General features: G+C 65.8%; 51 protein-coding genes, 3 tRNA genes and 2 pseudogenes (1 of these 56 cut by a window edge). 26 read left to right on the forward strand and 30 right to left on the reverse strand.

Going from position 1 to position 56,482, the window contains the following annotated elements; translation table 11 throughout:
* On the reverse strand, positions 1 to 316 hold a 316-nt coding region (locus A9Z05_RS08910; protein ID WP_176730182.1), incomplete at its 3' end, for a squalene/phytoene synthase family protein.
* 247 nt (positions 317 to 563) lie between these two features.
* Between A9Z05_RS08910 and A9Z05_RS08915 the strand changes: the two genes are divergently transcribed.
* Positions 564 to 650, forward strand: a tRNA-Leu gene (locus A9Z05_RS08915).
* A gap of 164 nt (positions 651 to 814) precedes the next feature.
* On the opposite strand, the gene A9Z05_RS36845 is transcribed toward A9Z05_RS08915, so the two are convergent.
* From A9Z05_RS36845 to A9Z05_RS37245, 6 genes are all read right to left on the reverse strand, one after another.
* Complete coding sequence (locus tag A9Z05_RS36845) at positions 815 to 1,096, reverse strand: hypothetical protein (protein ID WP_069617765.1); 282 nt, start codon at positions 1,094 to 1,096, stop codon at positions 815 to 817.
* Positions 1,097 to 1,212: 116 nt separating this feature from the next.
* Positions 1,213 to 1,443 carry a hypothetical protein gene (locus A9Z05_RS08925; RefSeq protein WP_006487995.1) on the reverse strand — a complete coding sequence of 77 codons (231 nt, stop codon included), beginning with the start codon at positions 1,441 to 1,443 and terminating at the stop codon, positions 1,213 to 1,215.
* A 109-nt stretch (positions 1,444 to 1,552) separates the two neighbouring features.
* Positions 1,553 to 2,662 carry a class II histone deacetylase gene (locus A9Z05_RS08930; RefSeq protein ID WP_069617766.1) on the reverse strand — a complete coding sequence of 370 codons (1,110 nt, stop codon included), beginning with the start codon at positions 2,660 to 2,662 and terminating at the stop codon, positions 1,553 to 1,555.
* Between the two features lie 14 nt (positions 2,663 to 2,676).
* Positions 2,677 to 3,870: an MFS transporter gene (locus A9Z05_RS08935; RefSeq protein ID WP_069617767.1), complete on the reverse strand. Its 1,194-nt coding sequence runs from the start codon at positions 3,868 to 3,870 to the stop codon at positions 2,677 to 2,679.
* Between the two features lie 21 nt (positions 3,871 to 3,891).
* A complete protein-coding gene (locus tag A9Z05_RS08940) occupies positions 3,892 to 4,938 on the reverse strand; it encodes a porin (protein ID WP_069617768.1) in 1,047 nt (348 codons plus the stop codon).
* Complete coding sequence (locus tag A9Z05_RS37245) at positions 4,935 to 5,105, reverse strand: hypothetical protein (RefSeq protein WP_256121925.1); 171 nt, start codon at positions 5,103 to 5,105, stop codon at positions 4,935 to 4,937. The genes A9Z05_RS08940 and A9Z05_RS37245 overlap by 4 nt, the downstream gene beginning before the upstream one ends.
* 135 nt (positions 5,106 to 5,240) lie before the next feature.
* On the opposite strand from A9Z05_RS37245, the gene A9Z05_RS08950 reads away from it, so the two are divergent.
* A complete protein-coding gene (locus A9Z05_RS08950) occupies positions 5,241 to 6,392 on the forward strand; it encodes a helix-turn-helix transcriptional regulator (protein ID WP_069617770.1) in 1,152 nt (383 codons plus the stop codon).
* Between the two features lie 106 nt (positions 6,393 to 6,498).
* Complete coding sequence (locus A9Z05_RS08955; protein WP_069617771.1) at positions 6,499 to 7,497, forward strand: 2-dehydropantoate 2-reductase; 999 nt, start codon at positions 6,499 to 6,501, stop codon at positions 7,495 to 7,497.
* Between the two features lie 187 nt (positions 7,498 to 7,684).
* Here A9Z05_RS08955 and A9Z05_RS08960 read toward each other — a convergent pair whose 3' ends face one another.
* Both A9Z05_RS08960 and A9Z05_RS08965 read right to left on the reverse strand, forming a co-directional pair.
* Entirely contained in the window at positions 7,685 to 8,134 is a 450-nt protein-coding gene (locus A9Z05_RS08960; protein WP_069617772.1) for a MarR family winged helix-turn-helix transcriptional regulator, read from the reverse strand.
* Positions 8,135 to 8,196: 62 nt separating this feature from the next.
* A complete protein-coding gene (locus A9Z05_RS08965; protein WP_069617773.1) occupies positions 8,197 to 9,342 on the reverse strand; it encodes a glycerate kinase in 1,146 nt (381 codons plus the stop codon).
* Between the two features lie 392 nt (positions 9,343 to 9,734).
* On the opposite strand from A9Z05_RS08965, the gene tig reads away from it, so the two are divergent.
* From tig to A9Z05_RS09000, 7 genes are all read left to right on the forward strand, one after another.
* The gene (gene tig / locus A9Z05_RS08970) at positions 9,735 to 11,081 is read left to right on the forward strand and encodes a trigger factor (protein ID WP_069617774.1); all 1,347 of its coding nucleotides are present in this window, start codon (positions 9,735 to 9,737) and stop codon (positions 11,079 to 11,081) included.
* 140 nt (positions 11,082 to 11,221) lie between these two features.
* Entirely contained in the window at positions 11,222 to 11,875 is a 654-nt protein-coding gene (clpP, locus tag A9Z05_RS08975; protein ID WP_006496351.1) for an ATP-dependent Clp endopeptidase proteolytic subunit ClpP, read from the forward strand.
* Positions 11,876 to 12,039: 164 nt separating this feature from the next.
* Positions 12,040 to 13,311, forward strand: a complete 1,272-nt coding sequence (gene clpX / locus A9Z05_RS08980; RefSeq protein ID WP_006489345.1) for an ATP-dependent Clp protease ATP-binding subunit ClpX — start codon at positions 12,040 to 12,042, stop codon at positions 13,309 to 13,311.
* A 197-nt stretch (positions 13,312 to 13,508) separates the two neighbouring features.
* Complete coding sequence (gene lon, locus A9Z05_RS08985) at positions 13,509 to 15,932, forward strand: endopeptidase La (protein WP_050013282.1); 2,424 nt, start codon at positions 13,509 to 13,511, stop codon at positions 15,930 to 15,932.
* 206 nt (positions 15,933 to 16,138) lie between these two features.
* A tRNA-Val gene (locus A9Z05_RS08990) sits at positions 16,139 to 16,214 on the forward strand.
* A 23-nt stretch (positions 16,215 to 16,237) separates the two neighbouring features.
* Positions 16,238 to 16,314: transfer RNA gene (locus A9Z05_RS08995), tRNA-Asp, on the forward strand.
* Between the two features lie 392 nt (positions 16,315 to 16,706).
* The gene (locus A9Z05_RS09000) at positions 16,707 to 18,644 is read left to right on the forward strand and encodes a SurA N-terminal domain-containing protein (protein WP_069617775.1); all 1,938 of its coding nucleotides are present in this window, start codon (positions 16,707 to 16,709) and stop codon (positions 18,642 to 18,644) included.
* A gap of 71 nt (positions 18,645 to 18,715) precedes the next feature.
* On the opposite strand, the gene A9Z05_RS09005 is transcribed toward A9Z05_RS09000, so the two are convergent.
* Positions 18,716 to 19,384, reverse strand: coding sequence for an arylesterase (locus A9Z05_RS09005; protein WP_069617776.1), 669 nt, complete (start codon positions 19,382 to 19,384; stop codon positions 18,716 to 18,718).
* On the opposite strand from A9Z05_RS09005, the gene A9Z05_RS09010 reads away from it, so the two are divergent.
* Positions 19,383 to 20,096, forward strand: coding sequence for an ABC transporter ATP-binding protein (locus A9Z05_RS09010; RefSeq protein ID WP_069617777.1), 714 nt, complete (start codon positions 19,383 to 19,385; stop codon positions 20,094 to 20,096). The genes A9Z05_RS09005 and A9Z05_RS09010 overlap by 2 nt on opposite strands.
* 69 nt (positions 20,097 to 20,165) lie before the next feature.
* Here the strand turns inward: A9Z05_RS09010 and pgi are convergent, their stop codons facing one another.
* The 3 genes from pgi to A9Z05_RS09025 form a co-directional block, all read right to left on the reverse strand.
* Positions 20,166 to 21,788: a glucose-6-phosphate isomerase gene (gene pgi / locus A9Z05_RS09015; RefSeq protein ID WP_069617778.1), complete on the reverse strand. Its 1,623-nt coding sequence runs from the start codon at positions 21,786 to 21,788 to the stop codon at positions 20,166 to 20,168.
* Between the two features lie 111 nt (positions 21,789 to 21,899).
* Entirely contained in the window at positions 21,900 to 23,462 is a 1,563-nt protein-coding gene (locus A9Z05_RS09020; RefSeq protein ID WP_069617779.1) for an NAD(P)H-hydrate dehydratase, read from the reverse strand.
* A gap of 52 nt (positions 23,463 to 23,514) precedes the next feature.
* Complete coding sequence (locus A9Z05_RS09025) at positions 23,515 to 24,816, reverse strand: FAD-dependent oxidoreductase (protein ID WP_069617780.1); 1,302 nt, start codon at positions 24,814 to 24,816, stop codon at positions 23,515 to 23,517.
* Between the two features lie 331 nt (positions 24,817 to 25,147).
* On the opposite strand from A9Z05_RS09025, the gene purL reads away from it, so the two are divergent.
* A complete protein-coding gene (purL, locus tag A9Z05_RS09030) occupies positions 25,148 to 29,212 on the forward strand; it encodes a phosphoribosylformylglycinamidine synthase (RefSeq protein ID WP_069617781.1) in 4,065 nt (1,354 codons plus the stop codon).
* A gap of 5 nt (positions 29,213 to 29,217) precedes the next feature.
* Positions 29,218 to 29,766 carry a GNAT family N-acetyltransferase gene (locus tag A9Z05_RS09035; RefSeq protein ID WP_069617782.1) on the forward strand — a complete coding sequence of 183 codons (549 nt, stop codon included), beginning with the start codon at positions 29,218 to 29,220 and terminating at the stop codon, positions 29,764 to 29,766.
* Between the two features lie 171 nt (positions 29,767 to 29,937).
* On the opposite strand, the gene A9Z05_RS09040 is transcribed toward A9Z05_RS09035, so the two are convergent.
* From A9Z05_RS09040 to A9Z05_RS09060, 5 genes are all read right to left on the reverse strand, one after another.
* A complete protein-coding gene (locus A9Z05_RS09040) occupies positions 29,938 to 30,720 on the reverse strand; it encodes a peptidylprolyl isomerase (protein WP_069617783.1) in 783 nt (260 codons plus the stop codon).
* 18 nt (positions 30,721 to 30,738) lie between these two features.
* A complete protein-coding gene (locus A9Z05_RS09045) occupies positions 30,739 to 31,047 on the reverse strand; it encodes a BolA family transcriptional regulator (protein WP_050013273.1) in 309 nt (102 codons plus the stop codon).
* A 1-nt stretch (position 31,048) separates the two neighbouring features.
* Entirely contained in the window at positions 31,049 to 31,579 is a 531-nt protein-coding gene (locus A9Z05_RS09050) for a septation protein A (protein ID WP_069617784.1), read from the reverse strand.
* Between the two features lie 130 nt (positions 31,580 to 31,709).
* The gene (gene msrB, locus A9Z05_RS09055; RefSeq protein WP_006478590.1) at positions 31,710 to 32,141 is read right to left on the reverse strand and encodes a peptide-methionine (R)-S-oxide reductase MsrB; all 432 of its coding nucleotides are present in this window, start codon (positions 32,139 to 32,141) and stop codon (positions 31,710 to 31,712) included.
* Between the two features lie 43 nt (positions 32,142 to 32,184).
* Complete coding sequence (locus A9Z05_RS09060) at positions 32,185 to 33,753, reverse strand: YdiU family protein (RefSeq protein WP_069617785.1); 1,569 nt, start codon at positions 33,751 to 33,753, stop codon at positions 32,185 to 32,187.
* Between the two features lie 177 nt (positions 33,754 to 33,930).
* On the opposite strand from A9Z05_RS09060, the gene A9Z05_RS09065 reads away from it, so the two are divergent.
* The 5 genes from A9Z05_RS09065 to A9Z05_RS09085 all read left to right on the forward strand — a co-directional run bounded on the left by A9Z05_RS09065 (position 33,931) and on the right by A9Z05_RS09085 (position 41,408).
* Positions 33,931 to 35,574, forward strand: a complete 1,644-nt coding sequence (locus A9Z05_RS09065; RefSeq protein ID WP_069617786.1) for a 3-(methylthio)propionyl-CoA ligase — start codon at positions 33,931 to 33,933, stop codon at positions 35,572 to 35,574.
* Positions 35,575 to 35,762: 188 nt separating this feature from the next.
* Entirely contained in the window at positions 35,763 to 37,847 is a 2,085-nt protein-coding gene (locus A9Z05_RS09070; RefSeq protein WP_069617787.1) for a 3-hydroxyacyl-CoA dehydrogenase NAD-binding domain-containing protein, read from the forward strand.
* A gap of 44 nt (positions 37,848 to 37,891) precedes the next feature.
* Complete coding sequence (gene pncA, locus A9Z05_RS09075; RefSeq protein ID WP_069617788.1) at positions 37,892 to 38,524, forward strand: bifunctional nicotinamidase/pyrazinamidase; 633 nt, start codon at positions 37,892 to 37,894, stop codon at positions 38,522 to 38,524.
* A 39-nt stretch (positions 38,525 to 38,563) separates the two neighbouring features.
* Positions 38,564 to 39,742, forward strand: a complete 1,179-nt coding sequence (locus A9Z05_RS09080; RefSeq protein ID WP_069617789.1) for an acetyl-CoA C-acyltransferase — start codon at positions 38,564 to 38,566, stop codon at positions 39,740 to 39,742.
* A gap of 265 nt (positions 39,743 to 40,007) precedes the next feature.
* On the forward strand, positions 40,008 to 41,408 hold the full coding sequence (locus tag A9Z05_RS09085) for a sensor domain-containing diguanylate cyclase (RefSeq protein ID WP_069617790.1): 1,401 nt from the start codon (positions 40,008 to 40,010) through the stop codon (positions 41,406 to 41,408).
* 85 nt (positions 41,409 to 41,493) lie between these two features.
* Here A9Z05_RS09085 and A9Z05_RS09090 read toward each other — a convergent pair whose 3' ends face one another.
* Entirely contained in the window at positions 41,494 to 43,635 is a 2,142-nt protein-coding gene (locus A9Z05_RS09090; RefSeq protein WP_069617791.1) for a hypothetical protein, read from the reverse strand.
* 607 nt (positions 43,636 to 44,242) lie between these two features.
* On the opposite strand from A9Z05_RS09090, the pseudogene A9Z05_RS38370 reads away from it, so the two are divergent.
* Positions 44,243 to 44,512, forward strand: a pseudogene (locus A9Z05_RS38370) (IS3 family transposase); the annotation flags it as partial.
* Between the two features lie 180 nt (positions 44,513 to 44,692).
* Positions 44,693 to 46,171 (forward strand): sensor domain-containing diguanylate cyclase, encoded by a 1,479-nt coding sequence (locus A9Z05_RS09095; RefSeq protein ID WP_069617792.1) that lies wholly within the window; start codon positions 44,693 to 44,695, stop codon positions 46,169 to 46,171.
* Here A9Z05_RS09095 and A9Z05_RS38375 read toward each other — a convergent pair.
* The 8 genes and pseudogenes from A9Z05_RS38375 to A9Z05_RS09125 all read right to left on the reverse strand — a co-directional run.
* A pseudogene (locus A9Z05_RS38375) lies at positions 46,092 to 46,297 on the reverse strand (integrase core domain-containing protein); the annotation flags it as partial. The gene A9Z05_RS09095 and the pseudogene A9Z05_RS38375 sit on opposite strands and share 80 nt — an antisense overlap.
* 28 nt (positions 46,298 to 46,325) lie before the next feature.
* Positions 46,326 to 46,610, reverse strand: a complete 285-nt coding sequence (locus A9Z05_RS09100) for a hypothetical protein (protein WP_069617793.1) — start codon at positions 46,608 to 46,610, stop codon at positions 46,326 to 46,328.
* Positions 46,611 to 46,744: 134 nt separating this feature from the next.
* Positions 46,745 to 46,960 carry a hypothetical protein gene (locus A9Z05_RS37670; RefSeq protein WP_084044169.1) on the reverse strand — a complete coding sequence of 72 codons (216 nt, stop codon included), beginning with the start codon at positions 46,958 to 46,960 and terminating at the stop codon, positions 46,745 to 46,747.
* Between the two features lie 561 nt (positions 46,961 to 47,521).
* The gene (locus tag A9Z05_RS38380; RefSeq protein ID WP_069617794.1) at positions 47,522 to 47,728 is read right to left on the reverse strand and encodes a hypothetical protein; all 207 of its coding nucleotides are present in this window, start codon (positions 47,726 to 47,728) and stop codon (positions 47,522 to 47,524) included.
* Positions 47,729 to 47,782: 54 nt separating this feature from the next.
* Positions 47,783 to 47,905 carry a 30S ribosomal protein S21 gene (rpsU, locus tag A9Z05_RS34365; protein WP_084044170.1) on the reverse strand — a complete coding sequence of 41 codons (123 nt, stop codon included), beginning with the start codon at positions 47,903 to 47,905 and terminating at the stop codon, positions 47,783 to 47,785.
* Positions 47,906 to 47,938: 33 nt separating this feature from the next.
* Complete coding sequence (locus A9Z05_RS09110) at positions 47,939 to 48,223, reverse strand: hypothetical protein (RefSeq protein WP_069617875.1); 285 nt, start codon at positions 48,221 to 48,223, stop codon at positions 47,939 to 47,941.
* Positions 48,224 to 49,044: 821 nt separating this feature from the next.
* The gene (locus tag A9Z05_RS09120; RefSeq protein WP_069617796.1) at positions 49,045 to 49,248 is read right to left on the reverse strand and encodes a cold-shock protein; all 204 of its coding nucleotides are present in this window, start codon (positions 49,246 to 49,248) and stop codon (positions 49,045 to 49,047) included.
* Between the two features lie 637 nt (positions 49,249 to 49,885).
* Complete coding sequence (locus A9Z05_RS09125) at positions 49,886 to 50,203, reverse strand: hypothetical protein (RefSeq protein ID WP_069617876.1); 318 nt, start codon at positions 50,201 to 50,203, stop codon at positions 49,886 to 49,888.
* A gap of 853 nt (positions 50,204 to 51,056) precedes the next feature.
* Here A9Z05_RS09125 and A9Z05_RS37675 point away from each other — a divergent pair.
* The gene (locus tag A9Z05_RS37675) at positions 51,057 to 51,344 is read left to right on the forward strand and encodes a hypothetical protein (protein ID WP_084044171.1); all 288 of its coding nucleotides are present in this window, start codon (positions 51,057 to 51,059) and stop codon (positions 51,342 to 51,344) included.
* Positions 51,345 to 51,990: 646 nt separating this feature from the next.
* Here the strand turns inward: A9Z05_RS37675 and A9Z05_RS38385 are convergent.
* Positions 51,991 to 52,230, reverse strand: a complete 240-nt coding sequence (locus A9Z05_RS38385; protein ID WP_084044172.1) for an Arm DNA-binding domain-containing protein — start codon at positions 52,228 to 52,230, stop codon at positions 51,991 to 51,993.
* Positions 52,231 to 52,569: 339 nt separating this feature from the next.
* On the opposite strand from A9Z05_RS38385, the gene A9Z05_RS09130 reads away from it, so the two are divergent.
* The 5 genes from A9Z05_RS09130 to arsN2 all read left to right on the forward strand — a co-directional run bounded on the left by A9Z05_RS09130 (position 52,570) and on the right by arsN2 (position 55,779).
* Positions 52,570 to 52,905, forward strand: a complete 336-nt coding sequence (locus A9Z05_RS09130; protein WP_069617797.1) for a helix-turn-helix transcriptional regulator — start codon at positions 52,570 to 52,572, stop codon at positions 52,903 to 52,905.
* Between the two features lie 48 nt (positions 52,906 to 52,953).
* The gene (locus A9Z05_RS09135; protein WP_069617798.1) at positions 52,954 to 53,448 is read left to right on the forward strand and encodes an arsenate reductase ArsC; all 495 of its coding nucleotides are present in this window, start codon (positions 52,954 to 52,956) and stop codon (positions 53,446 to 53,448) included.
* Between the two features lie 64 nt (positions 53,449 to 53,512).
* A complete protein-coding gene (gene arsB, locus A9Z05_RS09140) occupies positions 53,513 to 54,586 on the forward strand; it encodes an ACR3 family arsenite efflux transporter (protein WP_069617799.1) in 1,074 nt (357 codons plus the stop codon).
* A gap of 20 nt (positions 54,587 to 54,606) precedes the next feature.
* The gene (arsH, locus tag A9Z05_RS09145; RefSeq protein WP_069617800.1) at positions 54,607 to 55,329 is read left to right on the forward strand and encodes an arsenical resistance protein ArsH; all 723 of its coding nucleotides are present in this window, start codon (positions 54,607 to 54,609) and stop codon (positions 55,327 to 55,329) included.
* Positions 55,330 to 55,350: 21 nt separating this feature from the next.
* Entirely contained in the window at positions 55,351 to 55,779 is a 429-nt protein-coding gene (gene arsN2, locus A9Z05_RS09150; RefSeq protein WP_069617801.1) for an arsenic resistance N-acetyltransferase ArsN2, read from the forward strand.
* A 60-nt stretch (positions 55,780 to 55,839) separates the two neighbouring features.
* Here the strand turns inward: arsN2 and A9Z05_RS34380 are convergent, their stop codons facing one another.
* Together A9Z05_RS34380 and A9Z05_RS09155 are read right to left on the reverse strand one after the other, a co-directional pair.
* The gene (locus A9Z05_RS34380) at positions 55,840 to 56,043 is read right to left on the reverse strand and encodes an AlpA family transcriptional regulator (RefSeq protein WP_207921131.1); all 204 of its coding nucleotides are present in this window, start codon (positions 56,041 to 56,043) and stop codon (positions 55,840 to 55,842) included.
* Between the two features lie 11 nt (positions 56,044 to 56,054).
* Positions 56,055 to 56,482, reverse strand: the 3' portion of a protein-coding gene (locus A9Z05_RS09155; RefSeq protein WP_371090799.1) for a hypothetical protein. It continues 49 nt past the right edge of the window; the window shows 428 of its 477 coding nt (coding positions 50-477); the start codon falls outside the window, past its right edge — the gene reads right to left on this strand; the stop codon is at positions 56,055 to 56,057.

Below are 56,482 nucleotides of genomic sequence, written 5' to 3' on the forward strand. Positions count from 1 at the left end.
TCCCGTAACCGTTGACGAGCGTGCGCAATGCATCGGCCTCGGCGGCGATCGCCGGGTGATGCTGCGCGAGCGCCTTCGTGACCGGGTGCGACGGCTGCCCGTCGACGAGTGCCGCGAGTTCCTTGTGCCACCACGCGAGCTTCGTGTGCCCGACGGTCGGATCGCTGGTTTCCTTGACGGTTTCCTCGAGTTCGCGGCGCAGCGCGAACAGCGCGGTCAGGCGCGGTTGCGTGGCGAGCGGCGCCTGGCGCAGCGCGTAGTAGACGCTGGGGCCGGCGGGGGCGGCCTTTTGCTGACAGTAGTCGTCGAAGTTCACGGGCGAAATCGGGTGGGGCGGGTTCGGGGGACGCGCGGCGGCGCGCTGCCGAAACGTCGAGCGCGGCATTCTAGCACCGCGGCACGACGGGCGCCGACGGGGCGAGACAACGCCGAACGGATCGGGTAGAATCTCGCGCTCGCCTGATCGGGCATGTCGGTTTTCGGGCCGGCGTGAAGTCCCGGGCAAGCTCCGGGCGCGTGGAGCACGCATCTTGCGTCCCCCCGCGATCAGGCGACGGAAATGCGCGTGAGTGGCGAAATTGGTAGACGCACCAGGTTTAGGTCCTGACGCCCGCAAGGGTGTGCCGGTTCGAGTCCGGCCTCACGCACCAGAAGTCGAACGCGCCCCGTCACGGGCCGTTCGCGAAAAAGCGCTGCCGGTCGGCTGACCGCAGCGCTTTTTTGTTGATGGCCCTCAGCCGGGATGATGCCATTCGCGCAGGCACGGTAAATCGGCGACCGGTAACATGGCGTGATGTTTCCACACGCTGGCTGTTCAACGGGGGCCGTCGATGACCAACACCGTACGTACGTCGATCGGCGTTCTCGCGCTGATGCTGGCCATGCCGGCGGTCGCGGCCACGCCTGCCGACAACGTGGCGTGGAGCGCAAGACCCGAGGCGACCGTCAGGAAGCCGCTGGACTGCCCTGTTTCCACTTCGACTTCTGCGGGGTGGCGGATCGTGGGCGGTGAGCCTCCTTCCGCGGAGTCCGTGCTGAAATCGGTTGGTACGGTGCTGGCTGTGTCTGCACTCAGTGTGGTATCGAGGGGCAGCATGCAACAATCCGTGAACGCATGCCGGCCTGCAAATGGCTCGTAGGTGAGCGCTGCGTCGGTCGCCAATCAAGCGCCGCACGTCGCCCGACCGCGACGCTTCGCCGTTTCCGCCGGACCTATTCCCAGAAGCTGCGGATCGCGACGGCCACGATCACCGGCACCGAGAACACCAGCGGAATCGCGAAATACTGCGCTTCCCGGTCGACGACCCAGCTATAGATCACCCACGCCGCACCGATCGCGAACGTGATGAGGCCAACCGTCACGGCGGCGATGTTCAGGGCCAGCTTCGACGGCTGGCGGCGCGTTTTGGCGTTGTCGTTGTTGTCGCGCGGGGACGATTTCATCGGAAGAGTGCGGCCTCGTGCCGGAACAGGGGTAAAGACACAGGAAACCCCATCCGCACCGATCGCGCAAGGGCCGGCGCCAGCCGGCCCCGTCACGTCCGTTCGCGCGTTACAACCCGAAAGACGCGGCCAGTTCGTCGAGCAGGGCGCGCTGGAACGCGACGAACCGCTCGCCCGGCTGCTGCGCGATCGCGAGATCGAGCATCGGATCGGCGACCTCGGTGCGAATGCCGGCCAGTTCCTCGACGATCGCGAGCCCGCAGAACGGTACGTACGCCTCCGAATAGCCGCCTTCGTGAACGATCACGAGCCGCCCGCCGCAATGGCGCTGCGCGGCGTCCTTCACCGCGCGGGTCATGAACCGGTAGCTGTCGGTATGCAGCTGCATGCGCGCGAGCGGATCGACCGCGCTCGCATCGAGGCCGCTCGCGATGACGATCAGCTCGGGGCGAAAACGCGCGAGCGCCGGCAGCACGATCCGCTCGAACGCATAGCGATACGCATCGTCGCCGCTGCCCGCGAGCAGTGGCACGTTCAGGTTCGCGCCGATGCCCGCGCCTTCGCCGCGATCGTCCGCGCCGCTGTAGCCGGGCGGGAAGCAGCGGTCCTGGTGCAGCGAGATCGTCAGCGTATCGGGATCGTCGTAGTAGATCGACTGCGTGCCGTTGCCGTGATGCACGTCCCAGTCGATCACCGCGACGCGCTCGATGCCGTGCTTCGCGCGCGCGGCCTCGATCGCGATCGGGATGTTCGCGAGCATGCAGAAGCCCATCGGGCGGTCGCGCAGGCAGTGATGGCCGGGCGGCCGCGACAGCGCGAACGCATTCGCCGCGCGCTCGCCGACGACCGCCTCGACCGCCGCGATCGCGAGACCGGCCGACAGCGCGGCGATCTCGTAGCTGCCCTTGCCGAACGGCGCGAGATCGCCGAGATCGCCGCCGTTCGCGTCGCTCAGCGCGCGGAACGCGTCGAGGTAATGCGCCGGATGGATGCGCAGCAGGTCGGCGGTCGTCGCGGGCTCGGCGCCGCGCAGGTCGAGCTGTGCGGCCAGGCCCGACGCCTGCACGAGCGACAGGAAGCGGCGCTTCGAATCGGGCGATTCCGCGTAGCCCGCGCTCGACGGCGGCTGGACCCAGCCGCCGACCGGGAAGAACAGCGCGTGCGTGCCGCCGGTATGCCAGAAAGTGCGTTCGTCGGTGAAGAAGGCAGTGCGATTCATGGATGCGTGACCTGTCACGGTTGGGAGGAAACGGAAGAACGGCGATCGATGTGGCGCAGCGCGGTGAACGACACGATCGCGACGGCCGTCGCGGCCGCGAACAGCACGCGCATCGTGCCGCCGGCGTCGAGCATCAGGCCGGCCAGCAGCGGACCGGCGGCGAGGCCCGCGCCGATCACGAAATTGAGCGTTGCGACGAGGCGGCCCGATGCGTCGATCTGCGCGACGGTCGCGAGGATGAACGGCAGCACGAAGGTCCACGCGAACTTGAACGTGAAGATCGCCGCGCTGTAGCCGGCGGTGTCACGCATCGCGGCGAGCGCGACGAGCGACGCCGCGAGCAGCGCGTAGCCGGCCGCCAGCATCGCGCGCCGCGCGAGCCGGCCGCCCGCGCACGACGCGAGCGCCGCGCCGGCGATCCCCATCACGCTCGCGATCGCGAGCACGTTGCCGGTCGACTGCGGATCCAGCCCGGCCTCGGCGGCCGCGCGGCTCGCGAACGTCCACACGCTGCCGATCGCGAGATAGAACGTCAGCACCGCGCCGATGGCGAGCACGACGAAGCGTCGCGGCATGTGCGGCGCGTCGCCGCGCGCGGATGCCGTCCGCGTGCCGAGCGACGACGGAAAGCCGCGCGACAGCGGCGCCGCGAGCAGCGCGAGCGCGGCGAGCGCGACGTACAGCGCGCGCAGCCCGAATGCGGCGAACACGTGCGGCAGCACGAACAGGCCGATCGCGCCCGCGATCAGCTGGCCGACGACCCACAGGCCGTACACGCGGTCGCTGTTTTTGCTCGTCGCCGCGCTCGTCATGCAGAGCACCATCAGCGAGCCGCCACCAAGCGCCGTGACGGCGCGCAGCGCGAGCAGCGCGGCGAAGCCCGGCATCCATAGCGCGGTCAGCAGGTTGCCTGCGCCGAACAGCGCGATGGCGAACGCGGCGACGCGGCGCGCATCGACCCGACCGAGCCACAGGTAGGACGGCACGGTCGCGAGGCTGAACGCGCCGAGTTCGATGAAAAAGTACGTACCGATCTGCGATGCGGACAAGCCGAGCTGCGTCGCCAGCTGACCGGCGACGGCGGGCGCCACGAGGAGCAGCAGCGGCGTGACGGCCGCGAACACGACGAGCGCGACGAGCGTCGAGCGTGCGAATGTCGATGCGCGACCGTCGGGCGAAAGGGCGGCATCCGGGGACAGGGTTTTCATGGCGGGATCTCGTTGGGGGAATCAGAACAGGTGGTACATGCCGACCATCGCGCCGAACTGCGACGCGCCGGCGAGCGGCGTCGGGTCGTATTCGTAGACGGTCTGCGAGCTCTGGCCGCTGTTGCGCGCATAGCCGAGGTTCACGTACGCGACGGTGCGTTTGGACAGCGCGTACGTCGTGCTCGCGATGAACAGCGTTGGATGGCCGATCGCCGGCATGCGCGAATCGGTGTGGTAGATGCCCGCATTCAGGCCGATCCCGTTCGACGTCAGGTAGCGCGCACCGCCCCAGACGATCGTGCGGGCCGCGTCGAGGTCGCCGGTCAGGCGCTCGACGCCCGCATACACGGTGAGCGGCAGCGTCGCGAACGCATAACGCGTGGCGAGCGTGCCGAGTTCGCGACGCCGCGCGGACGCGTCGGCCGCCGCCGATACGTCGCCGTGCGCCTGGTGCAGCACCGCGCTCACCGACAGGCCGTTGCTCGTGTACTGGCCGCCGAGCTCGAGCACGCGTCCGGCGCGCGTATTGCCGGCGACGCCCGACGTCGCGGCGAGCGCCTCGACGTCGAAGCCGGCGAAGGTCGGCGACTGGTATTTGACCGAGTGATCGATGAAATTCGCGCTCATCGGCACGAGTACGCCCTGGCCGCTGTACGACGCATACCAGAGCGGGTCGTAGAACAGCGTCTTGTCGAACAGCACGCTGAACTGGCGGCCGAGCGTGACGGTGCCGACCGGCCCCGCGATGCCCACGTATGCGCCGCGGAAGAACGCGTAGCCGGGCACGGTCGCGGTGCCGTCGTTGAGGTTGAGGCCCTGTTCGAGCTTGAACAGCGCGCGCCAGCCGCCGCCGAGATCCTCGTGGCCCTTGATCCCGACCTGCGAAGGCAGGATGCCGTAGTTCTGCAACCGCAGGGCCGAACGATGCCCGTCGGCGTGCGTCAGGTATTGCACGCCGGCGTCGAGCGCGCCGTACAGCGTGAGGGTGGACTGCGCATGCGCGGCGGCGCCGCATGCGGCCAGCGTCGCGGCGGCCGCGGCCGTGCGGATGAAGCGGGGTGTCGTCACGTCGGGTTCTCCATACCGTCCTGCATCGGTTTGTCGTTGGTGTGGTCGCGACGCAGTGTCCGCAGCGGGAAAACCGTCGAACAGTCGTCCAGATGAACGGTGCGGAAAACCCGCGGCGCGCGGCGCGAAGGCCGCGCGATGCCGCCGCGCGCCGTGCTGCGCAGCACAAACGGGCGGCGCACCGTTCAAATGGATGGGGCAGGCGAGCGTTCCGGCGCCGTGGCCCGCCAAAAAAGCCGCTCGCTATAATCGGCCGGTGTCGTTGCGCACATCAGCAGCCCGAGCGGGCAGGGGAGCGGAAAGTGAGGATCACGACGGATATCGGGCAGGATCTCGACGCACTGCGCGACGTGCCGGCCGCCATCGTGCTCGACGAGTTCGCGTGGCCGCCGCGGCCGGCACGTCGCGCCGATTTCGACGGCGTCACGCGCGGCGACGCAGCGCAGCGTGCACTCGGGCTGATGCTGCTCGACCTGTACGCGGTGGCCGCGCAGTCCGCCATCGGCGAATTCGAATACCGGTTCTTTTCGCTACTGCAGGCGCTCATGCCGTTCGATGCCGCGTGGACGGGCGTTGCGACCCATCTGCCGACCGGTCCGGTGATGCACAACAGTTTTTTGTACCGGTTGCCGCACGCGTTCTTCATCGACTGGAAGCGCGTGCGCGATTGCGATCCGCTTGCGCACCGCACGTTGCGCGGCGCGCACGGTCGCGCGGTGCGGCTGTCGGTCGTCGAGCCGGGGCTCGATGCGCGGTTTCGCGACTGGTGCGTGAAGTACGGGCTCGCGCAACTGATGTTCGTGTGTACGCTCGACCGCCGCTTCGGCCTGACGACGTTCGTGTCGATCTACCGTCAGGGCCTGAACCGGCCGTTCAGCGACGACGACGCGTGTCGTTTCGAGGAGGTCATTCCGCATCTCGCGGCCGCGTTGACGATCAATCGGGCCGCGCAGCTCACGCGCGAACGCGAGCGCGCCGACACGGTCGCGCCGGCGGCGCGTGCGCTGTGCGACAACTTCGGGGTGCTGCACCATGCCGATCACGGGTTCGACGACGTGCTGCGCACCGAATGGCCGGCCTGGGCCGGCGCGCGCGTGCCGGAGCCGCTCGTCGCGCACCTGCGGCGCCAGTCGGGCCGGCCGTTCGTCGGCGACGCGCTGCGCATCCAGTGCGTGCCCGTCGCGGGGCTGTTCCAGATCGACGCGCGGCCGCGCTCGCTGCTCGACCGGCTGAGCCCGCGCGAACTCGCGGCGATCCGTTTTTACGGCGCCGGGCGTTCGCACAAGGAAGTCGCGCAGCAGATGGCGATCTCGCCGACGACCGTGCGCCACTACCTGCGCTGCGCGTACCGCAAGCTCGGCATGCACGACAAGAGCCAGATCGCCGGCATGCTCGGCGCGACCGGCGGTGCGACCGACGACGAAGCGGTGGAGGCCGGCGGCCTGCCGCGCTGACGCGTACGAACGTGTGCCGCGCGGAGGGGCTCTACGCGGGCTGAATGGTTGTGCACGCAACCATTCAGCGTTATGCTCGTCAGCTCCCAGGAGGCGGAATGCCATCATGAACGACACGAATTTGGGGTCGGCGCGCACGGCGGTGGTCGGCGTCGGCGCGATCGGCGGATTGCTCGCGGCCGCGTTGTCGAGAGCCGGCATGACCGTGAGCGCGTACGCACGCGGCGCGACGCTCGATGCGCTGAATACGCACGGCGTGCGCGTGATCGACGAGACGGGCGCAACCTCGTCGGTGCCGGTGCGCGCCAGCGACGACGCGGCGGCGCTCGGCGTGCAGGACTACGTGGTGATCGCGCTGAAGGCACAGGCGCTGCCGGCGCTGGCCGCGCGCATTGCGCCGCTGGTCGGGCCGGACACCGTGATCGTCGCGGCGATGAACGGGCTGCCCTGGTGGTTCACGCACGGGCTCGAAGGGGCGATCGACGGCGTGCCGCTCGATGCGGTCGATCCGGCCGGTGCGGTGTCGGCAGCGTTGCCGCCCGCGCAGGCGATCGGCTGCGTCGTGCACCTGTCGTCGAGTACCGACGCCCCGGGTGTCGTGCGTCGCGGGCGCGGCAACCGGCTGATCGTCGGCACGCCCGATCCGCGGCTCGACATGGCCACCGCGCGGTTCGCCGCGGCGCTCGCGGCTGGCGGTTTCGACGTCGAGTCGACGCGTGCCATCCGGACCGAGATCTGGGCGAAGCTGTGGGGCAACATGAACATGAATCCGCTGAGCGCGCTGACCGGGTCGACGGCCGAGCAATTGCTCGACGATCCGTTCACGCAGGATCTCGCGCTGCGGATGATGGAGGAGGCGGCCGCGATCGGCGCGAGGCTTGGCCTGTCCACCGGGATGAGCGGCCCCGAGCGGATCGCGGTCACGCGCAAGCTCGGCGCGTTCAAGACGTCGATGCTGCAGGATTTCGAGGCGGGGCGCTCGCTGGAGATCGGGCCGATCCTTGGCGTGTTTCCGGAGCTCGGCCGCAAGCTTGGCGTGCCGACCCCGTACTGCGACGCGGTGCTCGGGTTGTTGCGCCAGCGCGCGACGAACAGCGGGTTGTAGTGCGCACGGGGCGGCTGAATTCGCGGCTGCCGGGAACGCGACCACGTGCGTTTCGTGCGATGCCGCCGCATGATGCAAAACGGGCCGCCCGGATCGCGCGTGGCGCGACCCGGGCGGCCCGTCCGATTCGTCGGATCAAACCTGCCGACAGCGCTCGCCGATCCGGCGAGGCCGCCCGCCTCGCGGCTCAGTCGTCGCGTTCGGTCGCGTGCGTGACGACCTTGTCGAGCAGCCGCTCGAACGTCTGACGTTCGCTGTCGGACAGGCATGCGAGCAAGCCGTCGTTCCATTTGCGCACGATCGGCATGATCTTGCGATGCAGCGCGCGACCGTCCGGGGTCAGCGCGATCAGCACGATCCGGCCATCTTCGTCGCTCGCGCTGCGCTCGAGCAGCCCCTGGCGCAGCAGCGCTTCGGCCGCCCGGCTCGCCTGGCTCTTGTCGAGATTGGTGTGGCGCGCGAGATCCATGATCGAGAACGGGCCGAACGCGCCGACGGCGGCGATCACGCGCGCCTCGGGCAGCGAGATGTCGAGCTTGTGCCGGTACACCTCGCCGATCCCGCGGTCGGAGCGCTTCGTGAGCGCATGGAGGCGATAGGTCAGAAACTGATCGAGCCCGGCTTGACGGCCTTTCATGTCGAATCCTGAAGAAAAAGGGCGGGCCCGATTGTTCCTGTATCGCGCGCTCGGGTCAACGGTCAGTGTGCACCGTACTTCAGGCGTGTCAACTGTTCCGCTTCGTTCGCGAGCAGGTTGGCCGCGTCACGGATCGCGACGTCGAGCGTGATCGGCCCCGGAGCCGGCGAAAAGCAGCCGGAGAAATGCTCGGACAGGCGCGGCAGCGCGGCCGGGTCGACCGCGCCGGACAGCAGCGACGCGCTCACGCCGGCGGCCCGCGCATGCCGGCACGCGATGAACGGCGCCTTGCCGTGCAGCGTCTGCACGTCGGAGCGGCCTTCGCCGGTGATCAGCCAGTCGGCGCCGGCCAGTGCGGCGTCGAGCCCCACCTGGCGCGCGACCACTTCCGCGCCGGGCTCGAAGCGTGCGCCGAGCATATGCAGCGCGAAACCGAGGCCGCCCGCGGCGCCCGCACCCGGCAGATCGCGGCCGCGGCGGTCGAGTTCGGCTTCGAGCAGGTCGGCGAAGCGGGCGAGGGCCGCGTCGAGGGTCGCGACCTGGGCGGCTGTCACGCCCTTTTGCGGACCGAACACGGCGGTCGCGCCATGCGCGCCCGTCAGCGGGTTGTCGACGTCGGACATGCCGACGAATTCCGTTTCCTTCAGGCGCGGATCGAGCCCCGATGCGTCGATGCGCGCGATGTCGGCGAGCCGCGACGGCACCGGCTCGACCGGCTGGCCGGCGGCGTCGAAGCACTGCAGGCCGAGGCCCGCGAGCAGCCCGGCGCCCGCGTCGTTGGTGCTGCTGCCGCCGAGCGCGACGAAGAAGCGGCGCACGCCGTCGTCGAGCAGCGTGCGGATTGCCTCGCCCATCCCGCGCGTGCTGCGCGCGTCGACCGGCACGCTCATGCCGACCGGGTCCGTGATGCCGACGATCTCGGCCGTCTCGACGATCGCGGTGCGCGCATCGATCACGCCGACCGCCGCATCGCGCGCCGCCAGCGACGCGCCGGCCACCTGCAGCGTGCGCCGCGTGCCGCCGCCCGCCAGCATCGCGTCGAGCGTGCCTTCGCCGCCGTCGGCCATCGGGCAGCAGCGCACCACGGCGTCGGGCCGGGCGCGGCGGATGCCGACGGCGATCGCGTCCGCGACCTGCTCGGCGGAAAGCGAGCCTTTGAACGAATCGGGCGCGATGACGACGACAGGCGCGGACGGGTGTTGCGGCATGGTGTCTCCGGAAGGCGTGATTGGTGTGAAGAATGAATGGTCGGGCCACGAGGGTGGCGCACACGCTATTGGAGCTTACAGGATGGCGGGCCGCGGGTGGATACGCCGTTCGGCATAGCGGCGATCCGCGTGCATGGGCCGTGCAACGGGCCGTCGACGGCGCGGGACGCATGCGTGTCGCACCGATCTGGCGGTATGAGGAAAATTGTTTGCTAGAATAGTCGATTCTTCCGGCCAAAGCCGTGCTCCGAGCCGCTTGCGCTAGCCATCCGGCGCGTGCAGGGATGGCGTGGCGCTCCGGCGTGGCATGCGAGTGCGACGCACCGCATGCTGCAGGCAGGCACGGCAAGGAAAACCCGATTCGCTCGAATAATTTTAGGACGATTGAAGCCATGGCTAACGTTGTTGAGAACCTCGGCAAGCTTGAACGCCGTGTGACGATTTCTTTGCCGAAAGACACCGTGCAGAAGGAAATCGACGCCCGCATCCAGAAACTCGCGAAGAACGTTCGCATGCCGGGTTTCCGCCCGGGCAAGGTGCCGCTGAAGATGGTCGCGCAACAGTACGCGGGTCAGGTCGAGGCGGAAGTGCTGAGCGACAAGATCGGCCAGGAATTCTTCACGATCAGCCGCGCGGAAAACCTGCGCGTCGCCGGCCAGCCGAGCTTCGAGCCGAAGCAGGAACAGGCCGAGGATGCATATGCGTTCGACGCGACGTTCGAGGTTTACCCGGAAGTGAAGATCGGCGATCTGGCGACGGCTGAAGTCGAGCGCTCGACCACGTCGATCGGCGACGCCGAAATCGACCGCACGCTGGACATCCTGCGCAAGCAGCGCGTGCACTTCCACGCACGTGGCGAAGCCGGCGAGCACGGCGACGGCGGCGCGGACACCGCAGCGAAGAACGGCGACCGCGTGACGGTCGACTTCGTCGGCAAGATCGACGACGTCGCGTTCCAGGGCGGCACGGCCGAAGATTTCCCGTTCGTGCTCGGCGAAGGCCGCATGCTGCCGGAATTCGAAACGGCGGCGCTCGGCCTGAAGGTCGGCGAACAGCGTACGTTCGACCTCAAGTTCCCGGACGATTACCACGGCAAGGACGTTGCCGGCAAAACGGCGCAGTTCACGGTCACGATGAAGAAGATCGAATGGCCGCACCTGCCGGAAATCGACGCGGAATTCGCGAAGTCGCTCGGTATCGAAGACGGCGACCTCACGAAGATGCGCGCCGAGATCAAGGAAAACCTCGAGCGTGAAGCGAAGCGTCGCACGCAGTCGATCGTCAAGAACCAGGTGATGGACGCGCTGCTGAAGATTTCCGAACTCGACGTGCCGAAGGCGCTGATCGAGCAGGACCAGCAACGTCTCGTCGAAATGGCTCGCCAGGATCTGGCGCAGCGCGGCGTGCCGAACGCGAAGGACGCGCCGATCCCGGCCGAAATGTTCGCCGAGCAGGCCGAGCGTCGCGTGAAGCTGGGCCTCGTGCTGGCCGAACTCGTGAAGGCGAACGGCCTCGAGGCGAAGCCGGAACAGATCCGCGCGGAAGTCGACGAGTTCGCGAAGAGCTACGAAGACCCGAAGGAAGTGGTCCGCTGGTATTATTCCAACCAGCAGCGCCTCGCCGAGATGGAAGCGTTCGTCGTTGAAAGCAACGTCGTCGATTTCGTGCTGGGCAAGGCAAAGGTGACGGACAAGGAAGTGAGCTTCGAGGCACTCGCGAGCGCATCGGCGCAAGCGTAAGTGTTGCTCTAGCGGCGTGCCGGCTGTCGGAGCGACGGCCCGCACGCCGTTTTTACGTCAAGCGCACGGTTGCCATTAATATGGCGATTGGGCGGGCGGCTTCCTTCCGTTCAATTTTCCATTCGAACAAGGTTCATTGAATGATCACTCGCGCTGAATTGCTGGACATGCTTGCTTCGAACGCGCCGCAGGGTTTCGAGGCGCAAGCGCTGGGGCTGGTGCCGATCGTCGTCGAAACGAGCGGCCGCGGCGAGCGTTCGTACGATATCTATTCGCGTCTCCTGAAGGAGCGCCTGGTGTTCATGGTCGGCGAAGTGAACGACCAGACCGCCAACCTCGTGGTCGCGCAATTGCTGTTCCTCGAGAGCGAGAATCCCGACAAGGACATCAGCCTCTACATCAACAGCCCGGGCGGCTCGGTGTCGGCCGGGATGGCGATCTACGACACGATGCAGTTCATCAAGCCGGACGTGTCGACCCTCTGCATGGGCCTCGCGGCCAGCATGGGCGCGTTCCTGCTCGCGTCGGGTGCGAAGGGCAAGCGCTTCGCGCTGCCGAATTCGCGCGTGATGATTCACCAGCCGCTTGGCGGTGCGCGCGGCCAGGCATCCGACATCGAGATCCAGGCACGCGAGATCCTCTACCTGAAGGAGCGGTTGAACAACCTGCTCGCGCAGCATACGGGCCAGGACGTCGAACGCATCGCGCGCGACACCGACCGTGATAACTTCATGTCGAGCGAGGACGCGAAGGCGTACGGGCTGATCGATCAGGTGCTGTTGAAGCGCCCGTGAGCTTAAACGGGGTGCCGCCCCGATTCGGGCCGGCGCCCTCAAACGTCCCGAGTGCCCTGAGCATCTGCGGCAAGCGCATCCAGCCGGCTCCGGTCGCGCCCTAGGCGCGGCGTCCGGAGCAATCGGCGTATCATGTCATTTACCTGTCCGGAGGCTCTACATTCATGGCGGACAAAAAAGGTTCGAACAGCGAGAAGCTGTTGTATTGCTCGTTTTGCGGGAAAAGCCAGCATGAGGTGAAAAAACTCATCGCGGGCCCGTCGGTGTTCATCTGCGATGAATGTATCGACCTCTGCAACGAAATCATTCGCGACGAGGCGGCTGCCGCCGGCGTCGAGGCCAGCCTGTCCCGGTCGGATCTGCCGAGCCCGCAGGAAATTCGCGACATCCTCGATCAGTACGTGATCGGCCAGGAGCGCGCGAAGAAAATCCTCGCGGTGGCCGTGTACAACCACTACAAGCGCCTGAAGCATCTCGACAAGAAGGACGACGTCGAGCTGTCGAAGAGCAACATCCTGCTGATCGGCCCGACGGGCTCCGGCAAGACGCTGCTCGCGCAGACGCTCGCACGGTTGCTCAACGTGCCGTTCGTGATCGCCGACGCGACGACGCTGACCGAAGCCGGCTACGTCGGCGAGGACGTCGAGAACATCATCCAGAAGCTGTTGCAGAACTGCAACTACGAAGTCGACAAGGCTCAGCGCGGGATCGTCTACATCGACGAAATCGACAAGATCAGCCGCAAGTCGGACAACCCGTCGATCACGCGCGACGTGTCGGGCGAGGGCGTCCAGCAGGCGCTGCTGAAGCTCGTCGAGGGCACGATGGCGTCGGTGCCGCCGCAGGGCGGCCGCAAGCACCCGAACCAGGATTTCATCCAGGTCGACACGACCAACATCCTGTTCATCTGCGGCGGCGCGTTCGACGGTCTCGAAAAGGTGATCACCGATCGTACCGAGAAAACCGGCATCGGCTTCGGCGCGACGGTCAAGAGCAAGCAGGAACGCGATGCGGGCGAAGTGCTGCGCGAGACGGAACCGGAAGACCTGATCAAATTCGGTCTGATCCCCGAATTGATCGGCCGCCTGCCGGTGGTCGCGACGCTCGGCAAGCTCGACGAAGCCGCGCTGATGAAGATCCTGGTCGAGCCGAAGAATGCGCTCGTCAAGCAGTATCACAAGCTGTTCGCGATGGAGCGCGTCGAACTGGAAATCCGGCCGGGCGCGTTGCAGGCAGTCGCCCGCAAGGCGATCCGCCGCAAGACCGGCGCGCGCGGTTTGCGTTCGATCATCGAACAGGCATTGCTCGACGTGATGTACGAGCTGCCGACGATGAAAGGGGTCAGCAAGGTCATCATCGACGAGAATGTCATCGATGGGGACGGCAAGCCCTTGCTGATCTACGAGGACACGCCGAAGGTGGCGGGTTCGAACTGACCGGCTTGCCGACGATGTTCAGCGAAAAAGGCCGTTCATGAGTCCGTGGGCGGCTTTTTTTCGTTTATCTTGTGGGTAACTCTGACTCGACACGCGGTGGTTACTTTCTTACCGAATATTTCCCGCACTTGAAGGCTTGCAATTCGTTGTGGCGGCCTCAATTACCGAACAATTGATTCCACTCATGGGGAAATGAAATGTCAGGCACCCAACTTCTCCCGCCGGAACGCATCACGCTCCCGCTGCTGCCGCTGCGGGACGTCGTCGTTTTCCCGCACATGGTCATTCCGCTCTTCGTGGGCCGGCCGAAATCGATCAAGGCCCTCGAAGCAGCGATGGAAGGCGGCAAGCACATCATGCTCGTCGCCCAGAAAACCGCGGCCAAGGACGAACCGACCGAAAAGGACATGTACGAGGTCGGTTGTATCGCCAACATTCTGCAGATGCTGAAGCTGCCGGACGGCACCGTGAAGGTGCTCGTCGAGGGCCTGCAGCGCGCGAAGGCGTTGTCCATCGAGGAACAGGAGACGCAGTTCTCCTGCGAAGTGATGCCGCTCGAGCCGGATCACGCCGACAGCGCCGAGACGGAAGCGCTGCGTCGCGCGATCGTGTCGCAGTTCGACCAGTACGTGAAGCTGAACAAGAAGATCCCGCCGGAGATTCTCACGTCGCTGTCGGGCATCGATGAAGCCGGTCGCCTCGCGGACATGATCGCCGAGCGCCTGCCGCTGAAGCTCGACCAGAAGCAGCACATCCTCGAGATGTTCCCGGTGATCGAGCGCCTCGAGCACCTGCTCGCGCAGCTCGAAGCCGAGATCGACATCCTGCAGGTCGAAAAGCGCATCCGCGGGCGCGTGAAGCGCCAGATGGAAAAGAGCCAGCGCGAGTACTACCTGAACGAACAGGTCAAGGCGATCCAGAAGGAACTGGGCGAGGGCGAGGAAGGCGCGGATCTCGAGGAGCTCGAGAAGCGCATCAACGCCGCGCGCATGCCGAAGGAAGCCAAGAAGAAGGCCGACGCCGAGCTGAAGAAGCTGAAGCTGATGTCGCCGATGTCGGCGGAAGCGACCGTCGTGCGCAACTACATCGACACGCTGATCGGCCTGCCGTGGCGCAAGAAGAGCAAGGTCAACAACGACCTGTCGAACGCCGAGCAGGTGCTCGACGAGGATCACTTCGGCCTCGAGAAGGTCAAGGAACGGATCCTCGAGTATCTCGCGGTGCAACAGCGCGTGGACAAGGTCAAGGCGCCGATCCTGTGCCTCGTCGGGCCTCCGGGCGTCGGCAAGACGTCGCTCGGCCAGTCGATCGCGCGTGCGACGAACCGCAAGTTCGTCCGGATGGCGCTCGGCGGCGTGCGTGACGAAGCCGAGATCCGCGGCCACCGCCGCACGTACATCGGTTCGATGCCGGGCAAGATCCTGCAAAGCCTCGCGAAGGTCGGCGTGCGTAATCCGCTCTTCCTGCTCGACGAAGTCGACAAGATGGGCATGGATTTCCGCGGCGATCCGTCGTCGGCGCTGCTCGAGGTGCTCGATCCCGAACAGAATCACACGTTCGCCGACCACTACATCGAAGTCGACTTCGATCTGTCGGACGTGATGTTCGTCGCGACGTCGAACTCGCTGAACATTCCGCCGCCGCTGCTCGACCGGATGGAAGTGATCCGCCTGTCGGGCTACACGGAAGACGAGAAGGTCAGTATCGCCCAGCGTTACCTGCTGCCGAAGCAGAAGAAGAACAACGGGCTGAAGGAAGGCGAGATCGAGGTCACCGAGCAGGCGATTCGTGACATCATCCGCTACTACACGCGCGAAGCCGGTGTGCGTTCGCTCGAGCGCGAAGTGTCGAAGATCTGCCGCAAGGTCGTGAAGATGCTGCTGCTGAAGAAGGCGTCGGGCGCGATCAAGGTCGATGGCGAGAATCTCGACACGTTCCTCGGCGTGCGCAAGTACGACTTCGGCCTCGCGGCGAAGGAAAACCAGGTCGGTCAGGTGACGGGCCTCGCGTGGACGGAAGTCGGTGGCGACCTGCTGACGATCGAAGCCGCGGTGATGCCGGGCAAGGGCAACGTGATTCGTACGGGCTCGCTCGGCGACGTGATGAAGGAGTCGGTCGAGGCTGCGCGTTCGGTCGTGCGCTCGCGTTCGCGTCGTCTCGGTATCAAGGACGAAGCGTTCGAGAAGCAGGACATCCACATCCACGTGCCGGAAGGCGCGACGCCGAAGGACGGTCCGTCCGCCGGCGGTGCGATGACGACCGCGCTGGTGTCGGTGCTGACGGGTATTCCCGTGCGGGCCGACGTCGCGATGACGGGCGAGATCACGTTGCGTGGCGAAGTGCTGCCGATCGGCGGGCTGAAGGAAAAGTTGCTGGCGGCGCATCGCGGCGGCATCAAGCTCGTGCTGATCCCGGAAGAGAACGTGAAGGATCTCGCGGACATTCCGGACAACGTGAAGAACGCGATCGAAATCGTGCCGGTCCGCTGGATCGACAAGGTGCTGGAGCTCGCGCTCGAGCGTTCGCCAACGCCGCTGCCGCCGGAAGAAGAGGCGAAGGCTGCGGCGCCGGTCGGCGAGGCGGCGAAGGATGCCGGCTCGACGGAAGTCGTCAAGCACTGAGGCCCTGAACACCGTCGTTGCTGACGGTCGTTCACGAAACCCGCGGCAGTGTCCGCGGGTTTTTTATGCGCATCGGAATCGTGCGAGCGCGCGCGGTAAAAAAATTCGCGTGCAGGCTTGGCAAAATGATCGGGGATGAATTAAACTTGCGGGCTCGCTGATTGTTGATGCGGAAACGCAGATCGCAGTTAGAACGAATCGGAAACGGGTGCTTAGCTCAGCTGGTAGAGCGGCGCCCTTACAAGGCGTAGGTCGGGGGTTCGAACCCCTCAGCACCCACCAGTTTCCCGATTCAGCCAGACCAAGGAGCGGTAGTTCAGTCGGTTAGAATACCGGCCTGTCACGCCGGGGGTCGCGGGTTCGAGTCCCGTCCGCTCCGCCAAACAAACAACAATGCCCGCCTAGTGCGGGCATTGTTGTTTGTGCGTTCGGTCGTTGTGCCCGCTTGCGGGCGCGTGACTGCGGAGTGGAGGAAGCCGCCTGCGCGGCTTCCGGCGGGACTCGAAGGGTTGCGCGTGCACGCGTAACCGCGGCCTGCAGGATGTAGGCGAGTCCCGTCCGCTCCGCCAAAAAATAAGAAAGCCCGCCTTGTGCGGGCTTTCTTATTTGCATCGTTCGTTGCGCCCGCTTGCGGGCGCGTGACCGCAGAATGGACGAAGCCGCCGCGCGGCTTCCGGATTCCGGTTCCATTCGCGCACAGCATTTGCCTGCTTTTTTCCCGTCCCACCCCGTATGTTGTAATATCGGTCGTTTTGTCCAATTTTCCCGTCACGCATGCTCGATTTCTTCCGTAATCACCAGCGCCTGATGATGGCGCTCCTGCTCCTGATCGTGTTGCCGGGGCTGGGTTTCGTCGGGATCCAAGGCTTCCGCGGCTTCTTCGACGACAGTGCGAACGTTGCGGCGGTCAACGGGCACAAGATCACGCGGGTCGAATTCGACGGCGCGTTCCGCCAACAGATCGACCAGGCGCGCCAGGCGCTCGGTGGGCAGTTCGACATCAAGATGTTCGACACGCCCGAGCATCGCAAGCAGGTGCTCGACGGCCTGATCCAGCAACGCGTGCTGGCCGACGAGACGCAACGTCTGCACCTGACCGCGTCCGACAACGCCGTGCGCGATGCGCTGATGAGCGATCCGATGATCGCGTCGCTGAAGAAACCCGACGGCACAATCGACGTCGAACGCTATGCGCAATTGCTGTCGTTCCAGGGGATGACGCCCGAGCAGTACCAGGAGCGCGTGCGTTACAGCCTCGCGCTGCAGCAGATTCCGGCCAGCATCGTGTCGAGCGCGTTCACGCCGAAGAGCCTCGCGCAACGCCTGTCCGAACTCGCCGCGCAGCAGCGTGAAGTGCAGGCGCTCGTGCTGAAGACGAGCGACTTCGCAGCGAAGGTCCAGCCGACCGACGCGCAGCTCACCGCGTACTACGACGCGCACAAGCAGAGCTTCGCGACGCCCGAAACCGCGACGATCCAGTACCTCGTCTATTCGCCGGCCGCGGCGGCCGCGAGCGCGCAGCCGACCGAAGCGGACATCAAGAAGTTCTACGACGACAACCCGACGCATTTCCGTACCGAAGCACAGGTGCGCGTGAGCCACATCTTCATCGCCGCGCCGGGCAGCGCCAGCGCGGCCGACAAGGCGGCCGCGAAGGCGAAGGCCGAGCAACTGCTCGCCGACGTGAAAGCGCATCCCGATCAATTCGCGCAGATCGCGCAGAAGAGCTCGCAGGACGCGCCGTCGGCGGCGAAGGGCGGCGACCTCGGCTTCATCACGCGCGGCTCGACCGCGGGCGGCAAGGCGTTCGACGACGCCGCGTTCTCGCTCAAGCAGGGCGACGTGAGCGGTATCGTGCAGTCGGATCTCGGTTTCCACATCCTGAAGGCGACCGAAGTGAAGCCTGCCGTCGTCAAGCCGTTCGCGGAAGTGAAAGACCAGATCGCGATCGACCTGAAGCAGCAGTACGCGGCGAAGGCGTTCTCGGACAATGCGGAAGGCTTCACGTCGACCGTCTACGAAAAGGCGAAGACGCTGCAGCCGGCCGCGGACAAGTACAAGCTGACGATCCAGACGGCCACCGTCACGCCGACGCCGAATCCGCAGCTGCCGCCGACGAGCCCGTTGAACAATCCGAAGTTCCTGGCCGCCGTGTTCGCGAACGACTCGGTGAAGAACCAGAACAACACGCAGGCGATCGACGTCGGCAACAACACGCTGATTTCGGCGCGCGTGACCGAGCACAAGCCGGCTGCGGTGCCCGCGCTCGACGCGATCAAGGATGTCGTGCGCCAGAAGGTCATCGCCGAGCAGGCCGCGGAACTCGCGAAGAAGGACGGCGCGGCGAAGCTGGCCGAATTGCAGAAGTCGAAGTCGGCCGACGGCTTTACGGCCGCGCAGAAAGTGTCGCGCACGCAGTCGCAGGGCCTGACGCCGGCCGCGCTGAGCGCCGTCTACAAGGTCGATGCGAAGACGCTGCCGGCTTACGTCGGTGTCGACCTCGGCGCGGACGGCTATGCGATCTACCGCGTGAACGCGGTGATCCCCGGTTCGGCGGTCGATCCGCAGCAACTGGCGGCCGCGCAGCAGCAGATGGCGCAGGTCGACGCGCAAAGCGAAGGCGAAGCCTACCTCGCCGCGCTGCGCGACCGTTCGAAGGTGAAGCTGTACGGCAGCACGACGGCCAGCCAGCAGCAGGACGGCGACAACTGAGCACCGTTTCGCCCGCAACCATCGAAAAGCCCCGCTCGAAGCGGGGCTTTTTGTTTTCCGGTGCGCTGCGCTCAGCCGTGCGGCTTGCCGAGCAGCGGCTTCAGCGCCGGCCATACATTGTCGAGCAGGATGCCCTGGGCCTGCTGCGCGGGATGCATCTGATCGGCCTGGAACATGTCAGGCTTGTTCTCGATGCCGGCCAGCAGGAACGGCACGAGCGGCACGCCGAGATCCTTCGACAGCCGCGTATAGACGGCATGGAACTTCTGTGTGTAGTCGGGGCCGTAATTGGGCGGCACGTACATGCCGACCAGCACGACCTTTGCCTGCGCACGTCGCGCGCCGGCGATGATGTCGCGCAGGTTCTGTTCGGTCGTCGCGAGCGGCACGCCGCGCAGCGCATCGTTCGAACCGAGTTCGACGACGACGATCGACGGCTTGAGCCGCTGCAGCACCGCGGGCAGCCGCGCGCGGCCGCCGCTCGTGGTGTCGCCGCTGACGCTGGCGTTCGCGACGCTATAATCGATTCGCTCGGTCGCGAGCCGTTGCCGCAGCAACGCCACCCAGCCGGTGTCGCGCGGCAATCCGTATTCGGCCGACAGGCTGTCGCCGAGCACGACGATCACGGGCGGGCTCGATGCCGGCGCCGTCGCGGCGCGTGCGGGCACGGTGACGGCCAGCAGGGTGCCCAGCAGCGCGGCGGCCGCCGCGCGTCTTTTCCAGCGAAATGTCGTGTCCATGTTCAAGATTACCGATCCGATCATCGAAGTCCATGACGTGTGCAAGCGGGTCGCCGATGCAACGGGCGAGCTGACGATCCTCGACGGCATCACGCTCGCCGTGCCGCCGGGCAGCAGCCTCGCGATCGTCGGCGCGTCGGGGTCGGGCAAATCGACGCTGCTCGGCGTGCTCGCAGGGTTGGACAGCGCGACGAGCGGCACGGTTCGCCTGCTCGGTCGCGCGCTCGACCAGCTCGACGAGGACGAACGCGCGGCATTGCGCAACGGCGCGGTCGGCTTCGTGTTCCAGTCGTTCCAGTTGATGCCGCACCTGACGGCGCTCGAGAACGTGATGCTGCCGCTCGAACTGCAGGGCGGCATCAGTGCGCGCGACGCGGCCGACCGCGCCCGGGCGCTGCTCGTGCAGGTCGGTCTCGGCGAACGCACCGCGCATTATCCGAAGCTGCTGTCGGGCGGCGAACAGCAGCGCGTCGCACTCGCACGCGCGTTCGTCACGCGCCCGGCGATCCTGTTCGCCGACGAGCCGACCGGCAGCCTCGACGCGGCCACCGGCCACGCGGTCATCGACCTGATGTTCGAACTGAACCGCACGCACGGCGCGACGCTCGTGCTCGTCACGCACGATGCCGAACTCGCGCGCCGCTGCGCGACGACGGTCACCATCGACGCCGGGCGCATCGTCGCGCCGCGCGCGGCTTCGCGCAACGCGTGAATGTTCGTACCGGCCGCGGGGTGGAACGCGCGGCCGGCACCACGGGCATGACGTCGCCGCGTCAGTGCTTCAACGCTTGAGCGCCGCGCGAGCGCGCTCGATCAGCGCGGTGGTCGACGAGTCGTGCTTCGCCGGATCGACCGAATCGGCCGACAGATCGGCTTCGACGACCTTGCCCAGAATCTTGCCGAGCTCGACGCCCCACTGGTCGAACGGATTGATGTCCCACACCGTCGCCTGCACGAGCACCTTGTGCTCGTAAAGCGCGATCAGCGCGCCGAGCGTGCGCGGCGTCAGCGCATCGACGAGCAGCGTCGTGGTCGGGCGGTTGCCGGGGAACGTCAGGTGTGGCGCGAGCGCTTCCTTGCCCGGCCCGGCGACCTTGAGCGCTTCGTCGAGCGTGCGGCCGAGCATCAGCGCCTCGCTCTGCGCGAAGCAGTTCGCGAGCAGCTTCGGATGATGGCTCGCGAGCGGATGCTCGGGCGTCAGCACCGCGATGAAGTCGATCGGCACGATCGTCGGCCCCTGGTGCAGCATCTGGAAGAACGCATGCTGGCCGTTGGTGCCCGGTTCGCCCCACGTGACGGCCGACGTCGGGTAGTCGACGAAGGCGCCGTCCAGGCGCGCGGACTTGCCGTTGCTCTCCATCTCGAGCTGCTGCAGGTACGACGGCAGGTAGTGCAGCGCTTCCGAGTACGGCGCGACGAGATAGCTCTGCGAGCCGAAGAAGTTCCGGTACCAGATGCCGATCAGGCCGAGCAGCACCGGCAGATTGCGCTCGAGCGGCGCTTCGCGGAAGTGGCGGTCCATGTCGTTCGCGCCGGCCAGCAGCTCGTCGAACTGTTCGGGGCCGACCGCGATCATGATCGACAGGCCGACCGCCGACCACAGCGAATAGCGGCCGCCGACCCAGTCCCACATTTCGAACACGTTGTCCGCGGCGATGCCGAACTTCACGACTTCGGCCGGATTCGCCGACACGCCGACGAAGTGTTTCGCGAGCGCATCCTCGGGGCAGCCGCGCGCGACGAACCAGTCGCGCAGCGAGCGTGCGTTCGTCATCGTCTCGAGCGTCGTAAACGTCTTCGACACGATGATCGCGAGCGTTTCCTCGGGATCGACCTGTTCGAGCACGCGCGCGAGATCGGCGCCGTCGACGTTCGATACGAAGTGGGTCGAGATCTCGGGCGTCGCGACGTGGTGCAGCGCATGCACGACCATCTTCGGGCCGAGATCCGAGCCGCCGATGCCGATGTTGATCACGTGGCGGATGCGCTTGCCCGTATAGCCCGTCCATGTGCCGCTGCGCACGGCGCGCGCGAACGTCGCCATCTTCGCGCGCTCGGCGCTCACCTGCGCGTGGAACGGAGCCTGCGGATCGGTCGCGCGCAGCGCGGTGTGCAGCGCGGCGCGGCCTTCGGTCGGGTTGACGACCTCGCCCGCGAACATCGCGTCGCGGCGTGCCTCGACGCCGGCGTCGCGCGCGAGCTGCACGAGCAGGCGTAGCGTTTCGTCGTCGATGCGGTTCTTCGAGAAATCGGCCGCGAGACCGCCGCCCGGAATCGTGAAGCGTTCGGCGCGGGTCGGCGCGCGGTCGTTTTCCGGCGCGAACCAGTCGCGCAGCCGCGCGTGGCGGATCTGTTCGAAGTGGGATTGAAGGGCAGTCCAGGCGGGGAGCGATTTCAGCGTCATGGCGGTTCGAGTGAAGCGTGAATCGGGAGGAATGCCGCGCCGGCTCATCGTGATCGGAAGGCCGGCGGACGAGAAGGCCCGCCGTGCGGCGGGGCAGTCAGTATAGCGGCGTTACGTGTCGGCGCGCGGCGACGGATAAAAAAGGCGATTGACCAGCGTGCGCACCATCGGCGCGAGTTCGCCCGCGGTGAGCCCGGCCGGGCCGGTGCCGTTCGCGGTCAGCGTGTCGGCCGCGAGGCCGTGCAGGTAGACGCCGGCCAGCGCGGCTTCGTACGGCGCGACTCGCTGCGCGAGCAGCGCGCCGATCAGGCCGCCGAGCACGTCGCCGGTGCCGCCGGTGGCGAGTGCGGCGTTGCCGGTCGGGTTGATCGTCACGCGGCCGTCGGGCGCCGCAATCACCGTACCCGAGCCCTTCAGCACGACGATGGCCGCGTAGCGTGCGGCGAGCGCTTGTGCAGCCGCGACGCGATCGCGCTGCACCGAGGCCGTGTCGCCGCCGAGCAGGCGCGCGGCTTCGAGCGGATGCGGCGTCAACACGCACGGATTGCCGCGTGCGCCGCGCGCGGCGATGGCGGTCGCGAGGTCCGCGTGCGTCGCGACGAGGTTCAGCGCGTCGGCGTCGAGCAGCGTCGCCGTGTCGTGCGCGAGCACGTCGCGCACCAGCGTCGCCGCGGCTTCGCGCGTGCCGAGCCCGCAACCGGCCGCGATCGCGGTCATCGTGCCGAGATCGAGGGTGTCGGCCGGGTGCAGCATCAGTTCGGGGAAGGGCGGATCGTACGGCGGCGCGCCCGCGCCAAGGAAGCCGACGTGCACCTTGCCGGCGCCCGCGAACAGCGCGGCGCGGGCGGCGAGGATCGGCGCGCCGCACATGCCGGTGTCGCCGCCGAGCACCGCGAGGCTGCCGTACGTGCCCTTGTGGGATGCGAACGCGCGCGCGGGCAGTGCCGCGGCGAACCGCGCGGGCGCATTCAGCACGATGGCCGGTGCGGCGGGCGGCGCGACGTCGAGCGACGCGACGTGGATCTCGCCGGCGAGATCGCGGCCGTCGCCCGTGTAGAGGCCGGGCTTCGCGCCGATGAAGGTGAGCGTGTGGGTGGCCGCGACGGCGGCGCCCGCGCCGACGATCCGGCCCGTATCGCTGTCGAGTCCGCTCGGCACGTCGAGCGCGAGCACGCGGCCGCCGCCGCGGGCATGGGCGGCGATGCGCGCGGCCTGCTCGGCGAACGCGCCGTCGAGCGCGCGGCCGAGACCGATGCCGAACAGCCCGTCGACGACCCACGCGTAGCCCTCCAGCGACGCGGGCGGGGCGGCCGACAGCGGCACGCCGGCCGAGCGTGCGAGACCGAGCGCCCATTGCGCGTCGTCCGGCTTGACCGGCACCGGCATCCACGCCTGCGTCGCGACGCCAAGCTGCTGGAGTTGCGCGGCGGCCACCAGCGCGTCGCCGCCGTTGTTGCCGGGGCCGACTGCGAACCAGACGGGGCGATCGTCGCCGGCGACGCGCTCGGACAGCCAGCGCGCGGCGGCCGCGCCGGCACGGCCCATCAGCGTGTGCGGCGGCAGCACCGCGGTGGCGTCGGCTTCGGCCGCGCGCAGGTCGGCGACGCGCAAGAGCGCGATCGGATCGGAATCGGGGAGCGGGCGGGTAACGCGGGTAACGGGGGTAACGGTCATCGCGGGATCGTGGCGGCTGGCAAGGGTGCCGCCACGGGCCGGCCCGCGGCGGTCAGGTCGTGAAGCGGCCGGCGTTCAGCGCGGCGAGCGTGTCGGCGGGCCAGTGCTGGGCGTTGCCGCCCAGATAGTCGGTCACCACTTTAGCAGACCCGCACGCGAGGCCCCAGCCGGCCGGGCCATGGCCGAAATTGACGAACACGCGCGGATGCGGGGTCGGACCCACCACTGGCAAGCCGTCCGGCGACAGCAGTTGCATGCCTTGCCACGACAGCGCGGCCGAGATCTTCGCGGCGCCGGGCACCCAGTCGTGGACGGCCTGGCCGAGCAGCGCGAGCGCGGCCTCGGACAGCGGCTCGGCGAGCGGCTTCGCGGTATCGGCGAGGCTCTGCAGGACGGCGGCTCCGCCGATGCGCAGCCGCTGGTGGGTGCGCGTGATCGAGATCCGCTTGATCGAATCGACGACGCTCAGGTGCGGCGCATGTTCTTCGTACGCGACCGGCGCGGTGAGCGTATGAATGCGCACCGGGTGCAGCGGCAGGCGCCAGCCGAGCCGTTCGAGCAGCGCAAGGCTGCCGGCACCGGCGGCGACCACGATCGCATCGGCGGACATCACGTCGACCTCGCGCGCGCGCGCCGCGCTCCGGTTGCCGGGCGGCGCGAGTTCGACCGCGACGCGGCCGTTGTCGACGCGGATCGCGGCGACGTCCGCGCCGAAGCGGAACTGCACGCCGTGCTCGTCGAGCGTCTGCTTGACCAGTTTCGCGAACAGCGGGCAGTTGCCGGTGCGCTCGGTTTCGAGCAGCACGCCGCCGGCAAAGCCGGGTTCGGCCGGCACCGAAGGCTCGAGCGCCACGCATTCGTCGGCGGTGAGCGTGCGGTACGGCTGGTCGAGCGTGCGCAGCAGGTCGAGCGCGGGTTGCAGCGCGTCCCAGTCGCGCGGATCGCGCACGACGTGCAGGAGGCCGGGCTTTTGCTCGAATTCGAGCTCGAGGCGCGCCTCGATATCGGCGAGCGTGTCGCGCGACACGTCGATCAGCGGGCGCAGCCGCGCGTACTGCGCGGCAAATGCGTCGGGCTCGCGCAGCGTGCCGAGCTGCTTGACGAAGCGGCGCACGCCGCCGTTGAAGCCCGGCTTGTAGACGATGCCGCTGTCGCGCGCCTGACGCTGGTGCATGAAAGTCGGGCCGAACCAGACGTCGAGCGGGCTCGGCAGCAGGGCGCCGCCGTCGCCATAGGTCGCGCCTTGCGCGACGGTCGCGTGGCGTTCGACCACGCACACGCGATGGCCGGCCGCGCGCAGCTGGTAGGCGGTGGCGACGCCGCTGATTCCGCCGCCGATGACGATGACATCCATTGGATTGCTTCGATGACGGGCGGCGCGCACGCCGCCCGGTGAGAATTCGCTGAGGGCCCGGGCCCGGTGAACCCGGAATGATAGCGCCAAAAGTGCGCGAGCCGGCGGCGGCCGAGCATGGGCCCGTGCGGCCGCGCCACGGCGGCCGCCCCGCGGGCCCGCGCGGGGCCGGCCTCGCGTGCGGCCGGGTGCGCCGCCCGCACGGTCGCCGTGGCGGTGCAGGCGGACTACCGATTGGCCGGTCTTGGGCGGCCGACTTCCGGGTATAATTACGGCCTTCCTTTCGCCCCACGTCGCCACCTCGCGCGACTCATCGACGTCAGTCCAGCCCATGGCTCACTTCTCGTGTTTTCCCGGCGCTTCGGCCCTCTCCGATTTCCGTCAAACCCGTCTGCTCGACACGCTCAGGCAAATCGACGCCAACATCGTCGCGGTGCGCGGCCAGTTCCTGCACTTCGTCAATGCGGCCGAACCGCTGTCGGCCGACGACAGCGCGCGCATCGATGCGCTGATGCACTACGGTGCGCCGTTCCAGCCGGCGGGCGAAAAGGGCGCGACCGAGACCTTCGTCGTGCTGCCGCGCTTCGGCACGGTTTCGCCGTGGGCCAGCAAGGCGACCGACATCGCACAGCACTGCGGCCTCACGCAGGTGCGCCGCATCGAGCGCGGCGTCGAATTCACGGTCACGCTGAAATCGGGCCTGCTCGGCGGCAAGAAGGCGCAGTCGGACGACGCGCGCGCGGCCGTCGCGGCCGCGCTGCATGACCGGATGACCGAAAGCGTGGTCGCGGCGCGCGACGATGCGAGGCACCTGTTCGACGAACTGCCGGCCAAGCCGCTGTCGACCGTCGACGTATTGGGTGTCGGCCGCGGCGCGCTGGAGCGTGCGAACGTCGAGCTGGGCCTCGCGCTCGCCGACGACGAAATCGACTACCTGGTCGACGCGTTCCGCAAGCTCGAACGCAACCCGACCGACGTCGAACTGATGATGTTCGCGCAGGCGAACAGCGAACACTGCCGCCACAAGATCTTCAACGCGCAGTGGACGATCGACGGCGAAGCGCAGGACATGTCGCTGTTCGCGATGATCCGCAACACCGAGAAGCTGAGCCCGCAGGGCACGATCGTCGCGTATTCGGACAACTCGTCGATCATGGTCGGCGCCGAAGCCGAGCGCTGGTTCCCGCGCAAGGCCGGCGCGGCCGGCGAGCCGGGCGAACGTTATGGCCGCCACACCGAGCTCACGCACACGCTGATGAAGGTCGAGACGCACAACCACCCGACGGCGATCTCGCCGTTCCCGGGTGCGGCGACCGGCGCGGGCGGCGAGATCCGCGACGAGGGCGCGACGGGCCGCGGCGCGCGTCCGAAGGCCGGCCTCACCGGTTTCACCGTGTCGAACCTCGACCTGCCCGATGCACGCCAGCCGTGGGAAAACGCGCGCGACGCCGCGCAGCCGGTGGCCGAGCGCAACCCGAACGAAGTGCATGGCCCGTACGGCCGTCCGGACCGCATCGCGTCGCCGCTGCAGATCATGATCGACGGCCCGCTGGGCGGCGCCGCGTTCAACAACGAATTCGGCCGCCCGAACCTCGGCGGCTACTTCCGCGTGTACGAGCAGAACGTTGGCGGCACGGTGCACGGCTATCACAAGCCGATCATGATCGCGGGCGGCCTCGGCAACATCGCGGATCAGCACACGCACAAGCACGACGTGCCGGCCGGCTCGCTGCTGATCCAGATCGGCGGCCCCGGCATGCGGATCGGCATGGGCGGCGGCGCCGCGAGCTCGATGGCGACCGGCGCGAACACGGCCGAACTCGACTTCGACTCGGTGCAGCGCGGCAACCCGGAAATCGAGCGTCGCGCGCAGGAAGTGATCAACGGCTGCTGGCAGCTCGGCGCGGAAAACCCGATCCTGAGCATCCACGACGTCGGCGCGGGCGGCCTGTCGAACGCGTTCCCCGAAATCGTCGACGGCGCGGGCAAGGGCGCGCGCTTCGAACTGCGCAAGGTCGCGCTCGAGGAGTCGGGCCTGTCGCCGCGCGAAATCTGGTCGAACGAGGCGCAGGAGCGCTACGTGCTGGCGATCGCGCCGGCCGACCTGCCGCGCTTCGAGGCGATCTGCGCGCGCGAGCGCTGCCCGTTCGCGGTGGTCGGTGTCGCGACCGACGAACGCCAGCTGAAGCTGGTCGACGACGAAGCGACGGGCGTCGACGAATACCCGGTCGACATGCCGATGGAAGTGCTGCTCGGCAAGCCGCCGCGCATGCACCGCGACGTCACGCGTGTCGCGGTCGAGCGTGCGCCGGTCGACGTGACGGGCATCGCGCTGTCGGCCGTCGCGCTCGACGTGCTGAAGCATCCGACGGTCGGCAGCAAGTCGTTCCTGATCACGATCGGCGACCGTTCGGTCGGCGGTACGTCGGTGCGCGACCAGATGGTCGGCCCGTGGCAGGTGCCGGTGGCCGACTGCGCGATCACCGCGCTCGACTACGCGGGCTTCAAGGGCGAGGCGATGACGATGGCCGAGCGCACGCCGCTCGCGGTGATCGACGCGCCGGCGTCGGGCCGCATGGCCGTCGGCGAAGCGATCACGAACATCGCGAGCGCGCCGATCGCGTCGCTCGACAAGCTGAAGCTGTCGGCGAACTGGATGGCCGCGTGCGGCACGGCCGGCGAAGACGCCGCGCTGTTCGACACGGTCAAGGCGATCGGCATGGAGCTGTGCCCGGCGCTCGGGATCGGCATCCCGGTCGGCAAGGACTCGCTGTCGATGAAGACGAAGTGGGACGAGCAGGGCGTCGCGAAGGAAGTCGTGTCGCCGGTGTCGCTGATCATCTCGGCGTTCGCGCCGGTCGAGGACGTGCGCCGTCATCTCACGCCGCAACTGCGCCGCGTGGCCGACGCGGGCGATAGCGTGCTGATCGCGATCGATCTCGGCCGCGGCAAGAACCGGATGGGGGGCAGCATCTTCGCGCAGGTCACGCAACAGGTCGGCGACACGACGCCGGACGTCGACGACGCGGAAGACCTGAAGCGCTTCTTCAACGCGATCCAGTCGCTCAATGCGCAAGACAAGCTGCTCGCGTACCACGACCGCTCGGACGGCGGCCTGTGGGCGACGGTGTGCGAAATGGCGTTCGCGGGCCATGCGGGCGTGTCGCTGAACGTCGACATGCTGACGCTCGACCCGAACCACGAATCCGACTACGGCGACGCGAAGGACTGGGCGAAGCAGACGAGCGGCCGTCGCGACGACCGTACGCTGCGCGCGCTGTTCTCCGAAGAGCTCGGCGCCGTCGTGCAGGTGCGTGCGTCCGACCGCGACGCGGTGCTCGGCGCGCTGCGCGAGTTCGGCCTGTCGACGTGCTCGCACGTGATCGGCTCGGTCAACGATCGCGACGTGATCGAGGTGTACCGCGACGCGAAGAAGATCTTCGACGCGCCGCGCACCGAACTCCATCGCGCATGGAGTGAAGTGAGCTGGCGCATCGCGCGCCTGCGCGACAACCCGGCCTGCGCGGATGCCGAATACGACGCGCTGCTCGATGCGGCCGATCCGGGCATCTCGCCGGTGCTGACGTTCGATCCGGCCGACGACATCGCCGCGCCGTTCATCGCGACGGGCGCACGGCCGCGCGTCGCGATCCTGCGCGAGCAGGGCGTGAACTCGCATCTGGAAACCGCGTACGCGTTCGACCGCGCAGGCTTCGATGCGCACGACGTGCACATGAGCGACCTGCTCGCGGGCCGCGCATCGCTGGCCGATTTCGCGGGCGCGGTCGCATGCGGCGGCTTCTCGTACGGCGACGTGCTGGGCGCGGGCGAAGGCTGGGCGAAGACGATCCGCTTCAACGCGAATCTCGCCGACATGTTCTCGGCGTTCTTCGCGCGTCCCGATACCTTCGCACTCGGTATCTGCAACGGCTGCCAGATGCTGTCGAGCATCGCGTCGATGATCCCGGGCGCGGAAGCCTGGCCGAAGTTCACGCGCAACAAGTCCGAGCAGTTCGAGGCGCGCTTCTCGTTCGTCGAAGTGGAGAAGTCGCCGTCGATCTTCTTCGCGGGGATGGAAGGCTCGCGGATTCCGGTCGCGGTCGCGCACGGCGAAGGCTATGCGGACTTCTCGCAGCAGGGCGACATCGATCGCGTCGCGGTCGCGATGCGTTACGTCGACCACCGCGGCGAAGCGACCGAACGCTACCCGTTCAACCCGAACGGGTCGCCGGCCGGCATCACGTCGGTCACGACGGCCGACGGCCGCTTCTCGGTGCTGATGCCGCACATGGAGCGCGTGCATCGCACGGTCACGATGAGCTGGCATCCGGAAGGCTGGGGTGAGGCGAGCCCGTGGCTGCGCGTATTCCGCAACGCGCGTCGCTGGATCGGTTGATCGGGATGATGTTCGACCCGAACGCGCCGGTCGAGGTCGTCACGCTGCGTGACGAACGTGCGAGCGAGGCCGACGCGATCGGCCGCGTGATCCGCGCGGCGTTCGCGGGCGAGCCGCAGGGCGGGCAGTTCGAACAGCGCATCGTCGACACGCTGCGTGCGGACGGTGCGCTGAGCGTCTCGCTCGTCGCGGAGCGCGACGGACGTATCGTCGGGCACGTCGCGTTCTCGCCGGTCGCGATCGGCGGCGAGCCGGCCGGCGGCCAGCAATGGTACGGGCTCGCGCCGCTTGCGGTGCGGCCCGATTGCCAGCGGCAAAGCGTCGGCGCGGGGCTCGTGCGCACGGGGCTCGACGCGTTGCGCCGGCTCGGCGCGCGCGGCTGCGTGGTGCTCGGCGAGCCCGCGTATTACGCGCGTTTCGGGTTCGAACCGCACGGCGACATCGTGTTTCCGGGCGTGCCGGCCGAGTATTTTCTTGCGCTGTCGTTCGACGAATCGGCTCCGCTGCCGGCGGGCGACGTGCGCTATCACGACGTGTTCTGTCCCGCCGCGTAGCGAACGCCGCGCGCGGGTAACGCCTGGCATGGAAAAGCCGCTCTTCGGAGCGGTTTTTTATTGCGCGTCGGCCCCGCACCATCGCGTCGCGCGACATCCGTTTCGTGCACGCCAAAAGAAAAAGCCGCTCCGAAGAGCGGCTTTTCGATGCGCGTGCGACGCGCGCCGGCGTTACTGGATCTTCGCCTGCTGGCGCAGACCTTCCTCGAACGCCTGCAGCTTCTGCTGCACGAGCTGCTGCGCGATCTGCGCCTTCACCTGGTCGAACGGCGGCGGCGCGATGTCGCGGATGTCGTCGACACGGATGATGTGCCAGCCGAACTGCGTCTTCACCGGCGTGTCGGTCATCTGGCCTTTCTGCAGCTTCTGCGCGGCCGCCGCGAATTCCGGCACGTACGCCTTCGGATCGGACCAGTCGAGATCGCCGCCGTTCTTGCCCGAACCCGGATCCTTCGAGTATTGCTTCGCGAGATCCTCGAACTTCGCGCCGCCCTTGATCTTCGCGATCAGGTCCTTCGCCTGCTGCTCGCTCTCGACGAGGATGTGGTGCAGGTGGTACTCGCGGTTGCCGCCCACGCCCTTGACGAGTTCGTCGTAGCGCGCCTTCACTTCGGCGTCGGTCGGCTGGTTCTTCTTCAGGAAGCTCTCGATCATCGAGCGCAGCACGACGGTCTGCTGCGCGACGGCGACTTGCGCCTTCACGTCCGGACGGTTCGGGATGCCTTCGCGGATCGCTTCCTGCATCAGGATTTCGCGGTTCACGAGTTCCTGGCGCACGGCCTGCTGCAGTTGCGGGCCGTCGGTCTGGCCTTGCTGGACGAGCTGCGCGACCATCGCATCGGCGCGCGACTTCGGAATCGGCGTGCCGTTGACGACGGCGATGTTCTGGGCAAATGCCGGTGCCGCTGCAAACGCAGCCGCCGCGACCCACAGGCGGGGGGATTTCAGGATCATCGGGAATTCCTAATGAGACTAGATTGAAGATTCGTTGAATTCTTCGGGCGTGTAAGCCACGATCGCGAGCGCGTGAATGCCGCGCTGCATCGCATCAGCGAGCGCATCATACACCAGCCGGTGCCGCGCGACGCGCGGTTTGCCCGCGAACGCGGACGATACGATCGTGACCGTGAAATGACCGCCGGCGGCCGCGCCCGCATGGCCCGCGTGCTGGGCGCTGTCGTCGCGCACGGTGAGCGACAGCGGCGCGAGCGACGCGGTGAGGCGCGCTTCGATCAGTGCGATGCGTTCGTCGGCGGAGGCGTGGAGAAAGGCGTCGCTCATGTCATTCGTCCTTCAGGTATTTCGTGAGCCACAGGCTCTGCAGGATGATGAACACGACCATCGCGCCCGTCGTACCGAACAGCTTGAAGTTCACCCATTGCGATTCGGTGAAGTTGTGCACCACGTACAGGTTCGCGACGCCGAGCACCGCGAAGAACAGTGCCCAGGCGACGTTCAGCTTGTCCCATACGGGGTGCGGCAGCGTGAGCTGCTTGCCCATCATCTTCTCGATCAGGTTCTTGCTGAACGCATAACGCGCGGCGAGCAACCCGATCGCAAACAGCCAGTACAGCACGGTCGGTTTCCATTGAATGAATTTCTCGTCATGCAGGACGAGGGTGGCGCCGCCGAACACGACGATCACGCCGAGGCTGACCCACAGCATCGTATCGACCTTCCGGTGCCGGAAGGCGACCCACGCGACCTGGGCCAGCGTCGCGACGATCGCGACGGCGGTGGCGGTAAAGATGCCCCAGACCTTGAAGGCGACAAAAAACAGGATGATCGGAAACAGATCGAACAGGAATTTCATGGCGCTCGCAGCTGCGTGACGGGCCGCTGGCGCGGCCTGCCACCGTTGTAGGGACCCGCCAGGCATCGCCGTCGCGGATCGGGGCGGCCCGGCCCGACGCTGGCCGCCCGGCAGATCCGCCCGGCGCCGCTCATTCGTTTTCGGGTCGGGACTCGAAGTTTAACGCAGCCGAATTGATGCAGTACCGCAAACCGGTCTTGTCGCGCGGGCCGTCCTCGAACACGTGGCCCAGATGGGCGCCGCAGTGGTTGCAGCGCACCTCGACGCGCACCATCCCGTGCGAGTAGTCGACCTTCTCGTCGATCACCTCGCCGTTGAGCGGCTTGAAATAGCTGGGCCAGCCGCAGCCCGAATGGAACTTGGCGCCGGATTCGAACAGCGGCGTGCTGCAGACGACGCACTTGTAGATGCCGGCATCCTCGGTGTCGGTGTATTCGCCGGTGAACGCGCGCTCGGTCGCCGCGTGTTGCGTGACCTCGTACTGCATCGGCGTGAGCCGGCGGCGCAGCTCGGCGTCGTCCTTCTGGTACGGGAAGGTCTTGTCGTCGGAATCGTGGGACATGGGGTTCTCCTGATCGGTCGGTCGAGATGTGCGGGTTGCGGGCTCAGGACGAGCAGCTCACTTCGAGCGTACCGGCCCAGTCGGGCGGCAACGCCGCATACGCTTCATGCTCCGGTTGTTCGTCGAACGGGCGGCGCAGGATCTGCGCGAGCCGCTCGACTTCCGAAAAATCCTTTTCCTTCGCGCGCCGGATCGCGACTTCGGCCAGATGGTTGCGAAGCACGTATTTGGGGTTCGCGCGGTTCATTGCAACCGCGCGCGCCGCATCGTCGCGCGTTTCCTCGGACAGCCGCGCGCGGTAGAGGTTCGCCCAGGCGTCGAACGCTTCGCGGTCGATGAACAGGTCGCGCACCGGTGCGTCGCGGCTCGCGTCGTGCTTCGAGAGCTGCGCGAGCCGGCGGAACGTCAGCGTGAAATCCGCGTGGCTCGCATGCATCGTCTCGAGCAGCTTGTTCGCGAGGTCGGCGTCGCCGTCGCGTTCGAGCGCGAGGCCGAGCTTCGCGCGCATCGCGCGTTCGAGCGCGGGGCCGAAGTGTTCCGGAAACTTCGCGAGTACGGCCTGGGCGTCGTCCACCGCGCGCTCGGCGCGCGCATCGTCGTCGGCGATGCCGTGCTGCAGCCCGATCAGCGGCAGCAGCGCCTGCGCGAGGCAGTAGCAGTTCCAGTGCGCGATGCGCGGCTGCATCCGGTACGCATAGCGGCCGCTGGTGTCCGAGTGGTTGCAGATGTGGTTCGCGTCGAATGCATCGACGAAGCCGAACGGGCCGTAGTCGATCGTCACGCCGAGGATCGACATGTTGTCGGTGTTCATCACGCCGTGGCAGAAGCCGACGGCCTGCCATTGCGCGACGAGCTCGGCCGTGCGTAGCGTCGCGGCTTCGAGCAGCGCGAGGTACGGATCGTCCGCGTCGCGGCAGGCCGGATAGAAGCGGTCGATCACGTGATTGGCAAGCTGACGCAGCAGGTCGGGGCGATCGTTCGAGAAGAAGTGCTCGAAGTGGCCGAAGCGCACGAAGCTTTCCGACACGCGCGTGACGACGGCCGCCGTCTCGATTTCCTCGCGCACCACCGGCTGGTCGGAGCCGATTACCGTCAGCGCGCGCGTGGTCGGGATACCGAGGTGATGCATCGCTTCCGAGCACAGGAATTCGCGAATCGACGAGCGCAGCACCGCGCGGCCGTCGCCCATCCGCGAGTACGGCGTGCGGCCGCCGCCCTTGATCTGCAGTTCGTAGCGCCGGCCGTCGGCGCCGGGCAACTCGCCGATCGTCAGCGCGCGGCCGTCGCCGAGCTGGCCGGCCCACACGCCGAACTGATGGCCGGAATAGACCGACGCGTACGGCAGCGCGTGCGCGGGCCAGTCTCGCGTCGGGTTGCCGGCGAACAGCTCGGCGAAGCCGGGCTGCGCGGCGATCGCGGGCGGCAGGTCGAGCAGTTGTGCGACTTCGTCGGAAAAGCCGACGACGTAAGGCGCGGCAAGCGGCGCGGCCGGCAACCGCGTATGAAACGCGTCGCCGAGCGTGACGAACGCGCGCTCGGCGGGCGCGCCGAGCGTCGCGGCGAGGTCGGGAAGGGTGTCAGCCGCATCGGCTGCGCTTCGGGAAAACGACATGTTGAGCGCCTCTGGGTAAGCCGATATTGTAAGGCGGCGTCGCGCCGCCCGCATGGCGGCCCGCGCATCGTGCGCCACGCCCGTCCGGGCCGCCGACGGGCGCGCACGAGGGCTGCTTCCGGACGGAAACGGCCGCCAGGCTGGTCACCGATTCGCATCCTCACGGAGAACAAGACGATGGGTAAGCCGTTGCTGGGCCAGATGATGGATGTGCCGCTGCTGGTGTCGTCGCTGATTGCGCATGCCGCGCGGCACGCCGGCGACACGGAGATCGTGTCGAAGCGCGTGGAAGGCGACGTGCATCGCTATACGTACCGCGATTGCGAACGCCGCGCGAAGCAACTGGCGCAGGCGCTCGCGCGGCTCGGCGTCGAAACCGGCGACCGCGTCGGCACGCTGGCGTGGAACGGCTACCGGCATCTGGAAGCGTATTACGGGATCGGCGGGATGGGCGCCGTGTGCCATACGATCAACCCGCGCCTGTTTCCCGAACAGATCGCGTACATCGTCAATCACGCGGAAGACCGCTACGTCTTCTTCGACATCAATTTCGCGCCGCTCGTCGATGCGATCGCGCCGCAATGTCCGCACGTGAAGGGCTGGATCGCGATGACGGACGCCGCGCACCTGCCGTCCGGCGCGACGCCGTTCCTCTGCTACGAAACGCTCGTCGAAGCCGAGGACGGCTGCTACGACTGGCCGCGCCTCGACGAGCAGCAGGCGTCGGGGCTCTGCTACACGTCGGGGACGACCGGCAATCCGAAGGGTGTGCTGTACTCGCATCGCTCGACCGTGCTGCATGCATACGGCGCCGCGTTGCCCGACGCGATGAACCTGTCCGCGATGGATGCCGTGCTGCCCGTCGTGCCGATGTTCCACGTCAACGCGTGGGGGCTGCCGTACGCGGTGCCGCTCACCGGCGGCAAGCTGGTGCTGCCCGGCAAGGATCTCGACGGGAAATCGCTGTACGAACTGATGGAGGCCGAGCGCGTGACGTTCTCCGCGGGCGTGCCGACCGTGTGGCTCGGCTTGCTGAACCACATGCGCGACGCCGGCGTGCGTTTCTCGACGCTGAACCGCACGGTGATCGGCGGCTCCGCGTGCCCGCCCGCGATGCTGCGCACGTTCGAGGACGAATACGGCGTGCGCGTGATCCATGCGTGGGGAATGACCGAACTGTCGCCGCTCGGCACGCTCGCGAAGCTCAACTGGGCGCAGTCGCAGCGGCCGCTCGACGCGCAACGCCGGCTGCTCGAAAAGCAGGGGCGCGTGATCTGCGGCGTCGACATGCGGATCGTCGGCGAGGACGGCCGCGAGCTGCCGTGGGACGGCGTCGCGTTCGGCGAATTGCAGGTACGCGGTCCGTGGGTGATCGACCACTACTTTCGCGGCGATGCGTCGCCGCTGTCGGATGGCTGGTTCCCGACCGGCGACGTCGCGACGATCGACCCCGACGGCTTCCTGCAGATCACCGACCGCAGCAAGGACGTGATCAAGTCGGGCGGCGAGTGGATCAGCTCGATCGATATCGAGAACGTCGCGATCGCGCATCCCGGGGTGGCCGAAGCCGCGTGTATCGCGTGCGCGCACCCGAAATGGACCGAGCGGCCGCTGCTCGTCGTGGTGCCGCGCGACGGCGCGAACCTGACGCGCGACGCGCTGCTCGCGTTCTACGAAGGCAAGGTCGCGAAGTGGTGGATCCCCGACGACGTCGTGTTCGTCGAAGCGCTGCCGCACACCGCGACCGGCAAGCTGCAGAAGCTGAAGCTGCGCGAGACGTTCCGCGATTACGTGTTGCCGACGGCAGCGTGCGCGCCATAAGCCGCGTGTCCGGGGCGCCGCCTGCCCGCGAACCGGTCGCCGATCCGTCCCCGGATCGGGCACGAAATTCAAATTGAACGACCGTGCTTTTTCGTTGTATGCTGCCTGCGTTCATTCGGACATGCGGCCGTTCGACCGCGCACAATGAAGCGCAGCCAATCCGGCGCGCGATGCATGGAGGCAGGCAGATGGCAGTGGATTACTCGACTCGCGACGGCGTGGCCGTCATCACGCTCAACAATCCGCCCGTCAACGGGCTCGGCCTGTCGACCCGCCAGGGCGTCATGGACGCGCTCGATCGCGCCGCGCAGGATCCGTCGGTCACGGCCATCGTGCTGACCGGCGCGGGCCGCGCGTTCTCGGGCGGCGCCGACATCACCGAATTCAATACGCCGAAGGCGCTGCAGGAGCCGACGCTGCACACCGTGATCCGCGCGGTGGAGGCGAGCGCGAAGCCGGTCGTCGCGGCGCTGCACAGCGTCGTGATGGGCGGCGGGCTGGAGCTCGCGCTCGGCGCGCACTACCGGGTCGCCGCGCCGGGCGCGCAGGTCGCGCTGCCCGAAGTGAAGCTCGGGCTGCTGCCGGGCGCGGGCGGCACGCAACGGCTGCCGCGTGCGGTGGGGCTCGAAACCGCGCTGAACATGATCGTGTCGGGCGCGCCGGTGCCGTCGGAGCAACTCGCGAAGAGCGGGCTGTTCGACGAGATGGCCGACGGCGACCTGCTCGACGCGGCCGTCGCGTTCGCACGCAGGGTCGGCGCGCAGAACGGGCCGCATCCGCGCGTGCGTGATCGCCAGATCGTCCACGAGAACGCGGCGGGCTTCATTCAGTTCGCACGCAACTCCGCGCGGGCCGCCGCGCCGAATTTCCCCGCGCCGCACAAGTGCATCGATGCGATCGAGGCCGGCGTGCTGAACGGCTTCGACAAGGGCAGCGTCGCGGAACGCGACGGCTTCGTCGCGCTGATGATGACGCCGGAAAGCCGCGCGCTGCGCCATGCGTTCTTCGGCGAGCGCGCGGCGAGCAAGATTCCCGATGTGCCGGCCGATACGCCACTGCGCGAGGTCCGCCGGGTCGGCGTGATCGGCGCGGGCACGATGGGCGGCGGGATCGCGATGAACTTCATCAACGCCGGGCTGCCCGTCACGCTGCTCGAGACGAAGCAGGATGCGCTCGAGCGCGGCCTCGCGACGATCCGCAGGAACTACGACGCGCAGGTGAAGAAGGGCAAGCTCACGCAGGAGAAGCTCGACGCGCGCATCGCGCTGATCACGCCGACGCTGTCTTACGACGACCTGAAGGACGCCGACCTGATCGTCGAAGCGGTGTTCGAGGAACTCGGCGTGAAGGAGCAGGTGTTCAAGAAGCTCGACGAAGTCGCGAAGCCGGGTGCGATCCTCGCGTCGAACACGTCGACGCTCGACGTCGACAAGATCGCGGCGTTCACGAAGCGTCCGCAGGACGTCGTCGGCATGCACTTCTTCAGCCCGGCGAACGTGATGAAGCTGCTCGAGGTCGTGCGCGGCGCGCAGACCGCGAAGGACGTGCTCGCGACCGTGATGGCGGTGGCGAAGAAGATCCGCAAGACGGCGGTCGTGTCGGGCGTGTGCGACGGCTTCATCGGCAACCGGATGATCGAGCAGTACATCCGCCAGGCGCTGTTCATGCTCGAGGAGGGCGCGCTGCCCGCGCAGGTCGATCGCGCGATCGAGAAGTTCGGCTTCGCGATGGGGCCGTTCCGGATGAGCGACCTCGCCGGCAACGACATCGGCTGGGCGATCCGCAAGCGCCGCTACGTCGAGCAGCCCGATCTGCACTATTCGAAGATCGCCGACCGTCTGTGCGAACAGGGCCGCTTCGGCCAGAAGACGGGCGCCGGCTGGTACGACTACGTGCCGGGCGACCGCAAGGCGAAGCCGTCGCCGCTCGTCGACGAGATGGTCGTCGCGTACTCGAAGGAGCGCGGCGTCGAGCGGCGCAAGATCGGCGACGACGAGATCGTCGAGCGGCTGGTGTTCGCGCTCGTCAACGAAGGCGCGAAGATCCTCGAGGAAAAAATCGCGTCGAAGGCGTCCGACATCGACATGGTGTACCTGACCGGCTATGGCTTCCCGCTGTGGCGCGGCGGCCCGATGCTGTACGCGGACATGGTCGGCCTCTACAACGTCGAGCGCGCGATTCGCCGCTACGCGGCCGCGCCGAACGGCGACGCATGGCAGCTCGCGCCGTCGATCGCGGAACTGGCGAAGGCCGGCCGCGGGTTCAACGGCTGACGCCGCCGCATCGCGGCGCGACCGATCCTGTCTGGAGATACGCAATGAAACGCACCGACGACGTTCTGCTCGTGATCGACGTGCAATACGACTTCATGCCGGGCGGCGCGCTCGCGGTGCCCGACGGCGATGCGGTCGTGCCGGTGATCAACGCGCTCGCGCAACGCTTCGACCAGGTCGTGCTCACGCAGGACTGGCACCCGCGCGAGCACGTGTCGTTCGCGGCGAACCACCCGGGCCGCGAGCCGTTCTCGACGCTCGCGCTGCCGTACGGCGAGCAGGTGCTGTGGCCCGTGCACTGCGTGCAGGACACCGACGGCGCGGCGCTGCATCGCGACCTCGACATCCCGCACGCGAGGCTCGTGATCCGCAAGGGGGGCGACGCGCAGGTCGACAGCTATTCCGCGTTCGTCGAAGCCGACCGCGCGACGCGCACGGGGCTCGCGGGTTATCTGCGCGAGCTCGGCGCGAAGCGCGTGTGGTGCTGCGGGCTCGCGACCGACTATTGCGTCGCGTGGTCGGCGCTCGATGCGCGCGCGGCCGGTTTCGAAGCCGCGGTGATCAACGACGCGTGCCGGGCGATCGACCTGAACGGGTCGCTCGCGCACGCATGGCAGCAGATGCAGGCAGCGGGCGTCGCGCATGCGACGTCCGCCAGCGCGCGCCCGGCGGCGTAGCGCAGACCCCAACATGAAGCAGGACCGAAGGAGACTCGCATGACCGAAGCCGTAATCGTATCGACCGCACGCACGCCGCTCGCGAAATCCTGGCGCGGCGCCTTCAACATGACGCACGGCGCGACGCTCGGCGGCCACGTGGTCGCGGCCGCGCTCGAGCGCGCGAAGCTCGACCCGGCGCGCGTCGAGGACGTGATCATGGGCTGCGCGAACCCCGAAGGCGCGACGGGCGCGAACATCGCGCGGCAGATCGCGCTGCGCGCCGGGTTGCCGGTGAGCGTGCCGGGGATGACGGTGAACCGTTTCTGTTCGTCGGGGCTGCAGACCATCGCGCTGGCCGCGCAGCGGATCATCGCGGGCGAAGGCGAGATCTATGTGGCCGGCGGCGTCGAGTCGATCTCGTGCGTGCAGAACGAGATGAACCGGCACATGATCCAGGAAGGCTGGCTCGTCCAGCACAAGCCCGAGATCTACTGGAACATGCTGCAAACCGCCGAGAACGTCGCGAAGCGCTACGGGATCTCGAAGGAGCGCCAGGACGCGTACGGCGTACAGTCGCAACTGCGGGCCGCGGCCGCGCAGGAAGCGGGGCGTTTCCGCGACGAGATCGTGCCGATCACCGTGCTCGCGGGCATCGCCGACAAGGCGACGGGCCGCCTGTTCACGCAGGAAGTGACGGTCTCGGCCGACGAAGGCATCCGCCCCGACACGACGCTCGAAGGCGTGTCGAAGATCCGTTCGGCCGTGCCGGGCGGCGTGATCACCGCGGGCAATGCGAGCCAGTTCTCGGACGGCGCGTCGGCATGCGTCGTGATGAGCGCCGAGGCGGCGCAGCGCGAAGGGCTGCAGCCGCTGGGCGCGTTCCGCGGCTTCGCGGTGGCCGGCTGCGAACCGGACGAAATGGGCATCGGCCCGGTGTTCGCCGTGCCCAAGCTGCTGAAGCAGGCCGGGCTGACAGTCGACGACATCGGCCTGTGGGAATTGAACGAGGCGTTCGCGGTGCAGGTGCTGTACTGCCGCGATACACTCGGGATTCCTGAGGACCGCCTGAACGTGAACGGCGGCGCGATCGCGGTCGGCCATCCGTACGGCGTGTCAGGCGCGCGCCTGACCGGCCATGCGCTGATCGAGGGCAAGCGGCGCGGCGTGAAGTACGTGGTCGTCACGATGTGCATCGGCGGCGGGCAGGGCGCGGCCGGCCTCTTCGAAATCCTCTGATCTTTGACCGGCGGTGGCCGCGGTCGCGCTTCGGCGTCACCGCGCGCCGCCGCAGCGAATCGGCGCGACCGATGCGCCATTCGAAACGATCGGGAAGCAAAAGGCATGCACCCGGCAATGCCGTTTCCCCTGACTTGTCAAACGAATTACCCCTCCTATACTTGCTCTGACATTTGCCTTTCGGCACGATGGGCCGGATCGCGCGTGGGGGCACGATCCGTCCCGAGAAGATTCCAGCCAACGCAGCAGACCGACCGGGGACCGAATGAGTACGACCTATGCAGCCGGGGAACCGCCGCGCGTCGTCAGCGCGGCCGTCAGGCTCTACGCGAAATGCCTGCTGGTCGGATTCGCGTTGCTGCCGGCCTATCTGATTGCCTATCTGTGGTTCTTCAGCGACCGGAGCGTCGTGTTCGAGAACCACGCCTTCCATGAAATCGCGATCGCGGCGGCGACGATCGAAGGCGCGTTCGTCACCTACGTGACGTGGGTGTGTTACCGGTCGTCCGGCGAGCCGCTGCTGCGCTGGCTGACGCTCGGTTTTCTCGGCTTCGCGATGATCTACGCGCTGCACGGCGCGTTCACCGGGATGGCGCACCACAATATCTGGCTGTTCCTGCTGTACGGGCCCGCGTCGCGGTTCGTGATGTCGGCGCTGCTGCTCACGGGGCTGCTGTCGTATTCGCGTCCGCCCGACCGGCTCGACAAGCGCACGAGTGTGCGGACGTGGCTGCCGTGGATCGTGTTCTTCCTGATCGTGAACGTGGCGGTCGCGTACGTCGCGTATTCGCCGGTCGCGGGTGCGCTCGGCACGCGGCTGTCGATGGAAGGCGGCGCACTGGTGTTCTCGCTGCTGAACGTGGGCCTGCTGCTCGCACGGCGGATCCGCTCGCCGCTGATGGTGATCTACGGCGTGTCGATCATGGCGTTCGCGCTGTCGTCGCTCGCGTTCATCCTCGGCAAGCCGTGGAATCACATGTGGTGGCTCGCGCACGCGATCTTCGCGGGCGGGTTCTTCCTGTTGAGCTACGGCGTCGTGCAGGCGCTGCAGACGACGCGCTCGTTCTCGGCGATCTACAGCCAGGAAGACCTGATGAGCCGGCTGTCGGAATCGATGGCGCGCACTGAAAGCGCGCTGCAGGAGTTGCGGCGTACGAATCAGAAGCTCGAGTACATGGCCGCGACCGACCCGATGACGGGCGCGTCGAACCGCCGCCAGTTCATCGCGCAGGTCGAGCGCGAAATCGTGCGGGCCGAGCGCGACGGCACGCCGTTCTGCCTGCTCGCGCTCGATCTCGACAATTTCAAGAACATCAACGATGCCTATGGGCACCAGATCGGCGACGAGGTGCTGCGCGGCGTCGTGCGCCAGTGCCTCGAGGCGATCCGGCCGGCGGGCGCGCTCGCGCGGGTCGGCGGCGAGGAATTCATGGCGCTCTTGCCCGAGATGCCGCTCGAAGGCGCGCGGATGACGGCCGAGCGCGTGCGTTCGTCGATCGCGAGTGCGCCGTTCGGGCTGGACTTCAAGCGCGTGCAGGTGACGGTCAGCGTCGGCGTCGCGCAATACGGCGTCGACGGCGGCACGGTCGATGCGCTGCTGCGGGCGGTTGACGAGCGGCTGTACCAGGCGAAACGGGAAGGGCGCAACCGCGTGGTGTCGCGATGATCCGCATGTCATCGACACCCCGGCGACGGGCGCGCCCCCGGGGCTTTTGCGGGCCGGCGCCGGCCGGCACGCGCGCGGCGACGCGCTAGCGCGACGCCACCGCCGTCGCCTGCTTCGGCAGCCCGCCCTGCATCGGCTGCGACGCTTGCCACCAGTACTTGCCCGCGCGTTGCTGCGGATCGCGGATCGCGAGATACGTCGTACTCCAGAGCTGCGCCGCGTTGGCTTCGGTCGCATCGGCGCTGCGCGTGCCGAATGCGTCGGTCTGGTACTTGCCGTTCACGTAGGACCACGTCCACATTTCCGACGTGCGCATGTCGCGTCCGTTCGAGATCACCTGCCAGATCGTCTGCCGCGCCTGCGTGAGCAGCGTGCGTGTCGCGGCCGACAGGTCCTGGCGCGCCAGCTGGCGATCGAGCCCGGCCACCCACATCGCCTGCTGCCACGACCAGATCACCGTGCCGTGATACGCGGAACTCGTGAACTTCGGCCACAGCGACGGGTTCGCATACGCGGGGTTCGCGATCAGCATCCCGACATCGGTCACGAGGCCGGTCGGGAATGGCCGCGTGACGTCGGTGACGATCCGCTGGAGCTGATCGTCCGGCGGCGTGCCGAAGAGCAGCGCGAAGCCGCCGTCCGAATTCATCACCGGGATCGGGTTGCCCTGCTGGTCGAGCGACAGCGCGTAGAAGGCCAGCGACGCGTTGGGCGCGGCGCCGGCCGGCACGCCGGCGGACGGCGCATAGGCCGACACGTCGGCGGCCGCCTGCGCGGCCGGCACGCTGACCTGGAACAGCGGCGGCGCCTGCGTTTCCCACGTGGCCGCTTCGTTCGCCGTGTTGGCGAGCGTCGCGCGCTGCCCGGCATCGAGATACGGATCGAGCAGGCCGCGGGCGAGAAACGCGTTCGCCGCGCGCAGCGCGGCCGGCACGAGCACCGCGTTCACGTCGTACGGGTACACGCCGCCGCCGAGGCCGTCGGTACTGTCGCGCCAGTTGCCGACGATTTCACCGGGCCGCAGGTGAATCAGGTTCGCAACCGACGGCTGCTGCGTGAACGGCTGCGCGGTCGTCGCGACGTGCAGCAGATTGACGACGAGGCGGCTGCCGTTGGTCTGCCCGTCGCTGCCGCGCTGCGCCAGATAGGCTGCCGCACGCGCCTGGCCGCGCGTATCGTCGATCAGCCACGCGGCCGCGATCGGCGCGAGCAGGTAGTCGCTGTCGATCATCTTGTAGTCGTAGGTCGGTGTCGGATCGTTCGGCCGCCCGTTCTTCTGGTTGTCGACCAGCGCGAATTCGCCGATGCCTTCCTCGTGCGCGACCTTGCCGTCGGCCGACAGGCGGCTCAGCACCGACGACAGCCCGGCCTCGATCGCAGCGGGTTCGAGCACGGGCATCAGCATGCGGACCGAAATCAGCGTGTCGCGGCCGAAGTACGTGTCGTACTGCCACGAGCCCGCCAACAGCTTGTCGTTGAAGCTCAGGAATTCGAGCACGTTCTGGCTGACCGGGTCGGGATTCACCGACGGGGCGAAGAGGTCGGCGTGCGTGATCGGCGACAGCGGCGTCTCGCCCGACAGCGCATCGATGTGCAGCTTCAGCGTGTGCGAGCCCGCCGGCGCGTTCAGCACGAGCTTGCCGTCCGCTGCCGGCGCGATGCTGCCGCCGTCGCGCAGCGTGATGCGCAGCGCATAGCCGGGCGCGCCGTCGAGCCGGTCGCGTTGCCATTGCGCGGTGCCGCCCTGGACCGTCGGCGCGGTGAGGATCTGCGGCGGAATCGTCGCGCCGCCGTTGAAATCGCGCAGGAAGCGCACGTTGCTGAGCACGCCCTGGCGGATCGTCAGCGTGGCGGTGTCGACCGACACGTCGGCGCCGATGCCGTACAGCGGGCGGCCGTGTGCGTCCGGGGCCGACAGCGCGGACGGCGGCGTGTCGAGGGTCCAGTTCACCGGCTGCGCGGTGTCGTCGAACCACAGCCCGGTGCCGCTGTTGCCGGCGGGGAAGACCACGAGCAGGCGCGGCTTCGTCGACGAGCGTACCAGCAGGTGCGCGGCGACCTTGTCCTGCCGGTAGAACGCGTTGATCTGGCCGCCGGTATCCATGCGGAACGACAACGCGGCGGTGTTCGACGGCGGGGTGGTCGACCGGACGTCGTCGTCGTTGCAGGCCGACAGCAGGCCGGCGCAGACGAGCCCGAGACACAGCGACTTCGCAAGGCGATGCATGTTGATGTCCCTCCTGATGACTGGCGATTTTTTATCCGGATATCTAATTGGCGGATCTTGGGTCCGTTGGGTGCTGATTTGCATTCACTTTCGCGAATGACTGGAGTGAATGGAGGTATTGCGTTTCTTCGAAAGGAAAATGAGTTGGCAAATAACCGAGTGGCCGATATATGCCGAAAGCTGAAAACGACAGGGGCGCACGTCGATGCCCCGCGGGAAGGTCGATACAACGGGCCTTCGCGCAGGTGAGTGGCGAATCCGGAGCGGCGAGGAAAACGATACGTAAGCCGTCGTAGGCGATTCTAAATTTGCGGGAAAGTCGAAGTCAATAATGTTTTTGTCTTCCAATATTGGATTGAAAGCCGGTCGCAATTATTACTCGTTGCGCCGGTAAAATGTGCGATTCAATGGGATCGAGTTAATGCATTCCGGATATCGGTTGAGAAACGATCGGCAATGCTCCGTCACGCCGGCGATTGATGCCGGATAGGAAACGAATCGGCGCATTGTGTCGGTCGGTGTCATGACAGGCCGACATGCGCCGCAACCGTGTGCGAAGGCCGTCAGCAATCCGCGTTCCTGCGCATGCCCGCACGACGATGCATCGTCGCCGTCGACGCTTCACCGGCTAAAGCGGCTCGACGAAGAGCGCGCGAAGCTCGAGCGGCCCGTTCGCGGCCGATTTGTCGCCGGACACGGTCATGCTGCAGGACGTGCTTTCAAAAAACGCCGAGGCGTTCCCGACGTCGTGAACGGTCACGGACTCGAAGCAGCGTTTCGCGCAAGCCAGCGGCAGACTTTCGCTTTGTTGCAGCTGCCCCGCACGGTCATTGTCACGAGTCGGTCGCGGGGATCGAAGCGCGCTGTAGAGGCGCGTCGAACGTGTGTATCGGGAGGCAGGAGCCGGCTACGGGCGGGCAATTTTTCTTGCTGAATATTTATAATCGCCCGCGGCTGAGCTTTTCCGCTCGCGCTGGGCGCGAATATCGCCCTAACTGATTTAGTATGAGCAATCTGCGCTCGACGCGAGGGGCGCGCATTCGCGGTGAGGAGACCCATGCATCCCCGTAAGACTGCCCCTTACATCATCGTGGCGATTGCTTCCGTGATCGCATGCGCGCTCATGGCGCTATGCGTGCTGCAACTCTTGCAGAGCCGCGACGACGCGATGGAGCGGGCAAGGGAAACGTCACGCAACCTCGGACTGGTCGCCGAGCGCGACATCGAACGTAATTTGGAGTTGTACGACCTGTCTTTGCAAGCGGTCATCCATGGGTTGCAGCGCCGCGATGTGATGGACGCTTCGCCCGGTCTGCGCCGTGCGGTGCTGTTCGATCACGCGATGACCGCGCAATTTCTCGGCTCGATGCTCGTGATGGATGCAGGCGGCAATATCGTTCTGGATTCGGGCTATGACGAGCCGCGCAAGGGCAATTTCGCCGATCGGCGATACTTCACGGTCCACCGCGACAACCCGAACGTCGGACTCTATATCAGTGACCCGTTCGTCTCCCGTTTGCGTGGAGGAAAGCTCAGTATCGCGCTCACGCGGCGGATTTCGAACCCCGATGGATCGTTTGGCGGCATTGTCGTTATCGCGGTCAATCTTGATTATTTCCATCAACTCTTCGCCGGGCTTTCGCTTGGCAAGCATGGCTCGATTTCGCTCATCGGCGAAGACGGCAAGATGGTGATGCGTCAGCCGTACGATGTGCATACCATCGGCCGCGACATCAGCAAAGCCGCGACGTTCCGGCGGTTTCAGACCGCGCGCGAGGGCGCCTTCTCCGAAACGTCATCGATCGACGGCGTGCGTCGCCTGTACTACTTCAAGCATTTGCCGAAACTGCCGCTGATCATCATGGTGGCGGAGGCAGAGGAGGACATTTACGCCGCATGGCGGCAACGTGCGATCAAGATCGGCGGACTGGTCGCGACGTTCGGGGTGGCGTTCATCGCACTGTCCCTTCTGCTCGGTTCGCAGCTACGGCGCCGTATGCGGGCGGAGTCGGAACTCGTGCTGCTCGCCCGGACGGACGGTCTCACCGGCCTGAGCAATCGCCGCAGCTTTGGCGAGGTACTGGACCAGGAGTGGCGTCGCGCGCGACGTGCGCATTCCGTTTTCTCGCTGCTTTTCGTGGATGTGGACCGGTTCAAGGCTTACAACGACACGTACGGCCATCAGGCCGGGGACGATGCGTTGGCGGCTGTCGCGCGGTGCATCGGCGACAATATTCGCCGGCCGGCCGATACGGCGGCGCGTTATGGCGGAGAGGAGTTCGTCGTACTGCTTCCTGACACGCCACAAACCGGAGCGGCGCAGATTGCCGAGCGGATCCGCGCGGCAATCGATGCGTTGGCCCTCGAGCACGCCGGCAGCGAATACGGACGTGTGACGGCGAGCATTGGCCTGGCGTGCTGGATGCCGGATCAGGAAGGGCAGCCTGATGCCGTGATCAAGGCGGCGGACGAGGCGCTGTACTACGCGAAGGCGACCGGGCGGAACAAGGTTGCCGCGCTGCAGCCGGCGGAGTGACGGGGGGCGCTGCATTGCGTCGCTCGTTATAGAGCTGCCGCCAGCGTTCGATGAGCACCTGGCCTCGGCGCGGCTGCGGAACCATTCGCGGTTTAGCAATGCGTCTCGCAGTTTAGATGTATGGCTTCGCCATGTCTCCGTCCGGAATGCCGAGTCAGAGAATTGCAAGCAGCCGCAGTTGATGTTCGGTCTCGGTCCCTTTTACCAGCGCGTAGAACCGTGCCTCCCGACGCTCAGGCGCTGAAAGATTCTGCGTCTCGGAAAACGTATTCCAATCGTCGCCGTCGATGCACTCGAGTTTTCCGCGAGTGCGTGCAAAGGCAAGCAACAACCGGCTTGCGTCGCGTCGGATAACGATACGGTCTATATTCAACACATAGGGCCGCCAGCCACCCAACACAACGACGTAGTGAGGTATGGAACTTTGGTCGATCGTCATCGCCGGCGTGTCATTTTTTCGAGATGGTGTTAGCAAGTCAGACTCCTTCCAATGCGGCCATTCGTATAGATGTTCGATGCAGAAGAATGCGGTGAGCTATGCTTTTCCCGTTCGTTGGTTGACAGTGCGGATATTCAACCAAACTGTGACGTCAGCCACCCCTCCGCCCATTTCGTTGCGTACGCAATTGCATCGCCACGACTGTAGAAAACGGCCAGGTCGCCGCTAGCGTGCACTTCTCGCTCCGATCCATCCAAGAGGAACGTGGTGATTCTCGCGTGCGCGACGTACTGCTCATCGGCCCTGCGTGGTGTCGGATTGATTCGGAATCTTGTCGAATTGAAGAACATATGCGCCCAACTTTCGTGGTGAACTGAGCCATCGATGGAACAGCCGGAAATGGAATCAGTCGCAAGGAACGGTTGTTCGATGCTCGATGATCGAGCCAGCTATGAGGACGGCATCTTGCTGGCTTGCTGCTGATGCCCGGATGCTCGTCCCCGTGCGAGTATCGTCACTGTCAGACCTGCTGCCGAAGGTAGCGAACGCACTTTGACCGCAGATTCAACCGACTCAACAGCGCGCCTCGCGGCCGCGTTGTCGAATCGTCTTCCGTGCCGAGAAACTGTTCCGCACATGTGAACTTGTCTGCGGAGCTGACGGACTTCGCTATCTGAAGCGATGCGTGACCTATCCAGACACGATCGCGCCATTCGCATTTCGCACGATGGACGACGAGCCATGCCTGCAATGATTCAACGAGCTGAAATGGCGACAGCCACTCACGAGTTTTCCTTTGAGTGACGAGTTGCATTGCAACAAGGAAACAGAGCAAATCCACGTATCTGGTCGCGAAGCGCATGATGGTCGTCGTCTTGTTGTCGATACTCGCGAATGCTTCGGCACCCGTATCATCCCCGGGTACTGAGCGCCTTCTCTATTGCCGCAATCAACCTGAATGCATCGTCCCGACCAATCAGGAGGCCACGGCCAGTGTACTCATATCCGAACGCATAGAAGCTCGGCAGGAGTGTCACCATTTCCTTCTTTTGATCGAAATCTACTTCGCATTTTGTCAGCGGGAAAAACGGAGGAACATCGGCCGGCATATTGAACACGATGGTCCCCTAGTACATCTTGCGAGGCGGCAACATGTGCTTCGCGCGCCGGCGCTATCTGACAACGGCGCCGGCCTTTTTCCGCTTGCGTTCCGTCGTCGGCTTCTCGTAGCTCGTGCGGCTGCGCAACTCGCGAATCAGCCTTGTTTTCTCAATGCCGCGCCGAAATCGCCGCATGCACAACAAATTGCGTTGCGTTGGCGCGTGGCCTCAGCGTGCGCTGGAAAAGAACGCCTGACTGCGTCGATTGTCATCGATGATGTTCTCGGCATAGCGCACCGACGCTCGACGCGCGTCGCCGGCGTTGTCGAATGGCGATGCGTCGCCCAATCTGAAGGTCTGGCTCTGCGTCAGCGTATCGGTGGTGCCGCGCAGGCAAATCTTGACCGCCGCGTCGAATCCGGCGTCGTAGTTATGCGGGCAGCCGTTCAGCGCCGGCACGTGAGGATAAATGAGTGGATAAATCTCGAATCCACGATAGACATGCATGTTCATGACGAACTCCTGGCGTTCGGCCACGACGAGTGGCATGGGCGAACACATCCGGCCAGTATCCCGTTACGGGGCGGCCAATGGGTGAGGGGAACAACGTTGCTGCGCGAAGGAGGGGCGATGCAGCAAGCGGAAGGCTGGAGGGGCGAACGTCAGAGGACGACTGGTCGCTCGGATGAGCCCATCATACGCGCATCGCTTGCTTTGCGTTCAATTTATTCGGGAGTGGCACAAAGGCGCACCACACATGAGCGGAAGGTGTGGGAACGGCTTGCTAGATGAGGGGGCGTTGTCGCCTGTCTGGCCGGCGTTCGGGCAGGCGCATGCACCCCATGCGTATGCGGCGACTGGCGTGCCGTTTTCTAGTGTCACGCAGAAGTTGCTGTCTGGATGCACTTCCTCGACGCCGCCATCCGGACCCGCGAGCGTTATTGTGGAGCAAGCGAGCGTTTCTTTGAATGTGATTTCGTGACGGAGAGAGGCTTGGGTGGCACCCAGTTTAATGCGGTGCCCAGCTTTGGCAGGATCATGGCTTGCTTGGCACGGGGAGGCGCCTTGTTACTGCGAGGCCAGCTTCGGGTCATGGGGGTTCTCCTGCTGCGCCACTCGCTTGGATCGGTGAGCGCTCTGTGTGCGATCGCGCTGGTGCGGCCTAACATGCGCGCGGCGTGCGACATTGGGGTATAGGCACACGCCCGGAAGCGATGGCCTGATGAAAGCGGACGGCCATGCCGGGCCTGCGTCGAGTCGCCCATGCGACGCCGGGTTTGGCACGTGAAGCGGCCGCGATGTGCCGCTCCGTCGATGGGCTGAGGGTTCGGCGATTACAGCGGGGTAATGTTCGAGGCCTGCAGGCCTTTGGGGCCGCTCTTCGTTTCGTAGCTGACTTTCTGACCTTCCGCGAGGGTCTTGAAGCCGTCGCTGCGGATTTCCGAGAAGTGGGCGAACAGATCATCGCCGCCTTTGTCGGGGGTGATGAAACCGAAGCCTTTGCTGTCGTTGAACCACTTGACGGTACCGGTATCCATGTTAGATCTCCTGAAAATAAACGAGCGCATGTGCCCCGAATGAACGAGGAAAAAGAAATCAAGGAGGGAGAGGACAACGAATACCGCAGGCTGCGGTCGATGATGAGCAGCAATCGCGCTTCTTGAATACTTCAGCGGCCGACAGTACGCGTCGTCAAGAAATGTGTCAAGCGCTTTTGAACGCGGCAGAGCAAGTGACTGAAATTCGGTCGGCGACTGCTCACCGACGTGACTGCTTGCTCTTAGGGAGCCATCCCTGTTGTTTCGTCTGCGACCGGCTGTTCAGGACCGGCACCCGCCCATCCGCAAAAGCACAAGCGTAGGTTTGTACGCCGGGCTTGTCAGATAAAGAGCAGGTACTGCTGCATCATTCGAGTGACAGTTGCTGATACCGCTGTAGGGTGCGTGCTCGTGTGACTGCGAAAAATTGATTGGGTAACCTGAATTTACCAGTGGTCCCCGTGGGGGTCGACCACCTCTCATTGGCCGCGAGAGGGGGCAACCCGGCGGGAGCGTAGGTTGCCGCGCACAGGCCCGGCTCTTGAATACACCAACGCCGTACCCACTGGGGTATCCACGATGCTGGCCGTGTGTAATCGACAAGTCGTGGACATGACATGTGGGCGCAGGCAAACCCCTATCCTCTCAAATGTTTCATTTCCTCGGCTTCCACCGCGGCAAGCCGCTCTTCGCTTGCGGAAACAGATTCCATGGCTTCGTTGATCGATGCCAAAGCGAACTCGCAGGCTAGTTTCGTTGCTTCAACGGTCGGCTCCGGCTCCTCGTCGTCGCTTGGCGGAGGAGACAGCATGTCTTCGAGCATCATGGCCAGTTCTTGGGTATCCCATTGGTCGCCCCTTTGCTCCTTCCTCTTTATGTAATGCCGAATTTCCGCGTCTTGTTCGCTCGAGAGCGGGAGATGTCGAAACGTGTTGCTTGGGCTGGCGTCAATCATGATGTTGCTCCGAATCGTGAAGTCGGCTTGCTGTACCTGCCTCCCGGATTGCGCGTGAAGAGGGGCGAGCTTGATTCTCCAATACAAAGGATTGCTTATAGACAATCTGTTGATGAAGGCCTGCTGCGTTTTTTTCAAGGAGTCTGATCGCTCGTCTGATATGTACCAATTCGCGTTCCACGCTGCAGTGCCAACTCATCTTCGCCGCCTTTTGATCGAGACCTGCAATTTGAATTGATGCCCAGCGAGAGCACTAGGGTTCACTTGAACGGGCTGCGCAGGAGCCGGTTCCGAGGGACGTATGCCGCACGACGTGGCGGACTGAAGAGACGGAAAATACCGTGCACAACCGCGGGAGGCCCAAGCTGGAGGGAGGAGCCATCGATTTGCACATGCGGCCCGCATGAGGCCATCATACGCGCCTCGCCGGAGGGGGCAGCCATTTTATTTCGGCCGTGACCAGGAGTGTAGATGCAATGTCGCTGCATCATGTCGAGATCGGTCGGTAGCGCTAGCGTCGGCATGCGGTCATGGGCACTCTAGAGACCGAACATCGCGCCCGCTGAAATAAGGGCGGAAGCTGCCTGTCGTCTAGCTTACCAGGAGCAGTTTCCGACGCCATCCGGAGTAGGTGCGGCCGAGAGGGGGGGCGCGAGCGGAGCTGTCACCGCCCTGAACCATGCGTGTGCCGGATTCGCTGGCTGGCGGCCGTCGTAATGGGTCGGCAGCGATTCGCTTGTAGACCAGTATCGAGATGCGCGGGCTGGCGCTTCGGACGATGCAATTCGAAGAATCTCGGTCACCCTGCTACCCGTTCCGTGTATAGTGGGCCTCCCCTTGTGGAGTAATCAACATGCCGACATATCCGCTTCTTCTCTACAAGGGGTTCGAACTTCATCCTCTTGTATTTTCCCGTACGTTTATTCGCTTTGACAGACATTCCCGTTATGCCGAAGGGTATGACATTGCGGTGCGCATATGTCGTCCGGCCTCGATAGCAAGCTCCCCCGGTAGTCGTATTTTCCGGCTGAACCAGCCCCACACGTTCTCCGACTTTGGAGTTGCGAGACGCGCAGCACGGCAACAAGGTAAGGACATCGTCGACGGGAAGGTGGGCGGGGCTTCAGTCGCCGACTTATGAAAGCGCAGCAGTGGCGCCAGAGCAATTGACCATCGCAACTGTCCCTTTGCCTGTTTCACGGTCGTTTTTGGGAAAGGAGCCGCAAGGACCTTTGCGATGGTATCGGCCGTGCAAGTCAACCTGGATGGAATCTCGCATCGTCTCGCGCTGCGCGCGGTCATCCAGGTGTGCTCAACGCTGAGCGCAGTGTTTCGCGTTGCGAGGCACACCATCTCCTGTGTTCGTTCGCGGGTACCTCGGCGCGCCTATTACGGTCGCGAACGATGCTTGCCTCCATTCCTGGCCCACCTTCGGTTTGTCAATGCCGGACATCAAACCTGTCGAAGTCGAATGACGGAAGTGTCGATAACGGCCTATCCCCAAAAAGCACGAGCGCAGGTCTTGGCGTAGGTTTGTGCGCCGGGCCTTGTCAGATGGCGCAGGTACTGCTGCATCGGTCACCAACAGGGAGACATCTGCTGCGCCGCCGTCTTGGGGTTGGAGTGCTTCTCGCTCGACGTCGTCGAGCCAATTTGCCCACGCTTGCATCAGCCACGCGTCGCTGACTCCGCGAAAAGTGGCTTTGCCTTCGTTGATACGTGCCGACAGCAATTCGTGCCGAGCATGTGACTGGTGCGGTCCCTTCTTGACGAGTTCGTGGGCATCGTCACGCGCAGCGCGCGTCTTGAAGGCTGATCGTGGGATATTCGCTAATCGGGAAGAGGTTTTCCTTCCCGGCAATCCTGTATTTGTAACGCCAGAGCTTGAAGCCGGACGGCTTCACCAACAGATACCGTCCATTGTCGTCGGTAAGTTTGGTAGGCTTGTCGCCTGCCTTCGCTCGTCGGATCTTGACGTCGGCGAGTGATACGGTGAGAAAGCGGCTATCTTCTGTGAAGATTTCAATTGATGCCCTTTATTACCCGTTTTTTCGACCGGACGAGATATCGAGCGAACGGAGAGTCGAGCGGCGGGCGGGCGTAAGATGCCCGACTGGCAAGGGTTCCACGCGAATCGCCGAACCAACACGAACAGGAGCAACCGAAGTGATCAGACATATCGTCATGTGGAAGTTGAAGGGTTTTTAAATGACATATGTAATTGATAATTAACAAAAACATGTTCTCTGATGCGATTTGGTACCCCCTTCGATACCCCCTTTTTGATTGACTGGCCACGACGGGGGTATCACCAAAATTCCGACGTCATCCTTTGAAGTGTTCCATATTTCGATTAATATAGAAATATGGAAACGAACCAAACCATCGCCGCGCTTGCGGCACTCGCGCATGAGTCTCGGCTCGCGGTCTTCCGCGCTCTCGTGCAAGCCGGGCCGGAAGGCATGCCGGCCGGGCAGATTGCCACGCTGCTCGACGTGCCGCCGTCGTCGCTGTCCTTTCATCTGAAAGAACTGGCACATGCGCAACTCGTCACCAGCCGTCAGGAAGGCCGCTTCGTCTTTTACTGCGCGAACTTCGCCACGATGAACGGCTTGCTGGCCTACCTCACGGAGAACTGCTGCGGCGGCAATCCCTGCTCGTCGGTTAGTGCGTGTTCTCCCGCCAAGGAGCAACAATCATGAAGCGCTTCGCCGTGCATATCGACCAACAGTAACTTTGGATGCACTGAAATGACCACGAATGTACTGATTCTCTGCACCCACAATTCGGCGCGAAGCGTGCTGTCGGAAGGGATGCTGAATCATTGGGCCGCGAAGCTCGGCAAGAGCGTGCGCGCGTACAGCGCCGGAAGTGCGCCAAGCGGTCGCCTCAATCCGTTCGCGCTGGAAGCGTTGACGAACGCGGGCGTCGACGTCGACGGATACCGCAGCAAGAGCTGGGACGAGTTCGTCGGCGACGGCGTGCCAGAAATGCGTGTCGTCATCACCGTATGCGACAGCGCGGCGGCAGAGACATGCCCGTACTGGCCCGGTAGTCCCGTCAAAGTCCATTGGGGCTACGCCGATCCGTCGAACGCGACGGGCGGCGATGACGGGAAGCGTCTCACCTTCGAGCTGACGCGGCAAGCCATCGGTTATCGCATGCTGCAGTTGCTGACACTGCCGCTTGATCGAATGAACAACGCGGAACTGCAGGCGGCGTTGTTCGAGATCTCGCAAAACTGACCACGCGCATGGCCGTCTGCCGAATCGACCGGCCGCCAATGATTTCACGACTGAACACTGTCCAATGAACACGTCCAACGTCGCCCCGCCGGACAGGGCTGTCGCAAAGCCGTCCATCAACTTCTTCGAACGCTACCTGACCGTCTGGGTCGCGCTATGCATCGTCGCGGGCATCGCGCTCGGCCAGGTGCTGCCCGGCCTGTTCCAGCAGATCGGCCGGATGGAGTATGCGCAGGTCAACCTTCCGGTGGGGCTTCTGATCTGGGTGATGATCATCCCGATGCTGGTCAAGGTCGATTTCGGCGCGTTGCATGAGGTTCGTCAACACGTCAAAGGCATTGGCGTCACACTCATTGTGAACTGGCTCGTCAAGCCATTCTCGATGGCGTTTCTCGGCTGGCTGTTTATCCGGCATCTGTTCGCGCCGATGTTGCCGGCCGACCAGCTCGACAGCTACATCGCGGGCCTGATCCTGCTTGCCGCTGCGCCTTGCACGGCGATGGTGTTCGTATGGAGTCGGCTGACGGGCGGCGATCCGCTATTCACACTGTCGCAGGTCGCACTGAACGACAGCATCATGGTGATCGCATTCGCGCCTCTGGTCGGGTTGCTGCTCGGCATGTCCGCTATCACGGTGCCGTGGGCGACGCTGCTCACGTCAGTCGTGCTCTACATCGTCATCCCGGTCATCCTCGCGCAGATCTGGCGCAGGGTGCTGCTCGCGAAGGGGCAGCCGGCGTTTGATGCAGCAATGGCGAAGATCGGCCCGTGGTCGATCGCCGCGCTGCTGGCCACGCTTGTCCTGCTGTTCGCGTTTCAGGGCGAAGCAATCCTGAAGCAACCGTTGGTGATCGCGCTGCTGGCGGTGCCGATTCTGATCCAGGTGTTCTTCAATTCGGCGCTCGCCTATTGGCTGAACCGCGCGGTCGGCGAGAAGCACAACATCGCATGTCCGTCAGCCCTGATCGGCGCGTCGAACTTCTTCGAGCTTGCCGTCGCGGCCGCAATTAGTCTGTTCGGTTTCCACTCTGGTGCGGCGCTGGCCACCGTCGTCGGTGTGCTGATCGAGGTGCCGGTGATGTTGCTGGTAGTGCGTGTTGTCAATCACTCGAAGGGCTGGTACGAGTGCCGCACTTGAGATCATCCGAGAATTCAGCCATGACCGACTACCTGACCGAATTGCCGCAACTCGATGCCGAACTGTTCCGTGTGCCGGACGCCAGCCAGTTGCGGCCGGCGTCGCCGTCGACTCATCCGCCGAGGCTCCTGCTGCTCTACGGCTCGCTGCGCGAGCGTTCGTTCAGCCGCCTTCTGGTCGAGGAGGCCGAGCGCCTGCTGACGGCGATGGGCGCCGAGGTGCGCGTGTTCAACCCGAGTGGCCTGCCGCTGCCTGATGACGTACCCGACAGTCATCCGAAAGTCGTCGAGCTGCGCGAGCTGGTGATGTGGTCGGAAGGGATGGTGTGGTGTTCGCCGGAACGCCACGGCGCGATGACCGGGATCATGAAGGCGCAGATCGACTGGATTCCGCTGTCGGTCGGCGCCGTGCGGCCGACGCAAGGTAAGACGCTCGCGGTTATGCAGGTCAGCGGTGGTTCGCAGTCGTTCAACGCGGTGAACCAGATGCGCGTACTTGGCCGCTGGATGCGCATGCTGACCATCCCGAACCAGTCGTCGGTGGCCAAGGCGTTCATGGAATTCGACGAAGCAGGGCGGATGAAGCCGTCCGCGTATTTCGATCGCGTGGTGGACGTGATGGAGGAACTGGTGAAGTTCACGCTGCTCACGCGCGATGTCGGCCCTTATCTGGTTGATCGGTACAGCGAGCGAAAGGAACGCGCTGAGGAACTGTCGAAGCGCGTGAATCAGCGAAGTATCTAAAATCCAGTCCAAGGAGTGACGATGGAGATCCGCCCGGCTACTGTCGACGACCTAGCGTCGATTGAAACGCTGCTGTGCCAATGTAGTCTGCCCGTCGTTGGCGTCAGAGGCCACTTGCAGAATTTTGTGGTTGCGATGGAAGGTTCGACGATGTGCGGATGCGGTGGCCTTGAGAACTACGGCGACGTCGCGCTTTTACGTTCCATTGCAGTGGCTGAGTCCTTGCGCGGCTCCGGCATCGGGCGGGTGATCGTGTCGCGGCTGGTGGACGAGTGCAATACTCGAAACGTCCGGTCGTTGGTGCTTCTCACAACGACCGCAGAGGATTATTTCGCAGATCTGGGCTTCGTGCGCGTTGCACGCGGAGACGTTCCGCCTTTGGCGCTCGCATCGACACAGTTTCAAGGAGTGTGTCCGGGATCTGCGGTTTCAATGCAGCGGGTTCTTTGAGCGTTACGATCGCCACAAGCCCGGCGCGATACCGGTGCTGTGGCGAATCGTCGGGACGTCTCATTGAGCTGCCGATGTCGCGGCCGATGTGATGGAGCGAATCCACGCTTGCACTTCCGTCTCTGCCCAAAGTGACAGGTTGCGCACGCGTCGCGGTCGCGGGAAGCTGCCTTCTTTCATCATGTCGTAGATCGTCGTCTTGCCCAAGCCGACCATGCTGATAACCGTCGGCAGTCGCAGGAGGCGTTCAGTGGTGGTACTCAATTCAGCTTTCCTCATTGTTCTTTGATAGGCAGCGTTGCGCAGGCGAGTTGCATGAAACCCGTCTCAAGCGTGATCGCGGCTGTTTCTGCCCAGGTGCGTGCGTCCTGTGCGGCTTTGTGGCGGTCGAAGGAGCCGATCTCGCCGGCAATCAGGTCCAGCAGCTCGACGTCGGCCGCGTGCGAGATCTCGGCAACCAATGCGCGGATCTCGATGCGAAGCGCGTCGAGCCGCGCGAGCCTGCCTTGGTGGGTGTTCGCCAAGGCTTCGTTTGTCTGGATAGGTTTGCGCCGCGTGAGCGGCGCTTCGTCCTTCTGGATCGCTTTTGCGGGCGTCAGCCCGCTGCAGTCAGACTGCATCGAAGTGTCGTTGACGCTCGCCAGTGCGATAGCCGGGCGCTTCTTTGCGTGTTCCCGCTTACGCGGCAGCGGACGTGGGGTAG

Origin of the sequence: Burkholderia sp. A2 (assembly GCF_001729305.1) — a bacterium.
GTDB classification, from domain to species: domain Bacteria; phylum Pseudomonadota; class Gammaproteobacteria; order Burkholderiales; family Burkholderiaceae; genus Burkholderia; species Burkholderia sola.

Bases quoted from the DNA above. Each gene is read 5' to 3' on its own strand.
- A9Z05_RS36845 (WP_069617765.1), bottom strand. From the start codon at position 1,096: ATGCTGCCCCTCGATACCACACTGAGTGCAGACACAGCCAGCACCGTA.
- A9Z05_RS08925 (WP_006487995.1), bottom strand. From the start codon at position 1,443: ATGAAATCGTCCCCGCGCGACAACAACGACAACGCCAAAACGCGCCGC.
- A9Z05_RS08930 (WP_069617766.1), bottom strand. From the start codon at position 2,662: ATGAATCGCACTGCCTTCTTCACCGACGAACGCACTTTCTGGCATACC.
- A9Z05_RS08935 (WP_069617767.1), bottom strand. From the start codon at position 3,870: ATGAAAACCCTGTCCCCGGATGCCGCCCTTTCGCCCGACGGTCGCGCA.
- A9Z05_RS08955 (WP_069617771.1), top strand. From the start codon at position 6,499: ATGAACGACACGAATTTGGGGTCGGCGCGCACGGCGGTGGTCGGCGTC.
- A9Z05_RS08960 (WP_069617772.1), bottom strand. From the start codon at position 8,134: ATGAAAGGCCGTCAAGCCGGGCTCGATCAGTTTCTGACCTATCGCCTC.
- A9Z05_RS08965 (WP_069617773.1), bottom strand. From the start codon at position 9,342: ATGCCGCAACACCCGTCCGCGCCTGTCGTCGTCATCGCGCCCGATTCG.
- tig (WP_069617774.1), top strand. From the start codon at position 9,735: ATGGCTAACGTTGTTGAGAACCTCGGCAAGCTTGAACGCCGTGTGACG.
- clpP (WP_006496351.1), top strand. From the start codon at position 11,222: ATGATCACTCGCGCTGAATTGCTGGACATGCTTGCTTCGAACGCGCCG.
- clpX (WP_006489345.1), top strand. From the start codon at position 12,040: ATGGCGGACAAAAAAGGTTCGAACAGCGAGAAGCTGTTGTATTGCTCG.
- lon (WP_050013282.1), top strand. From the start codon at position 13,509: ATGTCAGGCACCCAACTTCTCCCGCCGGAACGCATCACGCTCCCGCTG.
- A9Z05_RS09000 (WP_069617775.1), top strand. From the start codon at position 16,707: ATGCTCGATTTCTTCCGTAATCACCAGCGCCTGATGATGGCGCTCCTG.
- A9Z05_RS09010 (WP_069617777.1), top strand. From the start codon at position 19,383: ATGTTCAAGATTACCGATCCGATCATCGAAGTCCATGACGTGTGCAAG.
- A9Z05_RS09005 (WP_069617776.1), bottom strand. From the start codon at position 19,384: ATGGACACGACATTTCGCTGGAAAAGACGCGCGGCGGCCGCCGCGCTG.
- pgi (WP_069617778.1), bottom strand. From the start codon at position 21,788: ATGACGCTGAAATCGCTCCCCGCCTGGACTGCCCTTCAATCCCACTTC.
- A9Z05_RS09020 (WP_069617779.1), bottom strand. From the start codon at position 23,462: ATGACCGTTACCCCCGTTACCCGCGTTACCCGCCCGCTCCCCGATTCC.
- A9Z05_RS09025 (WP_069617780.1), bottom strand. From the start codon at position 24,816: ATGGATGTCATCGTCATCGGCGGCGGAATCAGCGGCGTCGCCACCGCC.
- purL (WP_069617781.1), top strand. From the start codon at position 25,148: ATGGCTCACTTCTCGTGTTTTCCCGGCGCTTCGGCCCTCTCCGATTTC.
- A9Z05_RS09035 (WP_069617782.1), top strand. From the start codon at position 29,218: ATGATGTTCGACCCGAACGCGCCGGTCGAGGTCGTCACGCTGCGTGAC.
- A9Z05_RS09040 (WP_069617783.1), bottom strand. From the start codon at position 30,720: ATGATCCTGAAATCCCCCCGCCTGTGGGTCGCGGCGGCTGCGTTTGCA.
- A9Z05_RS09045 (WP_050013273.1), bottom strand. From the start codon at position 31,047: ATGAGCGACGCCTTTCTCCACGCCTCCGCCGACGAACGCATCGCACTG.
- A9Z05_RS09050 (WP_069617784.1), bottom strand. From the start codon at position 31,579: ATGAAATTCCTGTTCGATCTGTTTCCGATCATCCTGTTTTTTGTCGCC.
- msrB (WP_006478590.1), bottom strand. From the start codon at position 32,141: ATGTCCCACGATTCCGACGACAAGACCTTCCCGTACCAGAAGGACGAC.
- A9Z05_RS09060 (WP_069617785.1), bottom strand. From the start codon at position 33,753: ATGTCGTTTTCCCGAAGCGCAGCCGATGCGGCTGACACCCTTCCCGAC.
- A9Z05_RS09065 (WP_069617786.1), top strand. From the start codon at position 33,931: ATGGGTAAGCCGTTGCTGGGCCAGATGATGGATGTGCCGCTGCTGGTG.
- A9Z05_RS09070 (WP_069617787.1), top strand. From the start codon at position 35,763: ATGGCAGTGGATTACTCGACTCGCGACGGCGTGGCCGTCATCACGCTC.
- pncA (WP_069617788.1), top strand. From the start codon at position 37,892: ATGAAACGCACCGACGACGTTCTGCTCGTGATCGACGTGCAATACGAC.
- A9Z05_RS09080 (WP_069617789.1), top strand. From the start codon at position 38,564: ATGACCGAAGCCGTAATCGTATCGACCGCACGCACGCCGCTCGCGAAA.
- A9Z05_RS09085 (WP_069617790.1), top strand. From the start codon at position 40,008: ATGAGTACGACCTATGCAGCCGGGGAACCGCCGCGCGTCGTCAGCGCG.
- A9Z05_RS09090 (WP_069617791.1), bottom strand. From the start codon at position 43,635: ATGCATCGCCTTGCGAAGTCGCTGTGTCTCGGGCTCGTCTGCGCCGGC.
- A9Z05_RS09095 (WP_069617792.1), top strand. From the start codon at position 44,693: ATGCATCCCCGTAAGACTGCCCCTTACATCATCGTGGCGATTGCTTCC.
- A9Z05_RS09100 (WP_069617793.1), bottom strand. From the start codon at position 46,610: ATGACGATCGACCAAAGTTCCATACCTCACTACGTCGTTGTGTTGGGT.
- A9Z05_RS37670 (WP_084044169.1), bottom strand. From the start codon at position 46,960: ATGTTCTTCAATTCGACAAGATTCCGAATCAATCCGACACCACGCAGG.
- rpsU (WP_084044170.1), bottom strand. From the start codon at position 47,905: ATGCGGCGATTTCGGCGCGGCATTGAGAAAACAAGGCTGATTCGCGAG.
- A9Z05_RS09110 (WP_069617875.1), bottom strand. From the start codon at position 48,223: ATGAACATGCATGTCTATCGTGGATTCGAGATTTATCCACTCATTTAT.
- A9Z05_RS09120 (WP_069617796.1), bottom strand. From the start codon at position 49,248: ATGGATACCGGTACCGTCAAGTGGTTCAACGACAGCAAAGGCTTCGGT.
- A9Z05_RS09125 (WP_069617876.1), bottom strand. From the start codon at position 50,203: ATGATTGACGCCAGCCCAAGCAACACGTTTCGACATCTCCCGCTCTCG.
- A9Z05_RS37675 (WP_084044171.1), top strand. From the start codon at position 51,057: ATGCCGACATATCCGCTTCTTCTCTACAAGGGGTTCGAACTTCATCCT.
- A9Z05_RS09130 (WP_069617797.1), top strand. From the start codon at position 52,570: ATGGAAACGAACCAAACCATCGCCGCGCTTGCGGCACTCGCGCATGAG.
- A9Z05_RS09135 (WP_069617798.1), top strand. From the start codon at position 52,954: ATGACCACGAATGTACTGATTCTCTGCACCCACAATTCGGCGCGAAGC.
- arsB (WP_069617799.1), top strand. From the start codon at position 53,513: ATGAACACGTCCAACGTCGCCCCGCCGGACAGGGCTGTCGCAAAGCCG.
- arsH (WP_069617800.1), top strand. From the start codon at position 54,607: ATGACCGACTACCTGACCGAATTGCCGCAACTCGATGCCGAACTGTTC.
- arsN2 (WP_069617801.1), top strand. From the start codon at position 55,351: ATGGAGATCCGCCCGGCTACTGTCGACGACCTAGCGTCGATTGAAACG.